Annotated in this window: 63 protein-coding genes and 3 pseudogenes (1 of these 66 only partly in view); 42 read left to right on the forward strand and 24 right to left on the reverse strand. The window is 40.9% G+C overall.

The window, feature by feature from the left end:
- From A374_RS20360 to A374_RS18990, 4 genes are all read left to right on the forward strand, one after another.
- Positions 1-154: zinc ribbon domain-containing protein (locus tag A374_RS20360; RefSeq protein ID WP_156793283.1), on the forward strand; the 154-nt coding region annotated here is incomplete at its 5' end.
- Positions 155-250: 96 nt separating this feature from the next.
- Positions 251-1,423, forward strand: coding sequence for a glutathionylspermidine synthase family protein (locus A374_RS18980; RefSeq protein WP_156793284.1), 1,173 nt, complete (start codon positions 251-253; stop codon positions 1,421-1,423).
- Between the two features lie 78 nt (positions 1,424-1,501).
- On the forward strand, positions 1,502-2,533 hold the full coding sequence (locus A374_RS18985) for a suppressor of fused domain protein (RefSeq protein WP_007203873.1): 1,032 nt from the start codon (positions 1,502-1,504) through the stop codon (positions 2,531-2,533).
- A 310-nt stretch (positions 2,534-2,843) separates the two neighbouring features.
- Positions 2,844-3,203 carry a hypothetical protein gene (locus A374_RS18990; protein ID WP_007203874.1) on the forward strand — a complete coding sequence of 120 codons (360 nt, stop codon included), beginning with the start codon at positions 2,844-2,846 and terminating at the stop codon, positions 3,201-3,203.
- 113 nt (positions 3,204-3,316) lie between these two features.
- Here the strand turns inward: A374_RS18990 and A374_RS18995 are convergent, their stop codons facing one another.
- From A374_RS18995 to A374_RS19010, 4 genes are all read right to left on the reverse strand, one after another.
- On the reverse strand, positions 3,317-5,095 hold the full coding sequence (locus A374_RS18995) for a DHA2 family efflux MFS transporter permease subunit (RefSeq protein WP_007203875.1): 1,779 nt from the start codon (positions 5,093-5,095) through the stop codon (positions 3,317-3,319).
- A gap of 8 nt (positions 5,096-5,103) precedes the next feature.
- Positions 5,104-5,766 carry an HlyD family secretion protein gene (locus A374_RS19000; protein ID WP_007203876.1) on the reverse strand — a complete coding sequence of 221 codons (663 nt, stop codon included), beginning with the start codon at positions 5,764-5,766 and terminating at the stop codon, positions 5,104-5,106.
- Positions 5,763-6,212 carry a MarR family winged helix-turn-helix transcriptional regulator gene (locus tag A374_RS19005; RefSeq protein ID WP_007203877.1) on the reverse strand — a complete coding sequence of 150 codons (450 nt, stop codon included), beginning with the start codon at positions 6,210-6,212 and terminating at the stop codon, positions 5,763-5,765. The genes A374_RS19000 and A374_RS19005 overlap by 4 nt, the downstream gene beginning before the upstream one ends.
- 194 nt (positions 6,213-6,406) lie before the next feature.
- Complete coding sequence (locus tag A374_RS19010; RefSeq protein ID WP_007203878.1) at positions 6,407-6,676, reverse strand: alpha/beta-type small acid-soluble spore protein; 270 nt, start codon at positions 6,674-6,676, stop codon at positions 6,407-6,409.
- 174 nt (positions 6,677-6,850) lie between these two features.
- Here A374_RS19010 and msrA point away from each other — a divergent pair, with 174 nt between their 5' ends.
- Positions 6,851-7,819: a peptide-methionine (S)-S-oxide reductase MsrA gene (gene msrA, locus A374_RS19015; protein WP_007203879.1), complete on the forward strand. Its 969-nt coding sequence runs from the start codon at positions 6,851-6,853 to the stop codon at positions 7,817-7,819.
- A gap of 109 nt (positions 7,820-7,928) precedes the next feature.
- On the opposite strand, the gene A374_RS19020 is transcribed toward msrA, so the two are convergent.
- From A374_RS19020 to A374_RS19030, 3 genes are all read right to left on the reverse strand, one after another.
- Positions 7,929-8,318 (reverse strand): hypothetical protein, encoded by a 390-nt coding sequence (locus A374_RS19020; protein WP_156793285.1) that lies wholly within the window; start codon positions 8,316-8,318, stop codon positions 7,929-7,931.
- 124 nt (positions 8,319-8,442) lie between these two features.
- On the reverse strand, positions 8,443-8,886 hold the full coding sequence (locus A374_RS19025; RefSeq protein WP_007203881.1) for a staygreen family protein: 444 nt from the start codon (positions 8,884-8,886) through the stop codon (positions 8,443-8,445).
- A 98-nt stretch (positions 8,887-8,984) separates the two neighbouring features.
- Positions 8,985-10,004 (reverse strand): NADP-dependent oxidoreductase, encoded by a 1,020-nt coding sequence (locus A374_RS19030; RefSeq protein ID WP_007203882.1) that lies wholly within the window; start codon positions 10,002-10,004, stop codon positions 8,985-8,987.
- Between the two features lie 193 nt (positions 10,005-10,197).
- On the opposite strand from A374_RS19030, the gene A374_RS19035 reads away from it, so the two are divergent.
- The 7 genes from A374_RS19035 to abc-f all read left to right on the forward strand — a co-directional run bounded on the left by A374_RS19035 (position 10,198) and on the right by abc-f (position 16,960).
- A complete protein-coding gene (locus A374_RS19035) occupies positions 10,198-10,971 on the forward strand; it encodes a GNAT family N-acetyltransferase (protein ID WP_007203883.1) in 774 nt (257 codons plus the stop codon).
- Between the two features lie 78 nt (positions 10,972-11,049).
- Positions 11,050-12,018: a YbgA family protein gene (locus tag A374_RS19040; RefSeq protein ID WP_007203884.1), complete on the forward strand. Its 969-nt coding sequence runs from the start codon at positions 11,050-11,052 to the stop codon at positions 12,016-12,018.
- A 65-nt stretch (positions 12,019-12,083) separates the two neighbouring features.
- Positions 12,084-12,461: a MerR family transcriptional regulator gene (locus A374_RS19045; RefSeq protein ID WP_162098314.1), complete on the forward strand. Its 378-nt coding sequence runs from the start codon at positions 12,084-12,086 to the stop codon at positions 12,459-12,461.
- Entirely contained in the window at positions 12,449-13,288 is an 840-nt protein-coding gene (locus A374_RS19050; RefSeq protein WP_007203886.1) for an SDR family oxidoreductase, read from the forward strand. The genes A374_RS19045 and A374_RS19050 overlap by 13 nt, the downstream gene beginning before the upstream one ends.
- A gap of 524 nt (positions 13,289-13,812) precedes the next feature.
- Positions 13,813-14,799 carry an HD domain-containing protein gene (locus tag A374_RS19055; protein ID WP_007203888.1) on the forward strand — a complete coding sequence of 329 codons (987 nt, stop codon included), beginning with the start codon at positions 13,813-13,815 and terminating at the stop codon, positions 14,797-14,799.
- Between the two features lie 65 nt (positions 14,800-14,864).
- Positions 14,865-14,990, forward strand: coding sequence for an RAxF-45 family protein (locus tag A374_RS21340; protein WP_274517070.1), 126 nt, complete (start codon positions 14,865-14,867; stop codon positions 14,988-14,990).
- 131 nt (positions 14,991-15,121) lie between these two features.
- Entirely contained in the window at positions 15,122-16,960 is a 1,839-nt protein-coding gene (gene abc-f, locus A374_RS19060; protein WP_007203889.1) for a ribosomal protection-like ABC-F family protein, read from the forward strand.
- A 44-nt stretch (positions 16,961-17,004) separates the two neighbouring features.
- Here the strand turns inward: abc-f and A374_RS19065 are convergent, their stop codons facing one another.
- From A374_RS19065 to A374_RS19075, 3 genes are all read right to left on the reverse strand, one after another.
- Positions 17,005-17,688, reverse strand: coding sequence for a queuosine precursor transporter (locus A374_RS19065; RefSeq protein WP_007203890.1), 684 nt, complete (start codon positions 17,686-17,688; stop codon positions 17,005-17,007).
- Between the two features lie 161 nt (positions 17,689-17,849).
- Positions 17,850-18,980, reverse strand: a complete 1,131-nt coding sequence (ald, locus tag A374_RS19070) for an alanine dehydrogenase (RefSeq protein ID WP_007203891.1) — start codon at positions 18,978-18,980, stop codon at positions 17,850-17,852.
- Between the two features lie 134 nt (positions 18,981-19,114).
- A complete protein-coding gene (locus A374_RS19075) occupies positions 19,115-20,362 on the reverse strand; it encodes a PucR family transcriptional regulator (protein WP_007203892.1) in 1,248 nt (415 codons plus the stop codon).
- A gap of 90 nt (positions 20,363-20,452) precedes the next feature.
- Between A374_RS19075 and A374_RS19080 the strand changes: the two genes are divergently transcribed.
- The 8 genes and pseudogenes from A374_RS19080 (at position 20,453) to A374_RS19110 (ending at position 26,371) form a co-directional block, all read left to right on the forward strand.
- On the forward strand, positions 20,453-22,159 hold the full coding sequence (locus A374_RS19080) for a M3 family oligoendopeptidase (RefSeq protein WP_007203893.1): 1,707 nt from the start codon (positions 20,453-20,455) through the stop codon (positions 22,157-22,159).
- Positions 22,160-22,345: 186 nt separating this feature from the next.
- Positions 22,346-22,888 (forward strand): DUF420 domain-containing protein, encoded by a 543-nt coding sequence (locus A374_RS19085; RefSeq protein WP_007203894.1) that lies wholly within the window; start codon positions 22,346-22,348, stop codon positions 22,886-22,888.
- A 13-nt stretch (positions 22,889-22,901) separates the two neighbouring features.
- Positions 22,902-23,123 (forward strand): hypothetical protein, encoded by a 222-nt coding sequence (locus A374_RS19090; protein WP_007203895.1) that lies wholly within the window; start codon positions 22,902-22,904, stop codon positions 23,121-23,123.
- A 480-nt stretch (positions 23,124-23,603) separates the two neighbouring features.
- Positions 23,604-23,747 (forward strand): annotated as a pseudogene (locus tag A374_RS21210) (TIGR01741 family protein); the annotation flags it as partial.
- 11 nt (positions 23,748-23,758) lie between these two features.
- Positions 23,759-24,253, forward strand: coding sequence for an immunity protein YezG family protein (locus A374_RS19095; protein ID WP_007203896.1), 495 nt, complete (start codon positions 23,759-23,761; stop codon positions 24,251-24,253).
- 11 nt (positions 24,254-24,264) lie between these two features.
- The gene (locus A374_RS19100; RefSeq protein ID WP_007203897.1) at positions 24,265-24,759 is read left to right on the forward strand and encodes an immunity protein YezG family protein; all 495 of its coding nucleotides are present in this window, start codon (positions 24,265-24,267) and stop codon (positions 24,757-24,759) included.
- A gap of 11 nt (positions 24,760-24,770) precedes the next feature.
- Complete coding sequence (locus A374_RS19105) at positions 24,771-25,265, forward strand: immunity protein YezG family protein (protein ID WP_007203898.1); 495 nt, start codon at positions 24,771-24,773, stop codon at positions 25,263-25,265.
- 125 nt (positions 25,266-25,390) lie between these two features.
- Complete coding sequence (locus tag A374_RS19110) at positions 25,391-26,371, forward strand: aldo/keto reductase (protein ID WP_007203899.1); 981 nt, start codon at positions 25,391-25,393, stop codon at positions 26,369-26,371.
- 49 nt (positions 26,372-26,420) lie between these two features.
- On the opposite strand, the gene A374_RS19115 is transcribed toward A374_RS19110, so the two are convergent.
- The gene (locus A374_RS19115) at positions 26,421-27,035 is read right to left on the reverse strand and encodes an NAD(P)-dependent oxidoreductase (protein ID WP_007203900.1); all 615 of its coding nucleotides are present in this window, start codon (positions 27,033-27,035) and stop codon (positions 26,421-26,423) included.
- 141 nt (positions 27,036-27,176) lie between these two features.
- Here A374_RS19115 and A374_RS19120 point away from each other — a divergent pair.
- Both A374_RS19120 and A374_RS19125 read left to right on the forward strand, forming a co-directional pair.
- Positions 27,177-28,061, forward strand: a pseudogene (locus tag A374_RS19120) (NAD(P)-dependent oxidoreductase); the annotation flags it as partial.
- An 18-nt stretch (positions 28,062-28,079) separates the two neighbouring features.
- Entirely contained in the window at positions 28,080-28,454 is a 375-nt protein-coding gene (locus A374_RS19125) for an SLAP domain-containing protein (RefSeq protein WP_007203902.1), read from the forward strand.
- A gap of 44 nt (positions 28,455-28,498) precedes the next feature.
- Here the strand turns inward: A374_RS19125 and A374_RS19130 are convergent, their stop codons facing one another.
- Positions 28,499-28,996, reverse strand: a complete 498-nt coding sequence (locus tag A374_RS19130; protein WP_007203903.1) for a YajQ family cyclic di-GMP-binding protein — start codon at positions 28,994-28,996, stop codon at positions 28,499-28,501.
- A 153-nt stretch (positions 28,997-29,149) separates the two neighbouring features.
- Here A374_RS19130 and A374_RS19135 point away from each other — a divergent pair, with 153 nt between their 5' ends.
- A complete protein-coding gene (locus A374_RS19135; RefSeq protein WP_007203904.1) occupies positions 29,150-29,941 on the forward strand; it encodes an alpha/beta fold hydrolase in 792 nt (263 codons plus the stop codon).
- 119 nt (positions 29,942-30,060) lie between these two features.
- Here A374_RS19135 and A374_RS19140 read toward each other — a convergent pair whose 3' ends face one another.
- A complete protein-coding gene (locus tag A374_RS19140) occupies positions 30,061-30,417 on the reverse strand; it encodes a YflT domain-containing protein (protein WP_007203905.1) in 357 nt (118 codons plus the stop codon).
- A gap of 247 nt (positions 30,418-30,664) precedes the next feature.
- Between A374_RS19140 and A374_RS20795 the strand changes: the two genes are divergently transcribed.
- The 6 genes from A374_RS20795 to A374_RS19165 all read left to right on the forward strand — a co-directional run bounded on the left by A374_RS20795 (position 30,665) and on the right by A374_RS19165 (position 38,209).
- Positions 30,665-30,808, forward strand: coding sequence for a lmo0937 family membrane protein (locus A374_RS20795; protein WP_007203906.1), 144 nt, complete (start codon positions 30,665-30,667; stop codon positions 30,806-30,808).
- 140 nt (positions 30,809-30,948) lie between these two features.
- Positions 30,949-34,458, forward strand: a complete 3,510-nt coding sequence (locus A374_RS19145) for a bifunctional 2',3'-cyclic-nucleotide 2'-phosphodiesterase/3'-nucleotidase (RefSeq protein WP_007203907.1) — start codon at positions 30,949-30,951, stop codon at positions 34,456-34,458.
- 170 nt (positions 34,459-34,628) lie between these two features.
- Entirely contained in the window at positions 34,629-34,940 is a 312-nt protein-coding gene (locus tag A374_RS19150; protein WP_007203908.1) for a DUF6442 family protein, read from the forward strand.
- Between the two features lie 292 nt (positions 34,941-35,232).
- Positions 35,233-35,994, forward strand: coding sequence for a hypothetical protein (locus A374_RS19155; protein ID WP_007203909.1), 762 nt, complete (start codon positions 35,233-35,235; stop codon positions 35,992-35,994).
- On the forward strand, positions 35,994-37,223 hold the full coding sequence (locus A374_RS19160) for a glycosyltransferase family 2 protein (RefSeq protein ID WP_007203910.1): 1,230 nt from the start codon (positions 35,994-35,996) through the stop codon (positions 37,221-37,223). The genes A374_RS19155 and A374_RS19160 overlap by 1 nt, the downstream gene beginning before the upstream one ends.
- Positions 37,220-38,209: a hypothetical protein gene (locus A374_RS19165; protein WP_007203911.1), complete on the forward strand. Its 990-nt coding sequence runs from the start codon at positions 37,220-37,222 to the stop codon at positions 38,207-38,209. The genes A374_RS19160 and A374_RS19165 overlap by 4 nt, the downstream gene beginning before the upstream one ends.
- Positions 38,210-38,259: 50 nt before the next feature.
- On the opposite strand, the gene A374_RS19170 is transcribed toward A374_RS19165, so the two are convergent.
- A complete protein-coding gene (locus A374_RS19170) occupies positions 38,260-38,820 on the reverse strand; it encodes a beta-class carbonic anhydrase (protein ID WP_007203912.1) in 561 nt (186 codons plus the stop codon).
- Between the two features lie 383 nt (positions 38,821-39,203).
- Here A374_RS19170 and A374_RS19175 point away from each other — a divergent pair, with 383 nt between their 5' ends.
- The 9 genes from A374_RS19175 (at position 39,204) to A374_RS19210 (ending at position 44,306) form a co-directional block, all read left to right on the forward strand.
- Positions 39,204-39,449, forward strand: a complete 246-nt coding sequence (locus tag A374_RS19175; protein ID WP_007203913.1) for a hypothetical protein — start codon at positions 39,204-39,206, stop codon at positions 39,447-39,449.
- Between the two features lie 56 nt (positions 39,450-39,505).
- A complete protein-coding gene (locus A374_RS21345) occupies positions 39,506-39,637 on the forward strand; it encodes a hypothetical protein (RefSeq protein ID WP_274517071.1) in 132 nt (43 codons plus the stop codon).
- Between the two features lie 133 nt (positions 39,638-39,770).
- Positions 39,771-40,061 carry a YwdI family protein gene (locus A374_RS19180; protein ID WP_007203914.1) on the forward strand — a complete coding sequence of 97 codons (291 nt, stop codon included), beginning with the start codon at positions 39,771-39,773 and terminating at the stop codon, positions 40,059-40,061.
- Positions 40,062-40,272: 211 nt separating this feature from the next.
- Entirely contained in the window at positions 40,273-41,052 is a 780-nt protein-coding gene (locus A374_RS19185) for a DM13 domain-containing protein (protein WP_040340770.1), read from the forward strand.
- 81 nt (positions 41,053-41,133) lie between these two features.
- Complete coding sequence (locus A374_RS19190; protein WP_007203916.1) at positions 41,134-41,598, forward strand: DoxX family protein; 465 nt, start codon at positions 41,134-41,136, stop codon at positions 41,596-41,598.
- Between the two features lie 6 nt (positions 41,599-41,604).
- A complete protein-coding gene (locus A374_RS19195; protein WP_007203917.1) occupies positions 41,605-42,303 on the forward strand; it encodes a response regulator transcription factor in 699 nt (232 codons plus the stop codon).
- Positions 42,300-43,334, forward strand: a complete 1,035-nt coding sequence (locus A374_RS19200) for a sensor histidine kinase (protein WP_007203918.1) — start codon at positions 42,300-42,302, stop codon at positions 43,332-43,334. Before A374_RS19195 ends, A374_RS19200 begins: the two co-directional genes overlap by 4 nt.
- A 227-nt stretch (positions 43,335-43,561) precedes the next feature.
- Positions 43,562-43,804 (forward strand): YvrJ family protein, encoded by a 243-nt coding sequence (locus A374_RS19205; RefSeq protein WP_007203919.1) that lies wholly within the window; start codon positions 43,562-43,564, stop codon positions 43,802-43,804.
- Positions 43,805-43,934: 130 nt separating this feature from the next.
- Complete coding sequence (locus A374_RS19210; protein ID WP_007203920.1) at positions 43,935-44,306, forward strand: DUF423 domain-containing protein; 372 nt, start codon at positions 43,935-43,937, stop codon at positions 44,304-44,306.
- 38 nt (positions 44,307-44,344) lie between these two features.
- Here the strand turns inward: A374_RS19210 and gerQ are convergent, their stop codons facing one another.
- The 3 genes from gerQ to A374_RS19225 form a co-directional block, all read right to left on the reverse strand.
- The gene (gene gerQ, locus A374_RS19215; RefSeq protein WP_007203921.1) at positions 44,345-44,890 is read right to left on the reverse strand and encodes a spore coat protein GerQ; all 546 of its coding nucleotides are present in this window, start codon (positions 44,888-44,890) and stop codon (positions 44,345-44,347) included.
- Positions 44,891-45,628: 738 nt separating this feature from the next.
- Positions 45,629-46,375 (reverse strand): hydrogen peroxide-dependent heme synthase, encoded by a 747-nt coding sequence (gene hemQ / locus A374_RS19220; RefSeq protein ID WP_007203922.1) that lies wholly within the window; start codon positions 46,373-46,375, stop codon positions 45,629-45,631.
- 61 nt (positions 46,376-46,436) lie between these two features.
- Entirely contained in the window at positions 46,437-47,213 is a 777-nt protein-coding gene (locus tag A374_RS19225) for a sporulation protein (protein ID WP_007203923.1), read from the reverse strand.
- A gap of 199 nt (positions 47,214-47,412) precedes the next feature.
- On the opposite strand from A374_RS19225, the gene pta reads away from it, so the two are divergent.
- Positions 47,413-48,384: a phosphate acetyltransferase gene (gene pta, locus A374_RS19230; RefSeq protein WP_007203924.1), complete on the forward strand. Its 972-nt coding sequence runs from the start codon at positions 47,413-47,415 to the stop codon at positions 48,382-48,384.
- Positions 48,385-48,413: 29 nt separating this feature from the next.
- Here the strand turns inward: pta and A374_RS19690 are convergent, their stop codons facing one another.
- Complete coding sequence (locus A374_RS19690; protein WP_007203925.1) at positions 48,414-48,890, reverse strand: DUF4937 domain-containing protein; 477 nt, start codon at positions 48,888-48,890, stop codon at positions 48,414-48,416.
- 119 nt (positions 48,891-49,009) lie between these two features.
- Here A374_RS19690 and A374_RS19695 point away from each other — a divergent pair, with 119 nt between their 5' ends.
- Positions 49,010-49,957, forward strand: coding sequence for a DUF1433 domain-containing protein (locus tag A374_RS19695; protein WP_007203926.1), 948 nt, complete (start codon positions 49,010-49,012; stop codon positions 49,955-49,957).
- Positions 49,958-50,240: 283 nt separating this feature from the next.
- Here A374_RS19695 and A374_RS21215 read toward each other — a convergent pair.
- The 4 genes and pseudogenes from A374_RS21215 to A374_RS19260 all read right to left on the reverse strand — a co-directional run.
- Positions 50,241-50,658: pseudogene (locus tag A374_RS21215) on the reverse strand (MgtC/SapB family protein); the annotation flags it as partial.
- Between the two features lie 89 nt (positions 50,659-50,747).
- On the reverse strand, positions 50,748-51,584 hold the full coding sequence (gene lipL / locus A374_RS19250) for an octanoyl-[GcvH]:protein N-octanoyltransferase (RefSeq protein ID WP_007203928.1): 837 nt from the start codon (positions 51,582-51,584) through the stop codon (positions 50,748-50,750).
- A 1-nt stretch (position 51,585) separates the two neighbouring features.
- Complete coding sequence (locus A374_RS19255) at positions 51,586-52,371, reverse strand: class I SAM-dependent methyltransferase (RefSeq protein ID WP_007203929.1); 786 nt, start codon at positions 52,369-52,371, stop codon at positions 51,586-51,588.
- Between the two features lie 26 nt (positions 52,372-52,397).
- Positions 52,398-52,802: a winged helix-turn-helix transcriptional regulator gene (locus tag A374_RS19260; RefSeq protein ID WP_007203930.1), complete on the reverse strand. Its 405-nt coding sequence runs from the start codon at positions 52,800-52,802 to the stop codon at positions 52,398-52,400.
- Between the two features lie 118 nt (positions 52,803-52,920).
- On the opposite strand from A374_RS19260, the gene A374_RS19265 reads away from it, so the two are divergent.
- Positions 52,921-53,598 (forward strand): NAD(P)H-dependent oxidoreductase, encoded by a 678-nt coding sequence (locus tag A374_RS19265; RefSeq protein WP_007203931.1) that lies wholly within the window; start codon positions 52,921-52,923, stop codon positions 53,596-53,598.
- Between the two features lie 48 nt (positions 53,599-53,646).
- Here A374_RS19265 and A374_RS19270 read toward each other — a convergent pair whose 3' ends face one another.
- Positions 53,647-54,111 carry a hypothetical protein gene (locus tag A374_RS19270; protein ID WP_156793287.1) on the reverse strand — a complete coding sequence of 155 codons (465 nt, stop codon included), beginning with the start codon at positions 54,109-54,111 and terminating at the stop codon, positions 53,647-53,649.
- A 5-nt stretch (positions 54,112-54,116) separates the two neighbouring features.
- A complete protein-coding gene (locus A374_RS19275) occupies positions 54,117-54,308 on the reverse strand; it encodes a helix-turn-helix transcriptional regulator (RefSeq protein WP_007203933.1) in 192 nt (63 codons plus the stop codon).
- Between the two features lie 385 nt (positions 54,309-54,693).
- Here A374_RS19275 and A374_RS19280 point away from each other — a divergent pair, with 385 nt between their 5' ends.
- Positions 54,694-56,103, forward strand: the 5' portion of a protein-coding gene (locus A374_RS19280) for an FAD/NAD(P)-binding protein (RefSeq protein ID WP_007203934.1). Its footprint extends 72 nt past the window's final position; only the first 1,410 of its 1,482 coding nucleotides appear in the window; the start codon lies at positions 54,694-54,696; its stop codon lies beyond the right edge, outside the window.

Raw genomic sequence — 56,103 nt, forward strand, 5'->3', positions numbered from 1 at the left:
ATCCAGTAAAATCTGCTCATGTTGCGGAAGCAAGCAGGATATGCCCCTGTCAGATAGAGTCTACTCCTGTTCTTGTGGCTCTGTTATGGATCGAGACTACAATGCCGCTATCAACATCAAAAATGAAGGTATACGTCTATTGGCGTTGGCATAAAAACAAGAACCTCTGGAACAGGGGAGTTAGCTCAATAACATATGAAACGTTTAGGTTTCTGTACTTGAGAAGCCCCCACCTCTAAGCGTAGCGAAGGTGGCGGGTAGTTCACATGGAGAAGTGTATGCGTTATATGACATAGCTATGATGGATGAGGCAGAAGTACAAAGCATTAGATGCATCTCAGAACGTATTGTTTCTCTATATGATAAGACAGCACCCTTACTTCGCTCTCTAGACGATCACCATTTCATGAGCTTAGGAATTCCTGAAGAAGTTCTTCCATACATACGAATGCAACCTTTACCAGTAGAAGGGATTATTCGGCGCTTAGATCTTGTAAAAACAGCAACAAGCTGGAAGCATTACGAATTGAATGCTGATACGCCTACCTTTATAGTAGAAACACATGAGATGAATCACTATATTGCTAGCGAGTTTGGGGCAAGAGATGCTAATGAAGGGTGTAAAGCCTTATTACAGGAAGCGATTGTTAAGGCGATCTATTACTCCCATCTGAGTGAAGCTGTTCCGAAAATCGTATTTACAGCTCATGAATCACATGTGGAGGATTGGAATACGAGTAAGTACTTAGGGGAACTTTCGGGTTTACCACATGAATTACTATCCTTAGATCGTCTGATTGTAGTGAAAGATAAAGGGTTATTTACCCCATCGTACGAGAAAATTGATGTGTTATATCGTCAAACGTATCCCATCGAGCACTTAGTGCATGATGTATCAGTAGCTGGTGATCCAGTTGGATTAGAGCTGTTAGATCTTGTGAAGGCGGGGAAGCTGGCCATTATTAATCCGTTATCCGCTTTTTTATTGCAAAGTAAAGCTGTTCAGGCTGTTATTTGGTCATTGCATATGGAGAATTCACCGTATTTTTCTGCGGAAGAGCACGAATGGATTGAGGCATATTTTATTCCTTCTTTTCTCGATGCATCCTCTTTCATTGAGCAGGGAAAGGCGTATGTGGAGAAACCTTGTTTTGGCCGAGAAGGAGATAGCATTAAGATCTATGATGAGCACAATCAACTTATTAGGAGTAGCTCTGTGCAGCATGTTCAGAAGAGTGTGAACATGTATCAAGAATATGTTGAGCTCCCTCAATGTGAAGTGAAAACCCCGGACGGCATTAGAAGTGGTCACTATTTAGTAGGAAGCTTTGTGATTGGAGACGAGGCAGGAGCGATTGGTATACGGGTGGGAAATGTGATTACGGGCAATGAATCATGTTTTTTAGCGGTTGGTATGCGATAAAGCATATTCCTACTGTTTTTTTCTAGATGCTTTCTGCGTGGATAGTGTTAAAATGTAGGAAAAGGAGGTTGTTTTGTTTTGACTAATCAGCAAGAAATGCGCGCTCTTGGATGGATGGCCATCGATGAGCACTTAGAGACGATTTATGGTGATCAAGAACCGAAACGATATGCTCCAGCGAAATCAATGCGCGAAGGCGGCGATGATCCGTTGGAGGGTGTGAGTGTGTACGAATGTGCAGAACCTGTACCACATTGGCATTTCGTCACGCATGGATTTTCAGAACTTTTTGAAAAAGAATCGAATAACCCTGAAATTAGTGGGTATGGCTTTGAATTAACCTTGCGTGTTCGCAAAGAGGAAGATGAAACAGAACCTCCTGGTTGGACGCTGCAATTGATTCAAAATATGGGCAAGTACGTTTTCTCAACAGGAAATGTATTTAATCCTGGCGATTATTTAGATGCGAATGGTCCCATTGCTTACGTAGAAGATGAGGAAACGCTACTATCCGCCTTTGCGTTCTTAGACGATCCTGTGCTTCAGCCACTTACTACACCAAACGGAAAATTACGCTTTGTTCAAGTTATTGGCGTGACCAATGATGAATTAGAAGCGATTATGACGTGGAACACGCAAGGCGTGATGAAAGCTGCGAATGACGTTGGCTTTCTACCATACTATATAACGGATTTATACAGAGTTTCGATCTTAGTGGATGGGAACATCGTGCAAAAAATTGAAGAAGGACGCGAACAAGAAGGATCAGCTACAGGCTTTCTAGTCGTTCATCAATTGCAATGGAACGAAATGGAAGACGGCGGTTACTCTCTCACAATCGGTAAAAATCATGCGGACGTGATTGGTCTCCTCTTAGAAGGGCGTCTCCGTAAAGACATGTTCCTCTCCCTTGCTTCCGAGCAAAAAGTCGTCACGATGAAACGCGGCGAGGTAAACAACGTCGAAGAAACGGACCAAGAAGTTCAGTTTACGTTAACCGATGAAACAGTAGCTGAGCTTCAGGAAAAATTAGCAACGGGAGAAGAGCAATTTAACCTTACTTCCTTTCATTTAAACGTACGATTGTTAGAGAAAAACGTACAAGCTTAATCATTTTAAAGAACCTTGGATGTTGGATCGAGGTTCTTTTTTTATTAGAAAAGCATGTATTTTACATAGTTTAACTTTTGGTAATTATTGATAGGATGATACAGGATAGTACCTAATATAAATGGGAGATGTTCGGATATCGATTAAGAACGGATCTTAGCGGTGAGTATAAATCGCGGATAGAATAGCTATTTATATTTCTCTTTTCACCGTATACATAAAAAGAATATTGCGTTCATTATACATTTGAAGAAATACGCTTCTGATCCTAACGTATACAAAATAACGAGAGAAAGATAGGAAGGTTAAAATGAATAAATCCCTAAAGGTGACGATCGGACTTGTCGTGGGAGCTCTTATCGTTGTCGGAATCTATGTGTATTTTAATTATTACTCTGCTAGCGCCAGAGAGGCGCGTGCTAATTGTAATAAGCTCCCGGATGTTAGTGAAGTGAAGCAAGTAATGAACGAACATTTTTATGTAATCAAGCAAATTAAAAAAGTCGGGAAAAATATAAAGGTCGAAGTGGGAAAACCTTGTTCTAATGATGAAAACCGTGCAGTTGTTCAAATAATGTATCATACAGAAAAAGAATTTGAGGTAATCAATCAATTACTTAATGAAGATGGTAATAGGAGTGTTCCTATTCGTTTTTATAGAAGGAAGTAAATGTAGGAACAAATTATTTGTGATGTTTCACATGTTTGAGAATTTGTTGGTCAGAAGATAATTATAGAATAAACAAACGAGCGCAATTTATCTGCGCTCGTTTTATTCATTTCTTATTTTTTTCCTTGTGGTACGACGCGTTTAATGAAAAAGGCGAGAATGAGGGCAATGGCTGCAATGCCGGTTGCGACCATGAATGAGTCGTTAATGCCGTCGATTGCTGCTTGTTTTGCCACTGTACCATAGATGGTTTGCATTCCTAATGTGTTGCCTGCAGCACCTGGTAAACCTGCCATCGTTGCTAAACCATGGCCGAGGGCATTTAATTTTTCTAATACGAACGGATTATCGCTCGTAATCACGTTGCCGTAATCCGCTAAGTGGTAATCTTGGCGTGTAGAAAAAACGGTTACGAGAAATGCGGTTCCGAGTGAGCCGGCCACTTGGCGCATTGTATTCGACGTTGCTGTTCCATGACTGTTCATGTGACGCGGCAATTGGTTCATTCCTGCCGTCATAACGGTCATCATTAAGAAGGACATTCCAAACATACGTGATACGTATAGGAAAAGAATGTGACCATAGGATGTATCGGCTGAAAGATTACTAAACTGCCATGTCGTAATGACCGTAATAATTAAGCCAAATACAGCGAGCGGTCGCGCCCCGATCCGGTCAAATAAAGCACCGGAAATCGGTGACATAATACCCATGATGATGGCACCTGGTAAGAGCAATAACCCAGACTCTAGCGGTGTAAAGCCACGAATATTTTGCAAGTAAATCGGCAATAAAATCATCGCCGCAAACATCGCCATATTAATAACCATACTAATGATGGTCGTTAGTGTGAAAATATCGTACTTAAACACACGTAAGTCAAGCATCGGTTTATCCGTTGTAAGCTCGCGCCACGTAAAGAGCGCAAGAGAGACAAGACCAATAATAATGGAAGACATAACCGTTACACTCGTCCAGCCATCGTTCCCTGCTTCACTAAAGCCATACAGTAAAAAGCCAAATCCTAGTGTGGAAAAGAGAAAGCCAGGGAAATCGAATTTTGGACTCGATTTTTTAATCACATCTTTCATCCAGAAAAAGGCGAGTGCTAGATCAAGTACACCAAATGGAATAATAATATCAAACAATAGACGCCACGAGTAGTTTTCAACGATATAGCCTGATAAGGTTGGTCCAAGTGCTGGTGCAAAGAGCATAGCAATTCCCATTGTCCCCATCGCTTGCCCGCGTTTTTCGATCGGAAAGACGGTTAAGAAGACAGTCATCATTAATGGCATAATAATTCCTGCGCCAGCTGCTTGCACAACACGACCTACCATTAAAATAGGGAAAGACGTTGCGATTGAACAAATAATTGCTCCGATTGTAAACAAAAACATGGCTGCAATAAATAGGGAGCGTGTGCCAAACTTTTCGATCAAGTAGGCAGTAATCGGAATACAGACACCATTTACAAGCATATAGCCTGTCGAAATCCATTGAACGGTGTTGGCAGACACATTTAAGTCATTCATAATTTTTGGAATGGCTACGTTCAATAAGGTTTGATTCAGTATAGCAATGAAAGCTCCGAGCATTAATACGGTTAAAATTTTCCCAACTGAAAAATGAGGTGCTTTCGTTTCAGTAGAGGGCAGCGTCGCTTGTTCTTCAGCTGCCGATGTTACATATTCAAGAGCGGGCTCTGAGATCCCTGTTTGCTCTAGCGTTTCATCAATTAAATGATCAGACTCCTCAGGATGATGGTGCTCTTTTTGCCCTTCATTTAAGAGAAGCTGCTCGTCTTTTCTCTTACGACGCACCATGATGAGATTGACGGTTGCCAGTAAGAGAACGCAAATGATGGCGTAACCTGTTATATAGATCGTCATCGTGTCACCTACTTATGAATTCGGACGTTAACGTTCATGCCAGGGACGATATCCTGTCCTCGAGAGCTATCGATTGAGATTTTTACTGGAATAACTTGTGTTACTTTCGTGTAGTTTCCAGTGTTGTTCGAGCTAGGTAGTAAAGAGAATGTATTTCCCGTCGCTAAACCAATTTCTTTTACGACACCTTTAAATGTTTGATCTGGGTAGGCATCAATATAAATATCTACCTTTTGATCTACTTTCACATCGTTAATATCTGTTTCTTTCACGTTTGCTGTCACCCAGAGCTTCTTTAAATCATACACACGAGCTAGCGGTGTACCAGCAGCTACGAAAGAATTTTCAACGGCAGATTGTTGTACAATTGTGCCGTCTTTCGGTACGGTAATTTTAATTTTTGATCCACCAGCAGGCCCACCTGGAGCCGGTGCAGCAGCGATCGTTCCAATTTCATCATCTTTATCAAACTTCTTACCAAAGTCACCTTTCCACTTTGTTAACTTTCCGTTTGCGGGAGCCGCAATGGTTACTTGTTCACCTGCTACGATCGCGTTGTCGGTTTTGATGTAATTTACCGATTGGTCGTAGTAATAGTAGCCGGCAATTCCACCACCAATTAAAACGAGAATAATAATGACATTTAATACTGCTAAACGTTTCATATTCATTGTGCATTTTCCTCCTTGTCCGTAAGCACACTTAGTATGTAGCTATGCATGTGTAATAATGCACGCTTTGCTTCCTCTGACATTGTGTCGAGCTCTTTGAATTTCTTTTTGAAAGAAGAGTGGTCACCGCTTGCTTCAGCAAGCTTTGCTGTTCCTTCGTCTGTTAACTTTAACGTAATGGCTCTGCGGTCGGCAGAAGAGGTGTGGCGAAGTAATAATCCACCAGCAACAAGTCGGTCAACAACCCCGCTCATTGTACTGTTTGTTAGCTTCTGGCTCTCAGCTAGCTCGCGTAGGCCAATGGCTGGTACTTGATTGATTTTATACAGTGTTTTTAACTGTACAACCGTCAATCCTGCGCGATCAGCATCTTCTTTTACTAGGGCGTATAGTGCTTTATTGATTTGTAAGAAGGAATTGAGCAGCTCGTTTTGAAGCAAATCCATGCCACGTCGTCCTCACTTTCCTGATAAAGTTAACAGTTAACATACTAATAGTTCGTATACTAACTATTTATGAACAAACATAATCATATATGCATCCTTATTTATTTGTCAATATAAAGAAAAATTATTTTTTTATGGTAATTTAACTATATTAAATAATAAATGGGTAAAAAAGCCGGAGATTTCTCTCAGGCTTAGTGATACTTTTTATTGAGTTGTTCCTTTGCCTGACGAATGAGCTCACTTACCATTCGGCCGCCAATTTGACCACCTACTGTACCTGCTTCTCGTGCGGTTAATGTGCCATTATATCCTTCTTTTAGCGGAACTTTCACTTCTTTGGCGACTTCAAATTTCACTGTATCAGGCATGCCGGTGTAGCCGGCTTCTCTCATCACTTTTGCTTTTAACTGATCTAATGCTTCCCGTGCCTCGGGAACGAGGGGCCCTCGTCTGCGTCCCATTTTCTTTCCTCCCATCTTTTTTATTTTTTAGTGTGTCCACTGTGATGAGTTGGAATCTGGAACTTCCTGTCATGCTATTTAACACATTTCTAAGGTTGTTTTAATTTGAAATGTGCCATACTTGTACTAAGATAAGGGAAAGTGTTTAAATAAATGGTGAATGGAGTGATCGTCATGACAAGTCAACAAGGAACAACACAAAAAGCAACGTTTGCAGGAGGTTGCTTCTGGTGCATGGTGTCACCGTTTGATGAGCAACCCGGTATCGTATCGGTTGTCTCAGGATATACAGGCGGACATACCGAAAATCCTACGTATGAGGAAGTATGTTCAAATCAAACGGGTCATTATGAAGCTGTCCAAATTACGTATGAACCAGACGTTTTTTCTTATGAGAAGTTGCTTCAGCTATTCTGGCAACAAATTGATCCAACCGATGCGGGAGGTCAATTTCATGACCGCGGCGATTCGTATCGCACCGCCATTTTTTATCATACAGAAGAGCAGAAGCAAGTAGCAGAAGCTTCTAAGCAAGCACTTGCGGAAAGCGGCAAGTTTAAAAAACCAATTGTGACGCAAATTTTGCCGGCCGCTACGTTTTATGCGGCAGAGGAGTATCATCAAGAGTACCATAAGAAAAACCCATCACATTATAATCGCTATCGTGTGGGCTCGGGTCGTGCTGACTTTATTGAAACGCATTGGAGCAATAAGGTGAGTAAAGAGGAGCTTAAAACGCGCTTAACGCCAATTCAATATGAAGTGACGCAAAATGATGGAACAGAGCCACCTTTCCAAAATCCATATTGGGATCATAAAGAAGACGGCTTGTATGTGGATATTGTTTCTGGACAACCACTGTTTAGCTCAAAAGATAAATTTGATTCAAGCTGTGGCTGGCCAAGCTTTGCAAAACCACTTGCTGATAAAGGTGTGAAAGAAAAACGTGACTTTAGCCACTTTATGATTCGTACCGAAGTGCGCTCTAGCGATGCTAATTCCCATTTAGGGCATGTATTTAATGATGGTCCACAAGAATTAGGTGGATTACGTTATTGTATTAATTCTGCAGCGTTGCGCTTTATTCCGGTAGAAGATTTGGAAAAAGAAGGCTATGGCGAGTATCGTTCACTATTTAAATAAAATAAAAATAGGTAGCACCCCGTTTCTAGTTGAAGCGGGGTGCTTTGTTTGAGGTTGTGAGCAATGAAAGAAGCGAATGGAGAGGCTCTCCATTCACTTCTATACGATCTTAGGTTGTTTGTTTTTTATCACGGCGAAGAAGGCGAAGAGATACGAGAAAAATGGGAACTGGGATGATGAGCCACGCGCATGATTTGAGGAGACTATTTTTAGCATCATCTACGGCGCGCTTTTCATTATCTTCTATAAAAGCATTGTATTTTGCTTTAATGGCTTCTTCTGAAGGTGGATTTTTCTTATTTTTACCGTCTAACTGATCGGAACGGTATTCGTCATAGTTCATATGATACGGCGTTGGCGCAATCATATCAGCAGCATTCATAAAAAGAGAAACAGCGCCTCCGATACTCATCATTAAGGTGACAAATAAAACGAGATACAAGTAGACTTGCCGCACGATGCGTTCACTCACTTTCTCTTTGGTGTAGTAAAATAACATGCCAATACCTAAAATGAATAAAGCGATGGGTATAAAGAACATTTGCGGTTGGCTGTCCCTCCTCAAGGAAACTGTAGTAATACTTCATTGTATGAAGCACAATCTTCATTTAGACGAGCATTTTTTAGTGTGGTGAAGTGTACTGAGAAATAGGGCCATAATTTTTCGTCATTTCATAACGAGGAAGGTTACTTTGAAAGTGAATGTAAACCGTGGTGTTTTTTAAAGAAGGATGGGCGTTAAAGAAAAAGCGGTCGCCTTCATAGATGGCGGATAGGGCAAGAGGAAGTTCTTTCAGAAAAACTTGATAGCGAATGGCGGCTGTCTCTGGAGAGAAAGATTCATTTGATACGAGTACGGTCCCATATAGGATCGGGCCATTAGCTGTATTACGCCATTCCATCTTTACTTCATCGCGCATGGATGTAATCGTATCTTCTGCATACGTTGGACCGATGACGAGAAATAATTGCGCGGTTTCATCAGAATGAGTAAGCGTATAGCGGCGTGGAAGTAGAGGGGTTGTTGGGGTAACAGGTGAACGATATTGTACGAAGAGCTTGTTCATAGAAATCTCCTTTTTGTACACTATACTCACGATCTTACATATGCGTTCAAAGAAAAAAGCCAGACGAGTTAACGAGCCCGTCTGGCTTTGTGTGGTCCTTATTTACTTGGATCCGCTACTTTTACAAGCTGTTTACCAAGATTTGCTCCTGTAAAGAGGCCAAGGAATGCATCAATTGTGTGATCAAAGCCTTCTACAATGTTTTCTTCGTATTTTAATTTGCCTTCTTGTACCCATTTACCAAGTTCTTGAGCACCTTCAGCAAAGTGTTCAGCATAGTTACTAACGATGAACCCTTGAAGAATCGCACTGCTTTTTAGAATGTAACCTTGAATGCGTGGTCCTTTGTCTGGGTTCTCTTCATTGTAAAGAGAAATTTGTCCGCAAAGAGGAATTCGCGCATATTTGTTTAACATTGTAAAGACAGCGTCAGAGATTTCGCCACCAACATTTTCAAAGTAAACATCAATGCCGTCTGGACAAGCTTTTTCTAACGCTTCTTTAATGTTTCCACATGTTTTATAGTTAATAACTTCATCAAAGCCAAGTTCATTTTTTAAATAATTTACTTTTTCATCAGTACCTGCGATACCAACAACGCGTGTACCTTTAATTTTTGCAATTTGACCAACGGCACTACCTACAGCACCAGCTGCTCCGGATACGACAACAGTTTCTCCTGGTTGTGGTTTACCGATATCAAGTAGTCCGAAGTATGCGGTAAGACCTGGCATGCCAAGAATTCCTAGGTTCGTTGAAATTGGCGCTACGGATGGATCGATTTTACGTAATGCTGCATCATCAGCAACTTGATAACGTGCCCAATCTAAATTTCCAATGACGATGTCGCCTTCTTCTAATTCACTTGAACGAGATTCAACCACTTCAGCTACGATTCCGCCATTTAGAGGTTTATGAAGCTCAAACGGTGCTACATATGATTTTGCATCGCTCATGCGTCCGCGCATATAAGGATCGACGGAAAGATATAGCGTTTTTAGCAAGACTTGACCATTTTTTGGTTCAGGCATGCTAATATTTTCAAAAGAAAAGTCCTCCATTTTCGGTGTCCCTTTTGGACGACTAACGAGTAAAATTTGTTGGTTTTGTTCTGCCATTTCTTCTCACCAAACCTTTCTAAATTTTGATCTGTTCGTAGACATCATAAACAGAATTGATACGAGATGCCAAAGAATATGCTTTGTAAAATGCTCCTTTTTCATTCTTCCCTCATTGTGCAGACAAGTAACGCTTTTTTTATAGAAATTTTTTCTATCCATTGAATGAGAACACATGAAAGGGTGAGGCGAAATGGCAATAACATCGATTGGAAACAGTGATGCTTTTTTTAGTGAAGCTGCACGTTTATTTATAAAAGACACTATTGGAGCAGATCCTTTATTAAGTAATAATCGCCATGATCAGGCGTTAAAATGGCTCGTTCTAGAAGGTGACCAACTTATAGGAGCGGTCTACTGGGCCCCTCCTAACCCTCTCTATATGACGGGTCCTAAAGGCATGATTCCAAAAGTATTCGATAGATTAAAGCTTGAGAATTGGCATTTACATCGCGTGCGAGTCAACGATGAATTGGCTGTAGCCGTAAGAAGACATGTACAACAATCGATACGTGTTGCGCGTACAGCTACGCTTTTAACACATGACTGTGCAACGTCTTACCCGCTTCATGCACCGTTGCGTTGTGCATTGCCTGAGGATCGTGCTTTTCTCAGTGAGTGGATGTATGGCTTATGTACAGAAATGCGTGCCCTCGTGTCACCTCATGAGGCGAAGGAGATGGTTGCGCAGTATGTAGTAGATCAACGCCTGTTTATTTATGGAGATGATGCGCCTGTTAGTATGGCAATGATTTCTCCTACGAATGCTTTATTACGAACGATTCATCACGTGTACACACCACCTCTCCTACGAAAAAAAGGCTATGGTAAGCAATGTGTGGCAGCGCTCGCCGCCTTTTTAGAGACACCTTGTTCCATTTATGCAGAGGGCGATGGCCCGCGATCCGTTTATAAGCAAGCGGGTTTCGTTGAGCGTGGTGAGATGGTGGAGCTAGTTTTTACGTAGCACAAAAATGGGTATGTTTCTAACATAAGATACTGAGATCAGGAAACAATGTAAGAAACGAAACGAGGGAGACTGACAATGGGAGAGTTTATTAAACCAAAGCTTGTCGTTAGTAAATGTCTAGAATTTGATCATTGTCGATACAATGGCGATGTCATACATCATCCAATCATACGGAAATTAATGAGATACGTAGACTTTATTCCTGTTTGTCCAGAAGTGGAAATCGGGCTTGGTACGCCGCGAGAAACGATTCGAATCGTAAGCAATAAAGGAGATCAGCGCTTGTTGCAACCGAAAACTGGTCAGGATGTTACTGAAGCAATGAGCCAATTTTCCACCGCCTATTTAGAATCATTAACGAACATTGATGGCTTTATTCTTAAGAGCCGTTCGCCTTCGTGTGGAATTAAAGATGTAAAACTGTATGCATCTACAGAAAAAGGACCAGCGCTAGGGTCAACAAGTGGCTTATTTGGCGGAATGGTTCTTCAGAAATTCCCGCATTTAGCGATTGAAGAAGAAGGGCGTCTGAATAATTTCCTCATTCGCCAACGTTTTTTAACAAAAATTTTCTTGCTTGCTTCTTTCCGAGAGTTGAAAAAATCCGGTTCACTTTCCTCTCTTAAAGAATTCCATGATCGCAATCATTATCTATATTTAGCTTATAGCCGACCAACGAAAAAAGTGTTAGATCGTATTTTAATGAAAGAGCCTAAAAAGCAAGAAGATGATCACTTTTCTCTTTACTACAAAGGCTTAAGTCGCTTATTATCGCGAGGCGCACGCTATGACTCCAGCATTAATGCAGCATTTGAAATGGTAAAAACATTTGAACAGCATCTAAATGGGAAGGAAAAATCGTTCTTTCAACAGCTAGCTCACCAAGTCATTCAAAAGAAAGAACCTTTTTCTACACTTATGGCGCTTTTAAAATCATGGGCCTATCGTTTTGAAAATGAAACGATCCTGCGCCAAAGCTGGTTTGAACCGTATCCAACAGAGCTTGTGGAAATTTCTGATTCGGGTAAAGGTAGAGATTATTAAATGTTGATCGTAACTATTGCATTAGAGTGCACTTCATCGTTTACACTAGCGATATGAAAGCATATATGAGTATTCAACAAGTGACCGAAGCGATGGGTGTTACCGCTCATACGCTTCGTTATTATGAAAAGATTGGTCTGTTGCCAAGTATTGAGCGCGATGCATCAGGCTATCGCCGCTATACAGAAGAAGATTTAAATTGGTTAAAATTTATTACAAAACTTCGCGAATCAAATATGCCGATCCGCGACATTTTACAGTACGGAGCACTCATTAAGGAAGGAAATCATACCCGCGCTGCGCGAAAAGAATTGCTGCAGCAACATAAAGAATATATTGAGCAGCAAATGGCACTGTTACAAGTGGGTCTTGAAATCGTTAATGAGAAGATTATGTACTACCAAGAAAAGGAAAAAGGAGATCAAGGATTATGTCAAACGTAATGTGTATTACCGGCGCTTCATCAGGCATTGGTTTAGAAACAGCAAAGCGCTTCGCTCAAAAAGGGTGGGCCGTTTACGCAGGCACGCGTAACGTAGAACGCGACGCGAAAGAACATGCTATGCCTAACTTAACGTTTATGCATATGGAAGTAACAGATCCAGCTTCTCTTGAGAGGGTATATACGCATATTGAAAAAGAACATGGTCGCATCGATGTATTGTTTGCGAATGCGGGTTACGGCTTATTTAAGCCTTTAGAAAATACAACGCAAGAAGAAATAGAAAACATGTTCCAAACAAATGTGTTTGGTGTTATTCACACGATTAATGGGGCGCTACCATTGCTTAAAAAAGCAGAACAACCGTATGTACTAGCAACAAGTAGTGTAGGTGGACTCGTTGGACAACCTTTTAATGAAGTGTATTGTGCAAGTAAATTTGCCTTGGAAGGTTTAATTGAAAGCTTGGCTACTTACTACAAGCCACTCTTTAATATTGATATGACTTTATTGGAGCCAGCTGGCGTCGCAACACAATTTGCGCCAACTGTGTTGAAAAATATTGAGCAAGCAGGACTGGGAAATCCAGAGTATATGGAGTTAATCTCTACCGTTCAAAAGAACTTTTCCGCTCGCAATACTGCGCCACAAACGCCAGCGCAAGTGGCTGAAGTAGTAGAAGAGCTTGTAACCATGAAAGAAAAACCGCTACGCCACCGTACGTCCGAAGCCGCTGAAGCCTTTACCCAATACAAAACAGCCGGTGATGCTGACGGATTGAAGGGTATGAAATTTATACAAAAGATGCAATTAAGCATTGAAAATTAAGGATGAGTCCACGCTCCTATTGTGCGCAATAGGGGCGTGCTTTTTTTAGTGCAAGAAAGGTGTCGTTCGCGCGTAGCGGGGTGAGTTCGCGCGCAGGAGAGTGTCGTTCGCGCGCAAGAGAGATGTTGTTCGCGCGTAAGAGGGCTGTCGTTCGCGCGCAGCGGGGTGTGATTCGCGCACAGGAGAGTGTCGTTCGCGCGCAGGAGAGTGTCGTTCGCGCGCAGCGGGGTGTGATTCGCGCGCAGGAGAGTGTCGTTCGCGCGCAGCGAGGTGTGATTCGCGCGTAGCGAGGCATCATTCGCGCGCAAGAGAATCAAAAGCGTGATAAAAAGCTATAAAATTGAATGACAGTGTACATAAAATGCAAAAAGAGAATCAAACACGAGGCAAAAGCACTTCAAATGAATAGAAAAGTAGAATAAATGACTCAATTTAAGCTCAAAAGGTAATGCGCGCAGCGGGGTACAATTCACGCGCAGTGGTGCCAACATGATATACTATTTGGTAGAAAAAGGAGGGGTATGATGATAATACATAGTGCGTTGTATGGATCGTTTGAGGTAGAACCTGTGCTGCGGGATTTAATAAACTGTGAGGCAGTGCAACGCTTAAAAAAAGTGCATCAAGGTGGAGCTTGTTATTTAGTGAACGATGCGTGGAATGTAACACGCTATGAGCACTCGCTTGGGGTCATGTTATTGTTGCGGCGCGCAGGCGCGTGTTTGGAAGAGCAAATGGCAGGCTTATTGCATGATATTTCGCATACCGCTTTTTCGCATGTAATTGATGATGTAATGGCGCGACCTCAGGAAGATTATCATGAAGAACAGATGATGGCTACGTTGCTTCGTTCAGACATTCCTGAAATTCTCGCACGACATGGCTATGACCTGAATGTGCTAGAAACAGAGCAGTGGTCATTATTAGAGCGTCCACTTCCAGATCTCTGCGCAGATCGCATCGATTATACGCTGCGCGATTTACAGCGTAGCGGTGTTATTACACTATCAGAAGTGCACGCATTTTTAGAAGCATTGAAGGTGCATGAGGGCATTTTTTATATCGATTGCATTGAGCAGGCAATGTGGTTTGTTGATGCCTATTATAAAGAAGTGATCGATTATTTTTTGCATCCGTTAAATGTGTATAGCAATGCGGCGTTAGCTGCCATATTAAAGCGGGCTTTGCGTGAAGGAAGTTTGCAAGAGCAAGATTTTATGACGCATGATGCGCACGTCATTAATACTTTACTGCAGGAGGCGAGTCCAGGTGTGAAAGAAGCCATGAAGATGCTGATGAAGCAGCGGCCGCATATTTCAGTCGTTAGTGAACAAGCGCAGTATGATTATTTTCGGCGCAGCAAGCTGCGGTTAATGGATCCGTACATACTAGTTAATCAAGAACTTCAGCGGGCTTCATCACAGTCAACTGAAATCGCCAATATGTATGAAAAGGCTAAAAAGAAATCATTAGCGGGCGTTTATGTGAAACTTTTAGAAAATTTAAAATAAGCTTGCATCCAAACTTTTACTTTTGCTATACTAAACTTACTATGATCATAAAGGAGGTGGATAAGATGAATTACGTTGCCAATCGTGTGTCATTTATAGAATATATTTATATTTGCCGTGCGATTTTTCATGCTACAGCTAAAGACGGGAGAAGTCTGCCCATTTTTAACTGTATAGCGGCACAAGCGTAATGAATCTTACCCATCACTACGGAAGAAAAAGGTATCGTTAGTATATACTTTTTTCAAAAGAAAGGCGGAGCCGCGCGCGTTTTAGTGCAGCTCCGTCTTTTTCTTTTTCCAATTAAAAGGAGACGTATCATATGATCATCTGTCAATGTCATGAAGTAGCGAAATTATTTGGGGGCAACCTCATTTTTGAACATATATCATTAGAAATTCACGAGGGCGACCGTATTGGAATTGTGGGGCGCAACGGCAGCGGGAAAACGACGTTGTTTCAACTGTTAGCAGGTGTCGAACAGCCCGACCAAGGCGCAGTTCACTTGAAAAAAGGAGCATCTGTTGGCTATTTAGCGCAAATTCCTCACTACCCATCTGGAACGACCGTACGAACGGTACTTGAAACGGCCTTTTCAGCAACGAAGGCGCTAGAACAGCGCATGAAAGAGATTGAGAAACAAATGGCTGCACAAGACGGCAAGCTAGCGCTATTGCTTGAAGAATACGGGCAGTTGCAAGATCGCTTTTCCTTTCTTGGCGGCTATGAAATGGAATCGAAGCTTGCTAGTATTAGCAACGGCATAGGCATCACCACGCTATTAGATCAAAACTTTACTTCTTTAAGTGGCGGTGAGCAAACGAAGGTGTGTTTAGCGCATATGCTTTTGCTGAATCCAGCGCTATTATTGCTAGATGAACCTACCAATCATTTAGATATTGAAGCTGTTGAATGGTTGGAAGCTTTTCTAAAGGAATATAAAGGAACCGTTGTTATCATTTCGCATGATCGCTTTTTTCTCGATGCGATTGTTACAAAAATTGTTGATTTAGAAGATGGCGAGCTTCATGTGTATCATGGCAATTATTCTGTTTTTGTGAAAGAAAAGCAGGAGCGACTGTTAAGGGAATTTCAAGAGTATGAAGAGCAACAGAAGAAAATAAAAAAGATGAAAGAACGAATTAAACAGCTGCGAGAGTGGGCGAACCAAGGGGATAACCCGAAGCTGCATCGTAAGGCACAAAATATGGAACGGGCGCTTGAACGAATGGTAAAGCTGAAACGTCCTATTCTTGAACGCAAAGCGATGAATTTACACTTTCAAGAAGGTGAGCGAAGCGGAAAAGATGTTGTGCTCATGGAAAACGTTTCGAAAGCGTTTGATGAACAGCTGTTATTTCAAGAGCTAACGATGCATGTACAGTATCAAGAGCGCGTTGCCATCGTTGGTCGGAATGGATCAGGAAAATCGACGTTGCTGCAATTGCTGTTAGGAAATGAACAGCCTGATACAGGAAGTGTGAGGTTAGGTGCGGGCGTAAAGCTTGGCTATTTATCGCAGCATTTGCCAGGAAATGCAAAGGCAAGTGTGATTGATACGTTTCGCGATCACGTTTCGGTTACAGAAGGAGAAGCACGTCATATCTTGGCTCGCTTTTTATTTTATGGCTATGATGTTTTTAAGCGAAGCGATCAGTTGAGTGGGGGCGAGCGGATGCGCCTGCGGTTAGCGCAACTCATGTATCAAGATGTGAATGTATTGCTATTAGATGAGCCGACGAATCACCTTGATATTGAGTCGCGTGAGGTGTTGGAGGAGGCGCTTGAGGATTTTACAGGTACGATCATCGCTGTTTCGCACGATCGTTATTTTTTAAATAAACTTTTTCCGATTACGTATTGGATTGAACGACAACAGCTCTATTCTTTCGTGGGCGCGTACGATTGGGCGCGTCAAAAATTAAGAGAGATGCCCCCGCCTATTGAGGAAAAAGTAGCAAAGCGCCAACCACAGCGCCCCGCTGCACCGAAATCTTCTACGACCGACGCCATTGAAGCGGAGTTAGTAGCCATTGAGGAAGCCTTGCTTGCATTGCATGAAAAAATGGCGACCCAAGAAGAGTGGCCTGAACTGATGAAGCTGCAGGCAGAAGTCGATCGCTATGAACAACGACAAGCACAGCTGTATGAGCAATTATAAAGAAAGAAGCCTCCTTTTACGAAAGGGGGCTTCTCTGTCTTACATTACGCTTCCTCTTTAACCTTCATCGCACGTGCAATATAGATAAATGGTGTGGAAGCAGCTGATATGATGAATTTTAAAATATACGTTGTAAGGAAAATTTCCATCCACACGCTCCAGGAATAGACACCAGCAAACGCAATCGTACAAAATACAAGTGAATCAATAAGCTGACTGAATAACGTACTGCCATTATTGCGGATCCAGAGCTGATTGTAGCCAGAAAACGCTTTTTTTAAGAACGAGTATAAGCGGACATCAATAAATTGACTAATTAAATATGCCGCTAAGCTTCCCGCTGCTAGTCGTGGTAAAAAGCCGAATAAAAGTTCGAGTGGCTTTTGCGCAATGTCACTACCGGCTGGTTCAAAGGCTAGTACCATTTGCATGATGATCGTCATCATAGCGAGCGTGAAAAAGCCAAACCAGACTGCTTTTTTTGCGTCTTTTTGACCGTACTTTTCATTTAATAAATCGGTGGCAAGATAAATGGTGGAATACATCGTATTACCAAGTGTCATCACGAGTCCAAACATTTCAATCGTTTTAACGACTTGAAGGTTAGCAAGAACAGTTGCTGCGCCAACCCATACGAATAAGCCCATTTTACCGAATAAGCGATAACACAATAAAAATAATAAAAAGTTTACAAGCACAAAAAGGATGCCAAAGTAAACATTGAACATAGTTAGTCCTCCTAGTTTTGGTAGTGCGGGAGTTTGCGAACCGCATGTGACCTTTTTTTCACAAAGCTTTATTATAGGAGAAGCTGACGGTAAAAGCAACTGATTGTAAAAAATATGAAAAAAGGGAAAGAAGCCGGTAGGGCTCCTTTCCCTTTCTCTATTTAGATGGACTGTAATGTTCCGAGCGCATTTTCTGGTGTTACGTAGTCATAGCCAAGATCTTTGGCAACTGCTTCATAGGTTACGTGACCACCTGCTACATTTAGGCCGAGTCGTAATGCTGGGTTACCAAGAACCGCTTCTTTTACGCCTTTTCCAGCGATTTGAAGCGCGTATGGAACAGTTACGTTTGTAAGTGCAATCGTAGATGTACGTGGCACTGCTCCAGGCATATTCGCTACAGCGTAGTGAACAACACCGTGCTTTTCATACGTTGGGTTATCATGTGTTGTAATGTGATCGACTGTTTCAAAAATACCACCTTGGTCGATGGCTACGTCAACAATGACAGAGCCTTTAGACATCGTTTTAATCATGTCTTCAGATACAAGCTTAGGTGCTTTTGCTCCTGGAATCAGTACAGCACCGATCACAAGATCAGATTCTGCTACTGCTTCTGCAATATTCATTGGACTCGACATTAGCGTTTGGATGCTTGTTCCGAAAATGTCTTCTAATTGACGAAGGCGATCTGGATTAAGGTCAATGATCGTAACGTCTGCGCCTAGACCCGCTGCCACTTTCGCTGCATTTGTTCCAACAACACCGCCACCGATGACAGTCACTTTCCCACGTTTCACTCCTGGTACGCCGCCAAGCAGAATACCTTTACCGCCTTTTGGTTTTTCAAGGAATTGTGCGCCGATTTGTGCAGACATGCGACCTGCTACTTCACTCATTGGTGTTAGCAATGGAAGCGTGCGGTTATGTTCTACTGTTTCGTATGCAATGGCGGTTACACCGTTTTCTGTAAGTGCTTTTGCCAATTCTGGCTCAGCCGCTAGGTGAAGGTATGTGAATAAAATTAAGTTTGGACGGAAGAAGCCATATTCAGAAGCAAGTGGCTCTTTCACTTTCATGATCATGTCGGACTTTGCCCATACATCCGCTGCTTGCTCGATGAGTTCAGCACCTGCTGCTTGGTAATCTGCATTGGGAAAGCCACTGCCTTCTCCAGCATTTGTTTCTACAAGCACTTTATGTCCTGCTTTTATGAAAGCAACAACACCAGCTGGCGTTAATGCTACGCGATTTTCATTGTTTTTAATTTCTTTTGGTACACCAATAATCATAAGAAGAACCTCCTGATCGCCTTGTATGTGATAAAAATGAAGGCGTTTTCATTTCTGTCTTTTCAGTATAAGCGTTTTGTACAAAGAATGCTTTGTGAGAATCATAAAAAAAGAGAACGACCATTTGTGAAATTTCACAAATGGTCGTCAAAAAAAAGTTGTTCAATCGTTAAATCTAAATACAGCATCATTTTTTGATTCGTGTTCGTAAAGTCAATACTTGCAATTTCACTCATACGCTTTAACCGATACGTAAGCGTATTGAGATGAATGTGAAGCTGTTCGGCCGCTTTATTGCTATTGCCGCTTACGCCTAAGTACACACGCAGCGTTTCCATTAGATTCGTGTGATGTTCACGGTCATACTGCCGCAGCTTTTCGAGCGATCGATTGCGATAGGAACTTTTGCGCTGTTGTTCATAAATGCCGTCCAAAAATTGATAAATCCCAAGTTGCTCATAGCCATTTAGATCGTCCGTTAGTGTTCCACCAAAGCGTTGTTTGATGTGCAGGACACGCTGCGCTTCTAAATAGCTTTGGTTTGTTTGGGAATAGTGTTCATAAATACCGCCGTAGCCTGCGACAATTTGCTCGACGCCAAACCGCTCCTGCATTTGCTGTAAGAACGATGTTATGAAGTCTTGTAATAAATCACGAAGCACTTCTTTTTTAGCAGGTGCAGCAAGAAGAATCATGTCTTGCTCGTCAATAGCCATGAGTTGAAAGCGAATGCTTTGGCTGACAGATAATATATAGCTTACATTTTTTTCAATGGCAGGTGTAATGTCTTCTGGGAAGCGTAAAAGTAGAACAGCGATTGGTACGGTTGGTAACAAGCCGAGCTCACGAAGCTCATTGGTGATCACTAGATCGGACGAGGAATCGTTCGTTAAGAGCTTCCAAAAAAACTCTTGGCGACTTTCTTGCTTGCGTTTGGAACCTGTTTGCAGCTGTAACAGTTGATTTTTAGCAGCTGCAGCCCCTTTTTTTAATAGCTCTAAATCATGCTCAGAAAGGTGACGATCGACTTCAAGTACCCAAATGTAGCCAAGAATTTCTGTTTTCTTTCGAATGGAGACGGCGACGCGGTTGCCAAGCCCTACTTTTGAAATAGATGACACGCGCACGGGTTCATCACTTTTTTGGAGAGCTGGAATCGCACCGTCTTTCCAGAGACTATTGATGACTTTTTCGGGAACGCGGCGACCGATAATCGTCGCAATGCGAGCAGGGTCGGTACTGTCTTCGTGTGTACTATAGGCGAGCAGCCGGTGATTGGCGTCTTCGATCGTTACCGGACAATGCAGCACTTCAGAAATCGCATCGGCTAAATTTTCTAAGCTGCCAAATGTGCCTTTAAACGGATCTTCAATAGATTTCATGTTCATACTCCTCGAAATGGTTTCGTTATGTCTATAATAGAACAGAACGGTCTGTTGTTCATAGTGTTTTAATCGAAAGGGGAGAGCAGTATGAAATTTTCACAGTATACATACGAGCGTCCACAAATGGAGGAGCTTACAAAAAATTTTCATCAAGAGCTACAGCTCTTTACAGAAGCTGCAACGTTTCAAGCGCAAGATGAGGCGATGTCGCGCTTAATGACGCTGCGTAATCATTTTGAAACGATGGAATCACTGGCGCACGTTCGTTATACGACGAATACGAATGATGTCTTTTATCGCGAGGAAAAAGCTTTTTTTGATGACGTAACGCCCTCGTATCAAGGATTAATTAGTGAGTTCTTTCAAGCGCTCACGAGTTCTACGTTTAGAAATGAGCTTGAGAACAAGTGGAATCCGCATTTATTTGCATTAGCGCAAGCTGAGCTACAAACGTATTCTCCTGCGGTTGAAGAAAAGTTAAAAGAAGAAAATAAGCGAGTAAGTGCTTATGTGAAGCTTCTTGCTTCAGCGCAAATTGACTTTCAGGGTGAAAAGCGGACGTTATCTCAACTGATTCCCTTTACGCAATCGCCTGATCGCGAAGTTCGACGCGCTGCGGTGGTTGCACGCTTTCAATTTTTTGAAGAAAACAAAGATACGTTTGATGAAATGTACGATGCGCTTGTTACATTACGAACAGCAATCGCAAAAGAGCTTGGCTTTAACAGCTATACAGAGCTTGCCTATCAACGGCTGCATCGTACCGATTATACGAAAGAAGATGTGAAAGCATTCCGCCAACAAGTGAAGGAGCATCTTGTTCCTTTTTGTAATGAAATGCGTGAAAAGCAGCGGCAACGCATTGGCGTCGAATCATTGCGTTTTCACGATGATACGTTTTCGTTTCCAGATGGCAATCCGAAGCCACAAGGTGATGCAGATTGGATCGTAAAACAAGCGGGTGAGATTTTTAAAGAGATGTCACCGGAAACGGATACGTTCTATCAGTTTATGGAACAAAGTGAACTGCTTGATTTAGTGTCTAAAGAAGGAAAAGCACCAGGCGGCTATTGTACGTATATGACGGATTTCGGAGCGCCTTTTATTTTCGCTAATTTCAACGGATCACAAGGTGATGTAAAAGTATTACTTCATGAGGCCGGGCATGCCTTTCAAGCGTATAGCTCGCGCCACTTCCAAGTGCCTGAGTATTTAAGTCCTACGCTTGAAGCGTGTGAAATTCATTCCATGAGCATGGAGTTTTTAGCGTATCCTTGGCTTGAACAATTGTTCGGTGAAGAAACAGCGCGTTATAAGTATGACCACTTAATGAATGCTGTGAAGTTTATTCCCTACGGTGTAGCAGTTGATGAGTTTCAGCATTGGGTGTATGAGTATCCAGAAGCGACACCAGCAGAACGAAAAGAGGCATGGCGTAACATTGAGCGTGAGTACTTACCGCATCGCAATTATGATGGCATTTCGTTTTTAGAAGAAGGAGGCTTTTGGCAAAATCAGCCGCACATTTATAAGCGTCCTTTCTATTATATTGATTACACGTTGGCACAAATTTGTGCGCTACAATTTTGGCAACGTTCGCGTCACTCTTTTGACGAAGCGTGGCAAGCCTACTATCAATTATGCTGTGAAGGCGGCTCAAAGCCTTTTACGGAGTTGTTAAAGGTGGCAGGCTTACAATCGCCATTTAAGCCAGGCTGTGTGGAAACCGTGCTAGATGAAGTACGTAAATGGGAAGCAGCATTTGATGAGTCGTCTTTACAAATGAAGTCGTAATACAGAAAGGTTCAAAGCGGTGTATGCTGCTTTGGGCTTTTTTGTTTGTGAGGTGTGCGCTCCAAAAGTTTGTAGTTTTTTTGACAGATGAGCTGATTTACGGAAATGACAAGTGAGTAAGCTTTTTGTTTATGGTCTACAATGGTAAAATAAGAATCGAAAAGAAGGGATAAAGGAGACCAAAAAATGAGTGAACCTGTAAAACAGCGCAACTATACCCCGCTCGTTATCATTCTATCCATTGCTATTAATGTGATTGTTGCCGTGTTGTTTTTTATGCCGAAGTACAATGGCGATGTGTCGTTTAATATTTATATTCTGCCACGATTTAATGCCATCTTTAACAGCTTTACGTTTGTATTTTTGCTAGCTGCACTATTCTTTATTTTACGAAAAAACATAAAAATGCACCGTCGCTTTATTTTTGCCGCATTTACTACGACGTTTTTATTTTTACTGTTTTACGTAACGTATCATTTCTTAGCGCCAACTACGCACTATGGCGGAGGCTCACCGTGGCGAGGCATTTACTTCTTCATTCTCGTGACGCACGTATTCTTAGCGGCTTTAATCGTACCGCTTGCGCTTATTACTGTCACACGCGGCTTAAATATGAAAGTTGAAAAGCATAAGAAAATTGCACGATGGACTATGCCACTATGGCTATACGTTAGCTTAACAGGTGTGATCGTTTACTTAATGATCTCCCCTTACTATCCAGGGCAATAAAGGAGAGAGACCATTGAAAGAACAGAAAGTGATTCAATTTATTAAAGGCAAAACAGACTATAACGAAGCAACCATTGAACGCGTGTTAAAGGAAGAAGCGCGTTACTTACAAAACGCCAAAGCCGATGTGGATATGGATGATCTCATCGATTACATCGTCAAACAAACCAAAATGACAGAACTCGAAGTAGATCAAATTCTCGAAAAAGAATTATTATACTACGAAACACGCTAAACAAACCTGAGTGAATTCCCGAGAGTAGTGGGGAAGTTCACTCGGGTTTTTATTTTGGGGAAATTCCTTATTTTAGTAAAAACGTCTCGTATCCATAGTCCTGAAAGCAACGTGCGAGAGAGGCATAGTGAGATTAATATGGTACTTGGATTTCTTAGTATAAAGGTGTTTTTAGGTCTGTAAGAAGAATAAAGTGGGTTTCCATCATGCTCTCTATGTAGAGGAAGAAAGAGGACTTTTCGCTCGTTGACGGGCTATTAGTTTGATTGGATAATATAACCATAAAAAAGCTTAATAACAAAAAATAGATGGTTGTTTTAGGTAATTATGTATAGGTTGTTTTCCATAAAACTAGGTGTACTAGGATCTACACGAAGTTTTGATAGACTCGTTAACAAGAAAGAGTTGCTGATGTCTTTCTCTGAAGAGCGAACAATGAGGGAAGATAGAAGCGGAACGTTCTAATTATACTATGATTATACAAATTGGGATTCAACTGACTATGGTCCATTGACAAGGTTAATGCTTTGGGAGTATAGATACCTACGAGCTGTTCCCAAGGATGAGCGTAATCACAGAGTAATAGAACGCTATATACAAGAATATCCTCACAACCCGATATAACGGAGGTCCTTATGAGCTTTGAACAAGAAATGAATGCGATGTATCAAGTGATAGCAGAAAAGGTCCATGAAATAATACCAGTAGAATGGGAACGGTTTTATTTTTATGGCAATATTACAGATGATGGTGGAGCCAATTATTTTTTCTTCAATACAGTAGAAAATCCCAATAATTATATTTATAGTGTGGATCTACTTACAAAAAATATGGTTCCCTTAAATGAGTATAATGATAATGACATGCAGCTATACTTCCTATCTAAAAAGTTAAAAGATGTATTTAAGAAACATAAACAAGAATTATGGTACTCCTTCACAATGAGTGTAGAAAGAAGCGGGAAGTTCAAATTGCACTATGATTATACAAATTGGGACGTAACAGAATATGATCCCTCAGCAAGGTTAATGCTTTGGGAGTATAAATACTTAGAAGTTGTCCCCACGGATGAGGATGACAAAGAAGTATTGGATCAGTATATACAAGAATATCCTCACAATCCGATATAACGGAGGTTCTTATGAGCTTTGAACAAGAAATGAATGCGATGTATCAAGTGATAGCAGAAAAGGTCCATGAAATAATACCAGTAGAATGGGGACGTTTTTATTTTTATGGCAATATTACAGATGATGGTGGAGCTAATTATTTTTATTTCAACAGAGTAGAAAACCCCAATACTTTTATTTATAGTGTGGATCTCCGTACGAAAAATCTGATTCCTTTAAAAAAGTATAATGATAATTACATGGAGCTATACTTCCTATCTAAAAAGTTAAAAGATGTATTTAAGAAACATAAACAAGAATTATGGTACTCCTTCACAATGAGTGTAGAAAGAAGCGGAACGTTCAAATTGCACTATGATTATACAAATTGGAACGCAACTGACTATGGTCCCTCGGCAAGGTTAATGCTTTGGGAGTATAAATACTTAGAAGTTGTCCCCACGGATGAGGATGACAAAGAAGTATTAGATCAGTATTTACAAGAATATCCTCACAATCCGATATAACGGAGGTTCTTATGAGCTTTGAACAAGAAATGAATACGATGTATCAAGAGATTGCTGAAAAGGTCCATGAGATTATACCAGTAGAATGGGAACGTTTTTATTTTTATGACAATATTACAGATGATGGTGCAGATATCTATTTTTTTTTCAACACGATAGAAAATCCCGATATTTACATTTATAGTGTGGATTTACGTACAAAAAAAATGGTTCCCTTAAATAAGTATAAAGTTAATTACATAGAGCTATACTTTCTTTCTGAAAAATTAAGAGACATATTTAAAAAACATAAACAAGAATTATGGTACTCCTTCACAATGATTGTAGAAAGAAGCGGGAAGTTCAAATTGCACTATGATTATACAAACTGGGACGCAACTGACTATGATCCCTCGGCAAGGTTAATGCTTTGGGAGTATAAATACCTAGGAGCTGCCCCAACGGATGAGGATGACAAGGAAATAGTAGAACAGTATTTAAAAGAATATCCTCACAACCCGATTTGAGAGTAACGTTCACTTCAACGTTACTTTTTTTATTTTTTAAGAGCGTGCTGCTTTGGCGGGGAGTCACTCAATAGTATACTTATGGAAAGTAAAGAAGGTTGCTAATGAGAGGGAGGAGAATGTGTATGACGGCTATTCCAAACCGGAAGCTCGGGCAGTCGGAGCTTGAGATTTCGGCGTTAGGGCTTGGTACGTGGCAATTTAGTCAGGGAAGTGGGCTTGTTGGTAAGTGGTGGTCGGTGCTTGATCACGCTGCTATTGAGGAGATTGTAAAAATTAGTTTAGAAGGTGGTATTAATTGGTTTGATACGGCTGAGGCCTATGGCGGTGGAAAATCAGAAGAGGCGCTTGCTGAAGCATTGAATGCGTTAGGAGAGGAAGCAAATGAGGCACTCATTGCGACGAAATGGTGGCCTTTAATGCGAACAGCTGGGTCGCTTACGAAGACGATTGATGAGCGTCTTACGGCATTGCGCGGTCGTGCGATTGACTTGTATCAAGTGCATCAGCCGTACTCTTTATCTAGTGAAACGGCTGAGATGAAGAAGATGGCAACGCTTATTCGTGAGAAGAAAATTCGATATGCTGGCGTGAGTAACTTTTCTGCGAAAAAGATGTGGCGTGCCCATCGTGAGCTAGAAAAGGAAGGATTTCCACTCGTGTCTAATCAGGTGAAATATAGTTTGCTTGATCGCAGAATTGAGCATAACGGCATTTTAAATACAGCGAAAGAGCTTGGTATAACAATCATTGCGTATTCGCCGCTTGAGCAAGGTATTTTAACAGGAAAGTTTCATAAAGATGAGCAGTTAATCAAAAATGTGTCACCGCTTCGAAAAATGACGTCTTCTTTTAAAGCGTCCAGTCTTAAACGAACGTTGCCGCTGATTGATTTACTCGATCGTTTAGCCTTAGAGTATGAGGCATCGCCAAGTCAAATTGCGTTGAACTGGCTTGTGACGTTTCATAATGAGACAGTGGTGGCAATTCCGGGGGCATCGAAACATTCTCATGCGCAAGAGAATATCGGTACGCTGTCGTTTCAATTGAGTCAAAAGCATTTACAAGAAATTGATCAGGTTTCTCGTGAAGTAGCATTGAAATAAAGAGCAAGAAGACCTCAAAGCATTGAGGTCTTCTTGCTCTTTGACAAGCTTAGTAAGCGATGCCAACACGCGTTTTATAATAGTCTTCAGAAAAAAGTTGTCGATACGTAAAGTAGGCCGTATCGCCGGTGGAAATTTCCCGTCCATCTTCGGGTAAGTAGTCTTTTTCTACGCGATAGTGCTTTGTCATTTCACCGTCTGGTAAATACGTGGGGCAGACGATGGTCCAATCGAGGTCAGATGCTGCGAGCAGCTCATAGACACGGCGGTGTTCTTCTGCCGCTCGTGTGAGGCGTCGCCGCGATTCGCTAGATTCATAGCGAAGCTTGCCTTCTTCTAATCGGCTATTTAAGATGCCTGCTGTACCGATCGTTATGAGGCGTGAGATGCCTTGTTTTTTCATGGCTGTAATGATTTTCGGTAGTGCTTCGGTTAGTACGGTACCGCCATCTGTACCGAGGGCGCTAATAACAGCCTGACTTGTTGCGACCGTTTCCATAACAGCGTTGGCATTCGTGGCGTCACCGATGATGACTGTTGCGTCGTTACTGCTGAGTGAGGCACTGTTACGAACGAGTGCGTTTACGAAATGGCCCTCTTGTCGGGCGAGCTTTAAAATAATGCGCCCGGTGCGTCCGGTTGCGCCAAATAATGCGATTTTCATAGAATCGACTCCTTTACTTACTGCGCTTCTAGTACTATTTCAACGTGAAATTCGATTTATTTCAAGTAAAAGCGTGCACTTCCAGTAATATGGATGGATTATCATACTTAGAATCACTATAATGAAAGCAAACAACCAAGGAGGATTTGGCACATGGAAAAGCAAACAATTGGCTTTATCGGCACAGGTGTGATGGGAAAAAGTATGGCAGGTCATCTGTTAAAACAGGGACATGCTGTTCATATTTATACGCGAACGAAAGAAAAAGCAGCAGATCTTCTTCAACAAGGAGCGGTGTGGGAACAAACACCGGGTGATGTAGCGGCAGCAAGTGATGTAGTCATTACAATGGTCGGCTATCCATCGGATGTGAAGGAAGTATACCTCGGAGAAGAGGGTATTCTTGCTCGCGCGAAAGCAGGCGCTTACGTCATTGATATGACAACATCAAGCCCAGCGCTTGCAGAACAAATTTATGCAGCAGCTAAAGAACGCGGTTTGTTTGCACTAGATGCGCCTGTTTCCGGTGGTGATGTTGGTGCGCGTGAAGCACGCTTATCGATTATGGTGGGTGGCGATCAAGCGGCGTTTGATGCGATGATGCCGATTTTTGAAGCAATGGGTCAAAATATCGTTCATCAAGGAAAAGCGGGTGCGGGTCAGCATACGAAAATGTGTAATCAAATTGCGATTGCCTCTGGTATGATTGGCGTTTGCGAAGCGGTACTTTATGCGGAAAAAGCTGGACTTGATCCAACAACCGTACTAAAAAGTATTGAATCAGGAGCAGCGGGAAGTTGGTCGCTTTCAAATCTAGCACCGCGTATTATTGCGGGTAACTTTGAACCTGGATTTTATGTAAAACACTTCATTAAAGATATGACAATAGCGCTTGATTCCGCAAAAGAAATGGGTCTCTTAACGCCAGGCTTAGCGCTCACGAAAAGTTTATACGAAGAATTAGCGCAAATGGGTGAAGAGAATAGTGGCACACATGCGCTTTATAAACGATTGAAGCGTGATTAAAGAAAAGAGGGACGCTAATTGCAACGGTTAATGTTTGAACAAAAATGGGATCAAACGATTAGTGAGCAAGATCGAGCTCTTATAACGAACCTTTTTGAACAAAGTAAGCATGAGGAAGGTGCACCTGTAAAGTTTACGTTTGTGCGCAGTGCGCTGAATCATAAGGGAGACCTGCTCGTTATGTGCCTTCTTCATCATTTTGGTGGAGAAACACTTACGTTTTCTGAACAAGAACTGACTTATTATGAAAAAGGAAGCGCCGTCGCGCAATCTGTCTTTACCATTACGCATACAGCGCTTCCTCCGCATACGAGTATGCCGTGGACGTTTATTTTTCCAAAACAGACAGTCATGAAACAACCAACACTTGCTCACGGCGAGTTACGGCTGTAATGAAAAGAGAGCCCGCAACCAATCGGATGCGGGCTCTCTTTTTTTTAGCGATAGTTAATAAACTGGACATCAACGGAAAGCTTTGCTTCGCGAACCGCGGTAATAATTTGCTGAAGATCATCACGGCTTTTTCCCGTCACGCGTACTTGATCATCTTGTACTTGGCTTTTCACTTTAATGCCAGAGTTCTTAATGAGCGTGTTAATGATTTTCGCGTTGTCTTTATCGATGCCTTGACGCAGCTTAGCGCGTTGACGAACGGTGCCACCAGAAGCATTTTCCACTTTTCCGTAATCAATATTTTTGATCGGTACTTCGCGTTTAATGAGTTTAGAAAGCAGGACGTCTTTCAATTGCTCAAGCTTGTACTCATCATCGGATAAAAGAACGAGCTCCTCGCTCCCTTTATCAAGCGTGATGTCGCTTTTACTTCCTTTAAAGTCGTAGCGGTTTTTCACTTCTTTCATTGCAATTTGAATTGCATTGTCTACTTCGGATAATTCAATTTTTGAAACGATGTCAAATGAGCTTTCTTTTGCCATTCGCTTGTCCTCCTTTAATGTTCAATCACTCTATTATACTACGATTGTATCAATGTTTTCAGTTTTGACAAAATTGTGTAAAATATGATCGTTATCGGTGATAAAAGTCGTGCTACAATACAACTAGTAGATCTTCTAAAAGGAGAGGAAAATGTGCTTCACTATAAAACGTACGTTAAAGGGGAAGGGCATGAATGGGTTGTTTTCGTTCATGGTGCAGGCGGTAGCTCCTCAATTTGGTTTAAACAATTACGCGAATTTAGACAGCACTTTAATATTGTCCTCGTCGATTTACGAGGTCATGGACGTTCGCAAAAGAACATCCCTTTGCTTAAAAATTATTCGTTTCAGGCGTTAAGTCGTGATGTATTGCACGTGTTAGATCATTTAAGCATTGCACGCGCACATTTTATTGGCATTTCGCTCGGTACGATTTTAATTCAAACCATTGCAGAAATGGAACCTGATCGGGTTGCCTCTATGACTCTTGGTGGCGCCGTTATGAAGCTGAATTTTCGCTCGCGATTTCTGATTGCGCTCGGCAATATCGGCAAAGCGCTGCTGCCTTTTATGTGGCTCTATCGCCTGTTTGCTTGGGTAATTATGCCGAAGAAACGACATGAAGAGTCGCGCTCCTTATTTATTAGAGAAGCGAAGAAACTATGTCAAAAAGAATTTATTCGTTGGTTTGGGTTAACGCTTAAAGTGAATCCTTTTTTAAAGCAATTACGGAACAAGGAGTTACCCATTCCAACGCTCTATATTATGGGCGAGGAAGATTATATGTTTTTACCGCCGATTCAAGCATTTATCGGTAAGAAAAAATTTTCGTCACTGCTTGTGTTTGCGGATTGTGGTCACGTATGTAACGTCGATCAGCCAGAGAAATTTAATGTGGCGGCCATTGATTTCATTCAATCAAGGGCGATGACACCTGCCATTTAGAAAAAACAATAAAGAAAGCAAGCGTTTGGACACAGCCTAGTGGTTGTCCATTCGCTTGCTTTCGTTTTTATTCTATCGTCACGTACGTGTGATTTTTCTCCACGGTCTTCTTTTTCTACTTATACCCACGTTCCAAGATTGTGATCGCCTTTAACGAATAGGAGTACTTTACCTTGATCTAGCTTCTGCTCGTATTCATCTGCTTCAAATGCGCTTAGACCAATCTCCTCCATTTTGCTACGAAGCTCATCACCGCGTTTTTGGAAGACGTTCTTAAGCGCTGTTCCGACTCCTTGTTCGGAAACACCGATTGTGTTGGCGTTGCTTGCGTCTGCAATGTCTTTCGTGTCGCTTTTTTCATGAGCAAGTACATAGATGTCATCTTCATGAATACCACGCGTTTCTAACTCTTGAACAGCTACCACCACTTCTTGCTTTGTTGCAAATTCACGAACTAACGGTTTTACAGTTGCCATGTCGAATTCCTCCTTTAAGTATAAGTTACAGTTGTATATGTTCACGTTCTTAGCATAAGTTAAACATCAAAAAAATAAGTTGATAGTAATCACCCGACAGAATGCCGTTATGGCGGTGATTGTCCTACCTATATTTTTTTAGAAGAATGTGCGCTTCAGTAGGATGAGAAAATTTTTGTTTGGAAAAATGATTTTGGGGAAACATAACGATAACAATCAATGGAATGTAAAGAAAGGAAGATGAAAGATGCTATGGACCATCATCGGAATACTTGTTGTACTATGGCTGCTAGGCTTTATTTTTAAAATTGCTGGCGGCGTCATTCATATCTTATTAATTGCAGCAGTTGTTGTTTTTGTCTTCAAACTCATCGCTAATCGATCATCTTGAAAAAAGGGGCTCCTCAACACGAGGTTGCCCCTTTCTTTTGTTATCATAAAAAAAATTTTTATAAAAAAACGCTTTCATTTTCAATTTGAAACTATATAATTAGAATGCAGTACATATTTGGCAGTCATAGGGGGATTCATATGGGGAGAAAGTCCTTAGGTAAAACAAGTCGGATCATGACAGCTTCCGCTTTAACACTTTCATTGTTTGCATCATCACTTGGTAACTCACCTGCAGATGCAGCTGCAAAAAAAGTACATAAGCCAAGCAAAAAAGAAACCGTTCAACTTCGTCTTTTAGGAACAACGGATCTTCATGCGAACATCGCAAACTATGATTATTATAAAGACAGCGAAACAGAAGAGTTTGGTTTGGCAAAAACAGCTACACTCATCAAACAAGCAAGAAAAGAAGCGAAGAATACACTATTGTTTGATAGCGGTGATCTTATTCAAGGAACGCCTCTTGGTGACTATAAAGCCAAGATTGACAAGCTCAAAAAGGGCGAACTTCATCCTGTGTTCAAAGCGATGAAGCTTCTTAATTACGATGCAGCGACGGTTGGTAATCATGAATTTAACTACGGCTTGCCGTTTTTAAAGCAAGTGTTAGATGCTTCTCCGTTTCCTTATGTGAACGCTAACATTTATAAAGACGATCATGATCGCAATCCATACAATGATAAAAATTTACTAAAGCCTTACCAAATTTTAAAGCGTACTTTTGTGGATACAAATGGCAAAAAGCAAACAGTAAAAGTCGGTGTTATTGGCGCTGTTGCTCCGCAAATCACGCTGTGGGATAAAGCGAACCTAGATGGAAAAGTAAAAACGAAGGACATCGTTGCCTCCGTTAAAGATAATATGTATCGTATGAAACGTGACGGTGCAGACGTTGTTGTTGTGCTTGCTCACTCGGGTATGGGTGATGCGAAATATGAAGAGCTTGAAGAAGATACCGCGTACCAGCTTACGAAAATTAAAGGCGTGGACGCAGTATTATCTGGTCACAATCATAAGCTGTTCCCAGGAGACTTCTCCAACCTACCACATGTAGATGAGAAGAACGGAACAGTGAATGGCAAGCCGTTAATCATGGCCGGTAACTGGGGTAATAACCTTGGGGTTATTGACATGAACTTAGTAAAATCAAATGGCAAATGGTCTGTCGAAAAGGCAAAATCTCAACTTCGTGCTGTTTATGACAAAGTTCAAAAGAAAAGCCTTGTGAAAACAGATCAATCCATTGTCAAAGCCATTGAAAAAGAGCATAAAGGCACGATTGAGTATGTTCGCAAGCCGGTTGGAACAACAACAGCGCCTATTAATAGCTATTTCTCCCTTGTACAAGATGATCCATCTGTACAGATTGTAACGAATGCTCAAAAATGGTACGTAGAGAAGAAGCTAAAAGGGACGAAAGACGAAGGTCTTCCAGTTCTATCAGCAGGTGCTCCGTTTAAAGCTGGGGGCCGTAACGGTGCTTCCTACTATACGAACATTGCAAAAGGAACAATAGCTATTAAGAACGTGTCTGATTTGTACTTGTACCCGAATACCGTTGCTACGGTAAAGGTTAAAGGAAAAGACGTGAAAGAATGGCTTGAGATGTCTGCCGGACAATTCCAACAAATTGACGGTGACAAAAAAGAAGAGCAAGCGCTCATTAATAGTAATTATCCGACCTACAATTTCGATGTAATCGATGGTGTGACGTATGATATTGATGTGTCGCAACCAGCGAAGTATGACCGTGATGGGAAAGTAGTCAATGAAAATGCGCACCGCATTCGCAATTTAAAATATGACGGTAAGCCGCTTGATCACAATCAAGAATTTATCGTCGCAACGAATAACTATCGTGCGAGTGGATCATTCCCAGGTGTAAAAAACAACTCAGAAGTAAAGCTTTATCCTGATGAGAATCGTCAAGTGTTGATCGATTATATTACACAACAAAAAACCATCGATCCGACCGCAGATCACAATTGGAAGTTCGCAGAGATTCCTGGAGAACCGAACCTGACATTTGAATCTTCACCTGATGCGCAAGCTGTCGTTGATCCAAATGGGCCAATTAAATATGTAGGTAAAGCAGCAGAAGGCTTTGCGAAATATTCCTACAAAATGAAAGAACTGAAAAGTGTAGACGTTCGTTTCTTAGGCGTTAACGATTTTCATGGTCAACTTGATACGTATAATCAGAAGCTAAATGCAGGTGGAGCAGAATATTTAGCTTCCTACCTAAAAGAACGAAAAGCGGAAAACCCTGATAATACATTAATGGTTCATGCCGGAGATATTGTTGGAGCAAGTTCACCAATGTCTGCTTTACTGCAAGATGAACCAACTATTCGTTTCTTTAACAACCTGGGCTTTGATGCAGGGACGCTTGGTAACCATGAATTTGATGAAGGTGTAACGGAACTTCAACGTCTGTTAAAAGGTGGACCACACCCGAAAACCGTTGAGAAATATGGCCCATTTGAAGGAGCTAATTTCCCATATGTGGCAGCCAACGTTATTAGCAAGAAAACGGGTCAACCATTAGTTGCGCCATACGTTATTAAAGAAGTTCAGGGACAAAAGATTGGGATTATCGGTATTTCCCTTTCTGATACACCAAGCGTCGTTATTCCTAGCGGCGTAGAAGGTGTTGAGTTTACAGACGAAACAGAAGCAATCAATAAGTATACGAAAGAACTACAAGGCAAAGGCATTCATGCCATTGCCGTCATTGCTCACGTGCCAGCAGCCTCAATGGCCGATGGTGCTAATCCAACAGGCGAGATGGTTAACATCGCAAACGACATTGACGATGATGTAGATGTCATTTTTGCCGGACATAACCATGGTTTCATTAATGCAACAGTTGATCATAAATTGATTGTTGAAGCTTATTCTTATGGAACTTCTTTCTCTGATGTGAAGGTGCAAATTGATCCGAAAACACATGATATCGTAAAAAAATCAGCAGAAATCGTTCAAGTGGATCGTACAAAAGTGAAGCCAGACGAAGCAACAAAAGCATTTGTTGATCGCTATACAGCAGATGTTGCACCAAAGCTAAATCAAGTAATTGGTAAGACACCCGCTTACATTAATAAAGAGTCAAATGAAGATGGCGAGTCGCCAATGGGGAACCTCATTGCTGACAGCATGCGTTTTAAAACGAAAACAGACTTCTCCTTTATGAATCCAGGTGGCATCCGAGCAGATATTGATGCGGGAGATATTACGTGGAAAGAAGCCTTTACGGTTCAACCATTCGGTAACGATCTAGTAACGATGGAACTTACAGGTGCACAAGTAAAAAGCTTATTAAATGAGCAATGGAGCGATCCAACACGTGCGAAGATCCTACAAGTATCTGGACTAAAAGTTGCGTATGATGATTCTCGCAAAGCAAATGAGAAAGTAACAAGCGTAACGCTACCAAATGGAACGCCTCTTGATGATAGCAAATCCTACACAGTAACCGTGAATAACTTCATGGCAGGTGGCGGCGATGGCTATACAACATTACGCGGCGGCAAGAACAAGAAAATCGATGTTGTCGATCTAGATGCCCTTATTGATTACATTAAGGACAAAGGAACCATCGATCCGAAAATTGAAGGTCGAATTACGAAACAAAATAAGAAATCCTAATGAAAAGCGTCCGACAATAGCTGTCGGGCGCTTTTTTTAGCAGTAATGAATCGAATTATATAGTAAAAAAGTAACCCGCCTTTACACACTGTCCAAAAGTAGGTGGGTAAGTGAGCGTAAAGGTCAGTATGCTATAATATGTGTCATACATTCCTAAAAAGGGTGATTTTATGAAAAAAGAAGAAATTTTAGAAAAAGGCGACAGTGATAAAAAAGCTGCGGAGACAAAACGGTGGGACGATGAGGCTTTTATATATGGTGCGATAACGATGGTGATCATCGGTGCCTTACTCATTGCTTGGAAAAGCTTTCACGATCAGCCTCATTGGGAATTATCGGGGTTAGTTTGTAGCGGTTTAGCTGCGGGAAGTATTTACAAATATAAAGTAAGTAAGCAAATCAACTATTTAGTGAGCAGTGTACTAACTGTACTTGTGACGTTAGTCTCGTTTTATATTTTTTACAGTACGCAAGGTGTATAACAGCCATTTACCATTACGTAAAGACGCGTATTTCCATCCACAGGCCTTTTGTTGGCGGGCAGTTCACTGAATTTTGTAGTAAAAGTTGGCGATATTGGTGTATTTCCAGTTATATTTAAATATTAAATAACAAAAGTTTAAAAATCCTTTAAATCACGAAATTTCGTTGATTTTAAAGGATTTTTTTACTATGATGAGAAGAAAACATTCCTTAATTTGAAGAAAATGTTATTGTAGAATAATGTATAGTGAAGTAGTATTTATATATAATTCACCTAAAGGGGGCTGTTACATGAAAAAATCACTCACCATTAGCTTGCTATTGTTATTGTTAATGGCAACAACCGCTGCAATTTTTTATACAAAACTGCCTTATTATCAATTCATGTTAGCGATTGCAGGAATCGCAATGTTAGTCATGCCATTGTTTAAAGGAAAGTTTGTATTTTTACTTGCGATGATTGGTATTCTCGGTGTTGGGGCCTTTTTCACCATTGACGCTTTTGTTAATACAGTCAATAATGGCGTCCAAGTATCGTATATGTATTTGCACTTATTAATGACGGCATTTTTCTTGTTATATTGGATGGTTTTAACGTATGTACAAGCTATTAGCTTAGATAATAAAGCACTAAGAGAACGCGTCCAGCGCTTAGAAAAGTATGATCCAGTTGTTAAAGTATTAACGACGCATGAATTTGTTGATCAAGCAAAGATTATCTATAGTGGAACATCGCGTCGTCAGGAAAATTTATGCTTGCTACGACTAAACATTGATTCTAAAAGCGCACGAACGAAGCTAACCATTACTGAAAAGCTTGGCGAAATTGCTTTACAAAGTATTCGTAAAGATTTTGATTTAGTGACGCATACAGATTCTGCGCTCTATCTTTTGTTGCAAAATCCTAAAGAAAACGGTGTTCAAATTGTACAAGAACGCTTTAAGCAAAAAGCGCGCTCCATTTTTAACCATGTTCAGTTTCCATTTTCATTTCAAGAATTACCGATTACGGAAGTAAGTCAAATTGAACAGTCCATTAAGGGGGCACGTTGATGCAAACGTCTTTGCTCGTCATCCTCGTCTTTTTTTGGGTGCTATTGCTCTTTTATTCGCTCGTAACGATTGGTGGCTTATGGCATCGTCTGCGCTTTAAAGGTCATCCACCGCTTAAGCAGTACCCAAGTGTAGCTGTGCTGATTCCAGCGCATAATGAAGGCGTTGTAATGGAAGATACGATGCGAGCAATGGCTCGTCTGCAGTATCCAGGAACGTTAAATATTTATTTGTTAGATGATCAATCATCCGACGATACGGGTGAAATTGTGCAAAGCTTTGCGGAAGTGTTTTCACATATTCACTATATTAAAGTGCCTCCGGGTTCGCCAAAAGGGAAGTCACGCGTTCTAAACTATGGTTTAAGCATTTCAGAATCAGATTATTTTATCGTGTATGATGCCGATAACCAACCAGAAAGTGATGCGTTGTTGCACTTAGTGCATACAGCTGAACAAACACCGAATGCAGCCGGTGCTGTTGGCTATGTAAAAACGCAAAATGTTAGTAAAAACTGGCTAACGCGCATGATTGGCTTAGAATTTCAAGTGTTTCAGCTTTTAATGCAATGTGGACGTTGGGCTATGTTTAAGCTAGGTTCACTAGCAGGAACCAATATGTTATTACGTCGCTCCGTTCTTGAAGAAATGGGTGGCTATGACGTTTATGCACTTGCTGAAGATGCTGAGTTAACCGTTCGTATTACGGCAGCAGGTTATTTATTACCGGTCGTTCCACAAGCAAGAACATGGGAACAAGAGCCAGAAACGTTAAAGATTTTTATTAAGCAACGAACACGTTGGTTAACAGGTAATTTATATTTATTAGAAAAATCACTTCGTGATTTTTCACATTGGAAAGGTAAAACCTTTATATTATCGCTTCAGCATCTCTTAACGTATTTCTTATTTGTTTTTCTTTTGCTGATATCAGATGTGTTTTTTGTAATGGGGATTTTCGGTTATGAATTACCGAGCATTCAAGCACCGCTCTTACTTCTTTGGTTTATGAGCTATGCTGTCTATACGGCACAATTGCTAAGTGCCATCGTCATTGATGGAAATGTAACAGTGAGAAACGTATTCTATGTTTTAATCATGTATTTTACGTATGCACAAATTTTCATTATTCTATTGATTCGCAGCTCTTATTCGTACATTTCCAGTCGCATTCGCAAGAAAACTATTGCTTGGGATAAAACGCAGCGTTTTAAAGGGGAAGCGCAATGAAACGAACCTTCTTCCTGACGATTGGGATTGGTCTGGTTCTTGCCGTCGCCATTTATGGCGTATTTACGCTGTTAAACCAATCTAAGCCTCAACAAGAGGTGCAAGAGCATATTGAGGCAACCTATAGCTCGAAGGATCATTTAATTCATGCTTATCCGAACAAAGCGACTTCTCAATACTTATCTGAAAGTGTTGGGTTGTACATGAACTATTTATTGCAGGTGGATGATCAAGCGCGTTTTGAGGATCAAGTGAAGCTCCTTTCTTCCAAGTTTATCGTTAAGGAAGGAGATCACTTCTACATAAAATGGGCACTTGACCCGAAAACATCAGCCAATGCACTTGTTGATGATACGCGGATTATTGCGGCTTTGAAAAAAGGGGCACAGCAATTTAAGCGTGAGAACTATGAGCAATTGGCCACAAAGCTACAAACTAGTATTGTGGATACACAGAGAAAAGGCGGGTACTATACCGACTATGTGAATTGGTCACAACATGCGGCTGCTTCTCGGATTACGTTAAGCTACTTAACGGATGACTTTTTTCGAATGTTTGCGCATACAACAAACATGGTATCACTTTTGAAAAATGCAGATGGCGAGCCCCCATTTTTCCCTGAGTATTATGATGTAGCGCAGCACCGCTATTATAGAAGCTCAGAAGTTCATATGGTGGATCAGCTTCTCATTGCCATCAATCGTCAACAGCGTGATGTGGCATCACCGGCATTTCAGAAGTGGATTAGTCAGGAGTGGCAAACGAAAAAAAGAATTACCGGGCGCTATACGCGGGCTACAGCGCAACCGGCTGTTTCCTATGAATCGCTTTCTGTGTATGCCTTCTTAAAGGAGTACTTTGAACTCATAGATCAGCCGTCATTAGCGAAAGAAGTAGCACAACATGCGAAAAAATTAGCAAAAGGCTCCTTTCTGAAAGAAGCCCATTTCTTTGATTATATGCTTTTTGAAGAAAAACTAAATTAATATGTAAAACGCGATGTGAAGAAGTTGCCTTCACATCGCGTTTTTTCATATTAATAGCCATTTACTATGCAATCGAGTTTTCCAGTTGCCGGGTCAATCGCAAGACCATGAACAGGCACATGCTTTGGTAAAAGCGGGTGTTGCTTGACCATGTTTACACTATCAACGACCGCATCTTCTACACGATTAAAGCCTTTTAACCAGTTGTTTAAGTCCATTCCAGAATACTTTAATGTATTGAGCGTATCATCAGAAATGTCACCAGTTTCTTTCATCGTTTGGATAAAGGCTTCGGAATCGAGACCAGCCATTCCACAGTCATAGTGACCAATTACACAAACTTCTGTTGCTTTTAAAGCATAAATAGCTACGAGAATGCTACGCATAACACTGCCAAATGGGTGAGAAATAATAGCACCTGCGGTTTTAATAATTTTAACATCACCATTTTTCACGTTCATTGCTTGTGGCAATAGCTCTGTTAACCGTGTATCCATACATGAAATAATAACAAGCTTCTTTTCAGGAAACTTGGTAGTTGTATATTTCTCATATTCTTTGTTTGCAACGAATTGTTCGTTGAATGCGAGAATCTCATCTAATACAGCCATTCGTTTTCATTCCTTTCCTATTTACTTCTTTTATTTTATCGAATTTTTCGCGAGATGCAAAATCATTCTAGAAAAGATTAGACGAAAGGGGCGTTATCTCGCTAAAAAAAGAGAACAGAAAAGAGGTGTATTCCTTAGGATGAGATAAATGGTCACGTATTTTGTAGGATGAGGCAAAGAAATGTAGGAAAAAACATAGAAAGAAAAGCGTATTGTGACAAACATCTCTCTTTGCAGCTCGTATAATCAACGTATGAAAAGCATACAATGATGAGTTGGTAACTAACGATTACGTCAGGAAGGAAGGGGGAAAGTTCGGACAAGCTCATTTTTTGTTTATATAAATGGTCACTAAATCCTATTTTTTAAGGGGGAAGATTTCGATGGCAACAGATCAGTGGGTGCAATTAACGGCAATTGTTATGTTTGTATTACATGCTATGTACCACCGAATGGCGGGACTTTTTATGAGCAAGAAAGAACCGATTGAAGTTGTTCAGAAGAAAGAACGCAATGTGGTAACGTCACTGGTAGAGTATCGGGAGAGAAAGAAGAAGCGTTTTTTTCGGCCGTTCATTACAGGAGGATTCGTTAGAAAGCGTCGATTGAAGTGGCTAGATACGTCTTAACGTCTGTTCTATTCGGAAGGATGACCAACATCATTTTAGGTGAGGGGAGAGGGTGAATGATACTTCTTAGAATGGCTAAGTATTACTTAGTCGTGTTGAAAGAAATGAATGAACCGAAGTCTACCGGTAGATCGAAAAGAGTGATTAAATGGCTTATTCATACTGTATCACGGCCTGGATCACCATGATACGGTGTGTAATAAGAAGAAGTATGTTCGGAAACCGTTGTAGCTTGTGGACGTGTCGACCGTCTATGGGCTTCTTTTTGTGCGTTTTTTTATGATATGATACATAGAAGAACATTTAAAGGAGACTTCAATCATGAGTATTTCTGTTCGTCATATTCTTCAATTAATGGAGAAGCATGTGACTGAGTTAAAGCAGCTTCCTGAAGGGTCGCCGAAAATAAAAGAGCATGCAGCGTCGATTAAAGCACTAACGGATGTTTTGCTGCTGTCAGACAGCGGCAGTGCAGGAGAGATGCAGTTACCGCAAGCTTCTATTTCCGCTCCACCATCCTTTACACAGGCTCCAAAATCGTCCCCTGTTCAAAAACCAGCGGTCCCATATGCAGAGGAAGACGGTAATGGTGATTCTATATTTGATTTTTAACGAAGCAATTATTAAAAGGCTTTCATTCCTGGTACAACAGGGGTGGGAGCCTTTTTTTATGGAGTATGAAGGTTGCTTTTAATATTTCCAGCTTTTTGGTTAAGAGTTATTTAAGAAAAGGTTAAGCCGAGGTTAATGTTAATTTCCCGGGTGATTAGATAAGATAAAGTCACAAGCAAGACAACTTACTTTTAAAAAAACTCATTAGGAGATGATTAGATTGAAAAAAACGATTTTAACATTCACAGGTGCATTAGCACTATCCGCTTTTCTTGCAGGTTGTAGCACAGGTAACAACGATATGAAGAAAGAGTCTTCTGCAGAGAAAACAATGCAAGAAGCAAAAAGTAACGACATGAAAGACATGAAAGACATGAAAGATATGAAAGCAAGTACAGCACTTGTGACAGGCGTTCTTAAAGGTGAAGGCAAAGATAAGTCTGAAGGCGATGTAACGATTAAAGACGGTAAGCTTATGCTAACAAACTTCAAAACAGCAAAAGGTCCAGATCTTCACATCTACCTTACAAAAGGAAATGACGTGAAAAAAGGAAAGCGTCTTGGCGCTATTGACCTTGAAAAGTCTGAACAAACATTTGATCTTCAAGGAGCAGACGTTAGCGAATATGATTCTGTCGTTGTTTACTGTGACAAAGCACACGTTCAATTTGGTGCAGCTGACTTAAAAGCAGACCCTGAAGTAAAAATGGGCAAATTAACAGGTGAAGGCAAAGCGAAATCTGAAGGTGACGTAACGATTAAAGACGGTAAAGTGATGCTTACAAACTTCAAAACAGCAAAAGGCCCAGATCTTCACATTTACCTTACAAAAGGGAAAGATGTGAAAACTGGAAAGCGTCTTGGTGCAATCGATTTGAAAAAATCTGAGCAAACATTTGATTTGAAAGATGCAAACTTAAGTGAATATGACTCTGTGATCGTTTACTGTGACAAAGCACACGTTACATTTGGAGCAGCAGATTTAAAATAGTCGGTACAAAAACCGATAACAATGGAAGGTACCATGCAACCCGAGCTTGTATGGTACCTTTTTAAAAGGAGAGACTAAATCATGAAATGGGTTCATATGGTTTTGGGGTTTGTTTTTAGTATTGCTCGTATCGTATTTGGCTTTATGTGGATTCAATCTGGTTATGAGAAGCTTACAGGTGGTTTTGGCGTAGAATCGTTAATTCCGGTTATTGCACAAAATACCGACTCACCAGAATGGTTTAAAGAATTTTTTGCTAATGTAGTATCCCCTTATTCATCGCTATTTGATATCATAATACCTTGGGGAGAGCTGCTGATTGGTGTAGGCTTACTCATTGGTTTATTCATTACACCAGCACTCGTCATGTCGATTTTTGTGAACGTAAACTACATTTTAGGCGATATGATTTTCACGTATCCTACTCAAATTTTGTTTGCGACCATTCTTTTAGTTGCTTTACCATACACGGCATTGATCAGCACAGGGCGCTTCATATGTAAAAAACGAAAATCAAGCAAGGACATGATGGATGTAAGGACGTGATGAGGAATGTTTTCTGTACTAATTGCAGATGATGAACAACCAATTGTTGATGTGTGTAAGCTTTATTTAGAGCGGGAAGGATGCAAAGTATTTGTTGCTAACAACGGGGCAGATGCGGAGCAAATTGTTCTAACTGAAGCAATTGACTTTATGGTATTAGATATTATGATGCCACAAAAGGATGGCTATCAGCTTGTTGAGTCACTAAATCAACAAGGCTATGATATTCCTTTTCTTTATTTAACAGCATTAAATCAAGAAAAAGATACGTTATACGGGTTAACACTCGGGGCCGATGATTATATGACAAAGCCATTTAGTCCTCGAGAGCTCGTTCTGCGTATTAAAAATATTTTAAAGCGATCGAATACACAAAGCGCTTCTCCGCAAGCGGTTTTGGAAGAAGGTTCTCTGTACTTAAATAATGAGGATCGCATGGCAAAAGTGAACGGTAAATCGCTTGATCTTCGCAATAAAGAATTTGATTTGCTATGGTTTTTAGTGAAAGAGAAGCATCGCGTCATTTCTAAATCGGAGCTGTTAGAAAAAGTATGGGGCTACGATTATTATGAAGATGCAAATACTGTTAATGTTCATATCCATCATTTGCGTGAAAAATTAATGGCTGCTGCGGATGATGAACAAATCGTCATTAAGACCATCTGGGGCTTAGGCTATCAGTTTAAAGGAGATGGGGAAGCATGAAATTAAAACCAGCGATTCTGTTATCATATTTGATTAGTCTCGCTATCGTTTTGCTTACCCTCTTTTTGGCGTATAAGCAAATGTTTCTAAACGAATCTAAATTCTACACCGCGATGGTGATTACGTTGACTTCTAGTGTACTAACACTAGCAATCAACGCCTTTTTTGTATTTCCGCTATCCAATGCCATCTTAAATTTAACCATTCAAAGCCGAGAAATTGCTAGAGGTAACTATCAACAGCCGTTAACGAAAGGTCATACGCGTGAAGTGCAAGAGTTAGCGCAGTCCTTGCAAGATATGGGCCGAGAAATCAAAGGGAAAATTGAAGATTTAAAAGAAGAAGAGCGTCGTCGTGCGGAACTGATTGCTAATTTATCGCATGACATTAAAACACCAATCGCATCCATTCGTTCGTATTCTGAGGCGTTAATAGATGGTGTGGTCACAAAGCCCGAAGACGTGTTGCATTACCTACAAACGATTAATAAACAGTCAGATCGGATTGCCTCTTTTGCAAATGAACTATTAGAGGCTGCTTCCATTGATCAAAACAACATACCGTTTTCTCCAGAAACGATCATGGTCGATCAATTAGTCGTTGATACGTTACAATGTTTTGAAGCACAAATTTCACGAGAAAATCGCTCCGTTTCCGTTCATGTAGATCCTAGTGTTACATCTATTTATACGGACAAAACCTGTATACAGCGCATTCTTTATAATTTAGTCGGCAATGCGCTTAAATTCTCTGAATCGGGAACGTCCCTTTCACTATCAGTAACAAGTGATAAAATGAATACGGTCTTTTCTGTCAAAGATGAAGGGATTGGCATTCCCGAAAATCAACAACCGTTTATTTTCGAACGATTTTATCGTGTGGAAAAATCTCGAAATCAACAATTCGGTGGCTCAGGTTTAGGGTTAGCCATCTCAAAAGAGTTAGCTGAACTTATTTCTGGAACGCTTGAAGTACAATCGAGAGAAGGCGTAGGCAGTACATTTACGTTAAAAATTCCGAACATGTCATAATATGAAGTAGCCGATTAACTCATAAAGTGAGTTGATTGGCTATTTTTTTCGCCTGTTGGGAAATAAGCCTATAGTCATTACTGGTAAATAAGCGAAAGAGCACTAGTTCATTTGTCATATTTTTCAAGAAAGAACAAACGAAAGATAGTAAAAAAGGGAAGGACAGGGTATACTGTTATTACGAACATTTGTTCGTAAATTTTAACAAAAAGTGAGGGAGATGTGTAGTGAACGGTGCTAATGAATGGTTAGGGCTTGTCAATCTCCTTGGAAATGTTGGGTTTCCGGTCATTTTGGCTGGCTATTTAATGCTTCAATTTGAAAAAAGAATTCAAAGCTTAGAAGCCATCATCCGCTCCATGCGCAAGGAGTGGCGAAACACAGAGGCTCTAGAGAAAAAAGTAGCAGAATACAAAGCACGAATCGATGCCTATGAACAAGAAAAGTTAAAAGCATCTGATGTATCATAAGTGGAGCCTAGTCACCTTTCCCTTTTTTAGGAGAGGTGTTTTTTTGATTGTCGTAGACATTTCATAACAGCTCGTTAAACGAACCTTCACTTTCTGTTATGATAAAAGAAAAGAGAAGGAGTGAAGTGACGTGAAGATTTTTTTCATATTAGGCGCATTATTTTGTGCTCTTGCCGTTGCCCTCGGAGCTTTTGGATCACATGGGCTAGAAGGTAAATTATCAGCAAAAATGATTGAAGTTTACAAAACAGGTGTACAGTATCATATGTATCATGCGCTCGGTATTTTAGCCGTTGGATTTCTAGCAATGAAAATAGGAACACCAAGTTCCCTCGTATGGTCAGGCTGGTTAATGGTCATCGGTATTATTTTATTTTCCGGAAGCTTATACATTTTAAGCACAACAGGCATTACAAAGCTCGGCATGATTACCCCACTTGGAGGCGTCGCCTTTATTGTTGGTTGGGTGTTGTTTATTGTGGCGGCTGTAAAGCATATGTAAAGAACAGGGCTCCTTTTTTGTAAAAGGAGCCCTTGCATTTATCTTGGACTATACGTAGTCATTGGTGGACCTTGATAATCAGGAGAGTAGTTAATTTTTTCATCAAACGAAATATAATTCACAAAAACCATGAGCAGAACGTAACGTTTTCCGGTTTGAGGATCGCTTAAAATAATATGATCGCGTCCTGCGGCTTCAATGACACCGCGAAACACTTTTGAATTCCACTTATCACTACCTTCAAATGTTTGATAAATGGTTGCTACTTTTCCTTTGTTCATTCGTAAAATATTTTCAATGTACGATTGCTCAATCGGGAGCTGTCCAGGAACAGCAAGGTCTTGTTGTTGTTGCTGTCCCCCCATCGGCATCATCATTGGTGACATTTGTGGCATTTGCGGCATTTGGCTTGTTTGCCCCATCTGCCCCATTTGAGAAGAAGGCTGCATGCCCATTGATGGCATCATCATTTGACCACCAGATGATGGCATCATAGATTGCTGCCCAGAATTCGCTCGGCTACCGTAATAAGGAGGTCCTCCTCCGGAAGCTTGGCTTGGTGGTGTTGATTGATTTTCTGACATGATTTTAAATCCCCCTTAGCGCCTATAATTAGGTGTTTACTTCGCATTGTGGCCGCCGGCTGCATTCCGAACAGCCCTCCAAATTCTTAAGGCTTACCATCCTGTCTGTAAATGAATGGGTTAGTAGCCCAAAAATCTACAATGCTATCATATGAGCAATGGTGAGGGCTTAGACCAAAAAAGATTGAGTTTTGGAAGGAGCCTAGATGCACCTAGTAGTAAGAAGGGTTATATGGGAGGATTAATCATATAAAAAGGAATGTGGACACAATGCTGCCTCTGTTTTGTGACGCATTCAAGGTCTCTTGCGCGCTTCACTCTTTTCGAGATCTTTGAAGAGTTTTAACGCTATTTTTTCTCATTTTTGAGGACATTTACGAGATTATCTCTTAATTTGCTCTATTTTTCATCCCGTACATACATTGTTGGAGGCGATTTGTCTGGTCTGCGCGCGAATCGAAGACCCCTGCGCGCGAACAGACATGGTCTGCGCGCGAATCGAAAGCTCTTGCGCGCGAACGGACATGGTCTGCGCGCGAACCAAGGTCTCTTGCGCGTGAACGGACATGGTCTGCGCGCGAATCGAAGGCCCCTGCGCGCGAACCGCCGCGCTCTGCACGCCGGCGTGTACTTACTCGAATTTTCGCTTCATTCCAGGGCTACATACATACGCTACACATTAAAAATGACTTTATCACCAAAATTGATGATAAAGTCATTTTTAAAGAGATTGAATCTTTATACGTGAAGGAAGTTTGCTACGTTTTCTTTTGGCAGGAAGTTTCCTACATAGAAAGAACCGAACTCTCCGTAACGTGCACTTACTTCGTCAAAGCGCATTTCATACACGAGTTTCTTAAATTGAACAGCATCGTTTGCGAACAGCGTTACGCCCCATTCCCAATCATCAAAACCAACGGAGCCTGTAATGATTTGTTTGACTTTGCCCGCATAGCTACGGCCAATCATGCCATGGCTGTACATCATTTTCTTGCGCTCTTCCATCGGAAGCATATACCAGTTATCGTTGCCTTCGCGACGCTTGTCCATTGGATAGAAGCAAACATGCTTCCATTGTGGAAGTTCTGGCTTCAAGCGCCCTTGAATCATTGGATCTGTTTCTGGATCCACGTCATTCGATGGATTATAATTGCTTAACTCTACGATGGAAACGTAAGAATAAGCTGGAATTGTAAATTGTGCAAAGGATGTTTTGTTAAAAGCATTTTCAAGTTCATTTACTTCTTCTAACGTAGGACGTAGAAGCATAAGCATGAAGTCGGCTTTTTGCCCGACGATTGAATAGAGGGCATGGCTACCTTCTTTGCGCGCTTGCACACCTTCCGATTTTTCCAAAAATCCTAAAAATTCGTGAATGGCATGTTCGCGTTCTTCACTCGACACAGCCTTCCAAGCTGCCCAGTCCATTTTGCGGAAATCGTGTAGACAATACCATCCTTCAAGCGTTACTGCTGCTTCACTCATGAATCGTCACTCCTTCTAAAATCAATACTATAAATCCTTCTTTACTATATCACATTCCTTGTTAGACGTGCTGCTGAAGGACGTTCGCAATTTTAGTCGCTACTAGGGAAGAATTGTGAAGTTCTTCAGCCGTAAAATGAATAGAAACATAGGTTTCATCAAGGTCAAGTGAATCGGCAATCATTCCGCTGAATCCAAATCCTTTGCGATCAATTTGCAGCATAAGATCAAGTGATTGCCCGTTGTATTGGAAAATGACTTCTAATTCATCAAGACGGTTGAGGTACATTCCGCCCGTTGGAATGTATTCAAATTCTTGTTGAAACGGCAGCGGGTAGCGGCGCGGATGTTTACGTTCCTGACATGTCGCTTTTCGCAAGCTAAATTGAAGCCCTTCAATCGCTTCCATTACATTCTGGATGGGACGGTCGGGATGGATAGCGAGGTAATCTTTATCCTGTGGATCTAGTGCGTTTTTAATAGTTGCGCCCGTTTGTAGCCAAATTTGTGTTTGGCCAATGCTGTAAGGAAGGTTGTAAGGTAAACGAAAGGAAAAGGCAATCTCTTTCGTTTCCTCACTAGCAATCGTATGGCTACCGGCAACTTCGAATTCTGCAAGTACAGCTTTTACATGATGCTTGTGATCATCTACTTCCCGTATGTAGTTACACATGAGAAAAAGCGAGATGCCTTCAATTGGCTGCGCCACTTTTCCTCCATAAATCATCACTTTCCCAGCAATCATTTCTCCTGGCATGTATTGCTCTTTTTCGAGTAAAGTATCCACTTTTGCTGCGCCGATTCCAACACTAGCTAGCATTTTATTTAAAATAGACATAAGAAAGCCTCCTTTTTGTACTACGAGTATGTACGGAAGGGATGTATAAAAAGTTTCATAAAAAGGATAAAATAACCTAATCTATTTTCGGAAAATAACAACTTTTCATCTCAAGCGCTTTCAAAACAGACTATAGGTTTAAAAGGGGGACGAAAAGGAGTACCCTAGTAGGGAATGAGTGTATGAGGAGGATTTTCGCATGAGCGATTTATTTACAGCATTAAAAGACAAGGTTCAAAAAGAACAACCGACGATCGTTTTTCCTGAAGGAACAGACGAGCGCATCTTAGCGGCAGCAGCACGTTTAGCAGCTGAGAAAATTTTAAAGCCAATTCTCATTGGTAATGAAGCAGACGTACAAGCAAAAGCTACCGATGCAGGTGTTACTCTTGGTGAGGTTGAGATTATTGATCCAGCAACGTACAGTGAGTTTGATCAATTGGTTGCTGCATTCGTCGAACGTCGTAAAGGAAAAGCGACAGAAGAGCAAGCAAGAAAAATTCTTCTAGATGGCAACTATTTCGGTACGATGCTTGTGTATACAAACAAAGCACATGGTCTTGTAAGCGGAGCGGCACATTCAACAGCAGATACAGTTCGACCAGCGCTACAAATCATTAAAACGAAACCAGGAATCAAAAAGACGTCAGGTGCGTTTATTATGGTGAAGAACGATGAAAAATACGTATTTGCCGATTGTGCAATTAACATTGCGCCAACGAGCGAAGATTTGGCTGAATCCGCTTTAGTGAGTGCAGAAACAGCGCGCGTTTTTGATATTGATCCGAAAGTGGCGCTATTAAGTTTCTCTACAAAAGGTTCTGCTTCCTCAGAGGAAACAGAAAAAGTTGTCAAAGCAACAGAGCTGTTAGCAGATATGAATCCTGACTTCCCATTTGATGGTGAATTGCAATTCGATGCTGCTTTCGTTTCGTCTGTAGCTCAAAAGAAAGCGCCAGAATCACCGTTAAAAGGTGAAGCCAACGTATTTATCTTCCCTGGTCTTGAAACAGGTAACATTGGCTACAAAATGGTTCAACGTCTTGGTGGCTATGAAGCAATCGGACCGATTCTTCAAGGATTGAACATGCCAGTGAATGACCTATCTCGCGGCTGTAATGAAGAAGATGTGTACAAGCTTGCGCTAATCACAGCGATGCAAGCTCTATAATAGAAAAGAAAAAGCACAGCGTGAGCATTTCACACTGTGCTTTCTTTTTTGTAAACTTGCCAGGCTTCTTCAAGCGTAATGGTGCCGTGGGCGTGTTGATCAAATGATAGCGTAAGCGCGCGGTCTGTTTCTTTAAGCGGCTGTAATCGGATGTTGTCTGCTGTTGCAGCAATTCCTTCCTGTTCATGCAAAAAAGTCGCACGTAATATGTGATGAAGGTTCAAGGAGCTACACTCATATAAAGTAACGTTGATCTTAGTAAACGTTTGTACTTGCTTAGCATTTGCAAAAATCTCATCATGAACGTGCTTCATAAAATCGTTATAATAATCAGCACTTTCCCAGAACGCATAAATAACAGCGCTTAAGGGATCTTCTTCATACCAACCCCCTGTTTGCCCGCAAAACCCATCCACCTTACTTAAAATGTGCCATTGTTTTTGTGCTTCGAAAAAAACGTGTTTTTGAGCATGCGTAACCGTGCATTGTATCCGTTTTATGAGCATGATAAAAGCATCCTCCTGTCCTATAATAAGGTAGTATTTAACTATTTATAATTTTACCATTTTTATGATATATTTCGTTTAAATGTAAAGTGAAGGATAATATTTAAAGGGAGTATGAAATGAAAAAAAGGTTAATTTTATCAGCATTCGCTTTTTTTCTTGTTATTGGTGTCATCGCTTACGTTGCTCATTATTATGAAGAGAAAACTTTTTTTGAAAAACAGGAACAACGTGTTGCAAAATATATTCATCATAATTTGAAAAATGTTAAATCCATTACATTTACGGATCGAAGCAACAATCCATTCGTTGGTCCTCGGATTAGTGGCTACATTAATAATAATAAAACCCTTACCTTTGATGTGTCTGTTTTTGGAGAAGACTTTGGGGACCATTTGTTTTATGGGGGAGAATTAGAGACGTATATCAAGCTTCGTTCTAAATCTATAACCGAAATTGAAAAAGAAGAAATGCAAAAGGGCTATAAAGAAAAACAAGAGCACTATTTTACGGAGCAAAAAAAACGCATACGAAAGTATATTGAAGGCAATTTTAAAGGTATTACTGCTGTTACTTTTAGAGAATATGGTACGACTGACCATCATACTGCTTATGTGAATGGTTATTTTAATCATAAAAAAGAAAATGTTTTTAGAGTCCTTTTAAATGACGATGAAATGTTTGAATCACAATTGGAAACGGATCATCCAAAGATTGAGGAAATGCGAAATAAACACGATAAAACTATTTCAGAAATCGAAAAAGAACAAAGACAAAAAGGTCATAAAGAAGAGGAAGAACGTTATTTTGCCCAACAAATGAAGCGCGTTCAGAAGTATGTACGTTACAATACGAAAGGCTTTCAATCGGTCACATATACACGCTACGGTAGAGATGCTAAAGGCCATCCTTACATAAATGGCTATTTGAACTACGATGATGGTTTAGGGTTTAAAGTCCGTTTCAGCAAAGGCAATTTTGAAAATCAATTAAAGACGGATACACTAGCTGCAGAAGAGCTTTTTAAGCTTGATTTGAAAAGTGTCTCTGACATTGAAAAACATTAATCATAAAAAACGCGGACCAACCATCGTCCGCGTTTTTTCTATAGGATGCGAAGAGATACCGTTTCTTCGAGCTCGTTAAGTGCTGTGAGTAAGGTTAGTTCATCGCGTCGTTTTTTTAGGCGTCCTGTAATCACATAGGAATAGAGTATACTGTCTTGTTCTTCATGTTTGGAGTAGGAATAGCCTACAATGTCTACATCAAAATCTTTGAGAAGAGACATAACGTTGTTTAAGGTCGCTTTTGAGAGTGTTTCAATTTCTAGTGTGATCACTTTAGAAAAGTCGTTTTTAAAGATACGGCTTAGTATTTCTAAGCCAATTAACACAAGAATTGCAGCGCAAATACCAACCCAATATAAACCGGCACCAATGGTAAGTCCAATGCCGGAAGTGGCCCACATGCCAGCAGCGGTCGTTAAGCCTCGAACAGATTGACGCTGAATAATAATCATTCCTGCCCCTAAAAAACCAATACCGCTCACCACTTGAGCAGCGATTCGGCTAGGATCGAGTGCAACATCCTGATCGCCAAGCATATCGCTAAAGCCATATTTAGATACAATCATCATAAGTGCACTGCCAGCTGCTACTAAAAAGTGTGTGCGCAAGCCTGCTTCTTTTGAGCGAAATTCACGTTCAAAACCAATAATTGCGCCTAAAAGACCCGCTAGCGCCAGGCGTATAATATAATCTGTTAGCACCGTTCATCCCTCATTTCTCTCTATTCAATACCCCGCTCTCTTTGAATATATGTAAAAAATAGGGATGAATATACGAACGATCATATAGATTACACGCGCTCCAACGCTTTCTCGTTACGTTCCCACACGCGTTGATAATTGTAATCGAACAGTTGAATTTCTTGAACAGACAGTGGCGCTGAGATGAGCTGTTCGCTGTGCGCTTTAGCGGTTAGTAAAAGGCGATTCATTAAATCTTGAACGGTAATAGGTTGCTGCGCTAATTCGCTTAGCGAGGCCATGACGTGTGGCTGGATGTCAGGATAGTGAAATTTCGTTTGTTCACCTTGCAACCCTTCACGGTAAAATTCTTGAATGGCTGTTGCGCGTTGCGAGCCGCTACCACTTACGCATAAATAAATTTGCACAGCGGCGCCATTTCGGATGCGACGCTGTGAAATGCCAGCAAATTTCTGATCATTAACGCTTAAATCATAGCTACCTGGACAGTAGGAATGGGTAATTTCCTTTGCTTCAAACGATAAATTGTACGGCGCAAGCATATGGGAAATAAGCTCAACCATCGTATCATAGCCTTTATCAATTTGGATGGAGAAGTCTTTTTCCGGCAAAATAATGGAAAGGTTTAAGACGTGTTCATCAAGAACGACCGCTAAGCCTCCCGAATTTCGTACGATGACGCGATAGCCTTTTTCTTGTAAGGAACGAACCCCTCGGTCCAGGTGAGGCAGCCGCGTATCTTGAATGCCAAGAACGACCGTATTATGATGCACCCACGAGCGCATCGTAGGTGGTGAGTCGCCACTGCCGATGGTCGTGCACAGAGCATCGTCCATGCCGAATGATTGCAGCGCATCAAAATTTGGTCCTAAGCTCGATTGATCAATAATTCGCCATTTTGGTTGATACAAAAGCGAAGTAGTCATGTTACAAACACTCCGCTTCAATAATAAATGTTTTTGGAATGCCATGGTCGAAGTCACCGGCATGTCCTTCTTCTTGTAAGTTTGTAATGAGAAGACGTGCTTGTCCGATCGCAGTTACAATTTCTCCGAGCGTCCATTTGCGGATTTGTACTTCATACGGTTTGCGTTCTTGTGCGGTTGCGTATTGAAGTTCTGGCAAAAATTTCGCATAGGAAATGTCTGTCGTTTCTAATGCTTCACTAAAATAGTTACCTGCCACTTTATGCTTACGAGATGCTTGGTTTTTTCCTTGTGAGGAAATAAGCTTTGTTGAAATCGGGTGAAAGTCTTGTAAAATTAAGCGTCCGCCGGGCTTTAAGAGCTGGCGAATCGTTGCGAAAAACGGTGCTAAATCGGTAAAGTAATGAAGAATACCGTTTTCGGTAAGGACGAGATCGTAATCTCCAGTTAGCTCTTCTGTTGGTAGGTGTAGTACGTCACTACAAACGTAACGAATGGAAGTACCAGCCGCTTGCGCTAGCTCTTCGGCATAGCGTTTATTCGGTTCTGATAAATCTATAACCGTCACATCCGCACCGAGCAGCGATAGCGCGACAGCTTTACTGCCATGTGAACCTAATACATTCACAATTTTTTTTCCTGACACGTCTCCCATATACTCATACAGAGGAGAGAGACGTTTTGTAGGATCTTTTTTTATTTTTTCGGCTGCCTGTTGGGGCGTTCCGAATCGATATGTCCATGCTTCATATGATTTTTCATTCCAGGCTTGTTTGTTTTGCTCCACAAAAATGTCCTCCTGCATACGTTCATTCATTTAGTAGTATACCGCAATTGTGGTGTTTCGGTTGCTTCTGTTTCGGCTTTTTCACGTGCGGATAGAATATCGTCTAAGTGTTCATTTCCCCACTTCATCATTAGTTCAATTACGGGTACGATACTCTCGCCAAAGTCTGATAAAGAATATTCTACTTTCGGTGGTACTTGTTTATAAATTTCCCGGTGAATAATGCCATCGCGTTCGAGTTCCCGCAGCTGTAACGTAAGCATCCGTTGCGTTACTCCAGGAATGAGTTTTCGTAACTCATTAAAGCGTTTTTTGCCGCTCATCAAATGATACAAAATAACACTTTTCCATTTGCCTCCGATGATATCAATCGTTGCTTCTACGGCACAATGATAACCGTTATGCAGTAGTTGATCACGAGATACTTCCATGAGCTCTCCCTCCCATAGTATAAAAATTGATACTATCATACAAAAATGTGCGTACTTTTATTTAGTAAGTATAGTGGGTATTATACTATATGTGAATCATTTTTGAGGAGGAAATAACATGCAATCAAAAGAACAAACAAAACAAGCAGTATTAGATGCTTTTCAAAATAGACATGCGACAAAAGCATTCGACCCAACGAAAAAGATTTCAGCAGAGGATTTTGATTTTATCCTAGAAACAGCGCGCCTATCACCAAGTTCATTCGGCTTTGAGCCATGGCGTTTCGTAGTTATTCAAAACGAAGAGCTTCGTGAAAAAATGAAAGCTTCTTCATGGGGAGCAACAGGACAACTCCCAACAGCAAGCCATTTTGTTGTTATTCTTGCCCGTAAGGCAGAAGATATGGTGTATTCTTCTCCTTACATTAAGCACATGATGGAAGATGTAAAGCATATGCCGCCAGAAGCAATCGAGCGTCTAAGTTCGTTTTATGAAACGTTCCAAAAATCAGACTTTAACTTATTAGGCAACGATCGTGCCATGTTTGATTGGGCTACGAAACAAACGTACATTGCGCTAGGAAACATGATGACATCTGCTGCGATGATTGGTATTGATTCTTGCCCGATTGAAGGCTTTGATCAAGAAAAAATTCATGACATTTTAGAAGAGGCGGGCGCGCTAGAAGGTGGACACTTCGGTGTTGCCGTCATGGCCGCATTCGGTTACCGTGCTGAAGAGCCACATCGCGGAAAAGTTCGCCAAGCAAAAGAAGACATTGTGAAGTGGATGTAATGAGAAAAAACCTAAGTGACCCTTGTGGTCGTTTAGGTTTTTTGCTTTTTATAGCGATTTGTTCTTTCGATAGGATATAACTAACGAAACATAATTCATGGCATATAAGAGAAAACCAGCTAGTAGCGGTACGCTGCACAGCTGAATAACATCAAAAGCAACTTTTGGCACCCCTGTAACTATCACCATTAGTATTCCGAAAATAATGGAAAACGTAATGGCTTTGAACAAAAGGTGCTTGCGCTCATTCTTGAATTCGGTCCTCGTAAAAACATTTGCAAATTCAATGCCTGAAAGGATGTACCGCACGATGACATAAAGTATAGAAATGGCGAGTAGCGTGATCATTAAAGCGATTGTTGGTACGAATTCACCTATAGAATACAGACGATCCAACAGTAAAAAAAGGAAACACAAAATCCCGTTTAAAAGTGCGGATTCAGCTAAAAACTCTGTTATTTTTTTTGCTTTATATTCATCATCGGATAATAAAAAATAAAGTATTGCTTTCAAGGCCATCATTCCTCCCAAAAAAGTTCATCTAGTGTTTTACCTAACGCTTTTGCAATTGCTATACAGATTTTCAAACTCGGATTAAACTCCCCTTTTTCGATTAACCCAACTGTTTGCCTCGTCACGTTGATTTTCCTTGCTAATTCTTCTTGTGTCATCATGTTCGATTGTCGTGCTAGTTTAATTTTATTGTTCATGAGCGATTCTCCATTGTCTGTTCCTATTACATTAATTGTAATCTATTAGAGTTGATATGTACATTATATATTGCAAATTGCAACTTTACATAAAAAACATAATCATTCTTTAGACTCAATTTATTTCCTTGAGGAAACATTTTTATAATAGGGAAATAACGAGGAAATGATGGACAGGGACAAAGCACTTATGTAAGGAGCACAAGGCATTTCTCTCGGAAATACAAAAGATCTGGAACTGAACATAGGTCTCAAGACGTTTGTAAAGTTGTCTTTATAAAAGCATACGGTCGCTCTACTCTGTGCCGAAAGACTCTATGGTAGAAGGCAAAAACCTCGTATAGTAAATTTTGGTTGAAACTAGGAGGTTTAAGGAGGAAGTTGGATGAAGAAAATTGCCATCATTGGTGCAGGTGTATCTGGTCTTTGTTCCTTTTATAATCTTGTTACGAAATGGCCTTCTCTTGAAGAGGGATTGAGTATTACGCTTTATGATCAACGACCGTTAATTGGTCCGGGAATTCCCTATCAACATGATAGTGATGTTCTATTGTTAAATCGTGCCTCGAAGCAAATGTCGATTGTGCATGATCATCCGCGTCATTTCTTAGATTGGTATGAATCAAAAAGCGAGTATAAGGTGGCAGATTCAGAGTTTTTACCACGTAAGATTTTTGGTCACTATTTGAAAGCATGTTTTGAGCAGACGGTCGAAGCGGCGAAGGAAAAGCAGATGCTCGTAGAAGTGAAATTTGAAGAAGTGACCAACATGGTTGTAATGGAAAACAAACGAGTAACGCTTGAGAGTGCTTCTGGTCTCTATGAATATGATTATATTCTTCTGTGCATCGGTCATACGGAGCTTGGGGACCCTTACCAGCTGCAAGGTGAAGCCCACTATATTCATAACCCATATCCGCTTGCAAAGCATGTACAGGACGTACAAAAGGATGCAGCGGTTGCTATAATCGGCACAAGCTTAACGGCAGTAGATGCTGCGCTCGTACTGAAGCAACACGGCCATCGTGGCACCATTTATATGCTTTCGCGCTCCGGTATGCTTCCAGACGTTCGTGGTGAAATTGTACCGTATCAACTAAAATACGTAACGGAAGACTATCTAGCTGCTGTAATAAAAAAGAACGGTGGTTGGATTACCTTCCATGAAATCATCGAGGCCCTGCATAATGAATGCTTAAGTGAGGGACTTCATTTAAAAGAAATCGTAAAAAAACGTGAACAACTCTCCAACATGGAACGATTGCAACGAGAAATGAATCATTTGGAAAAGGTGGGAATATGGCAATCCATTTTATTAGCAACCAATGAAGTGATTGAAAGCTACTGGCGTTATTTGAAGCCAGCAGACAAGACATTGTATTTAAAAAAATATGAGCGTTTCTTTATGAGTAAACGAAATCCGATGCCTGTTCAAAATGCGCAAAAAATTGTTGCGATGCTGCAGGAAGATACTCTTAGAATCTTAAAACATATTGAGAAGTTGGTGAGTGTCAATGAAAAGTTTGTTGCCACTTTTCGCTCAGGGGAACAGGTTGCGTTTGATTGGGTGATTAACGCTACAGGTTTTGCAAAAGATGTAGCTCGTGCATCGAAAGGAACCTTGCTACAACAGTTACTTGCTTCTGGCATTGTTGAAAGAAATCAATATGGCGGCATTAACATTGATTTTGCAAATGGCAGTGTTGTGTCCAAAGCGGGGTCTGTTCTTCATAATGTGAAAGCGCTCGGTCAAATTACATGTGGTACGTATTATTTTACAAGTTCGGTTGAAATG

The organism is Fictibacillus macauensis ZFHKF-1 (assembly GCF_000269865.1).
GTDB lineage: Bacteria > Bacillota > Bacilli > Bacillales > Fictibacillaceae > Fictibacillus_C > Fictibacillus_C macauensis.

Excerpts from the sequence above, each read along its gene's own strand:
- A374_RS19010 (WP_007203878.1), bottom strand. The coding sequence starts at position 6,676 with ATGGGACGCAGACGAGGGCCCCTCGTTCCCGAGGCACGGGAAGCATTA.
- A374_RS19275 (WP_007203933.1), bottom strand. The coding sequence starts at position 54,308 with ATGAACAATAAAATTAAACTAGCACGACAATCGAACATGATGACACAA.
- A374_RS19030 (WP_007203882.1), bottom strand. The coding sequence starts at position 10,004 with ATGGCAGAACAAAACCAACAAATTTTACTCGTTAGTCGTCCAAAAGGG.
- A374_RS19195 (WP_007203917.1), top strand. The coding sequence starts at position 41,605 with ATGTTTTCTGTACTAATTGCAGATGATGAACAACCAATTGTTGATGTG.
- A374_RS19265 (WP_007203931.1), top strand. The coding sequence starts at position 52,921 with ATGCAATCAAAAGAACAAACAAAACAAGCAGTATTAGATGCTTTTCAA.
- A374_RS19050 (WP_007203886.1), top strand. The coding sequence starts at position 12,449 with ATGTCAAACGTAATGTGTATTACCGGCGCTTCATCAGGCATTGGTTTA.
- A374_RS20795 (WP_007203906.1), top strand. The coding sequence starts at position 30,665 with ATGCTATGGACCATCATCGGAATACTTGTTGTACTATGGCTGCTAGGC.
- gerQ (WP_007203921.1), bottom strand. The coding sequence starts at position 44,890 with ATGTCAGAAAATCAATCAACACCACCAAGCCAAGCTTCCGGAGGAGGA.
- A374_RS19105 (WP_007203898.1), top strand. The coding sequence starts at position 24,771 with ATGAGCTTTGAACAAGAAATGAATACGATGTATCAAGAGATTGCTGAA.
- A374_RS19100 (WP_007203897.1), top strand. The coding sequence starts at position 24,265 with ATGAGCTTTGAACAAGAAATGAATGCGATGTATCAAGTGATAGCAGAA.
- A374_RS19065 (WP_007203890.1), bottom strand. The coding sequence starts at position 17,688 with ATGTTCAATGTTTACTTTGGCATCCTTTTTGTGCTTGTAAACTTTTTA.
- A374_RS19175 (WP_007203913.1), top strand. The coding sequence starts at position 39,204 with ATGGCAACAGATCAGTGGGTGCAATTAACGGCAATTGTTATGTTTGTA.
- ald (WP_007203891.1), bottom strand. The coding sequence starts at position 18,980 with ATGATTATTGGTGTACCAAAAGAAATTAAAAACAATGAAAATCGCGTA.
- A374_RS19110 (WP_007203899.1), top strand. The coding sequence starts at position 25,391 with ATGACGGCTATTCCAAACCGGAAGCTCGGGCAGTCGGAGCTTGAGATT.
- A374_RS21340 (WP_274517070.1), top strand. The coding sequence starts at position 14,865 with ATGAATTACGTTGCCAATCGTGTGTCATTTATAGAATATATTTATATT.
- A374_RS19260 (WP_007203930.1), bottom strand. The coding sequence starts at position 52,802 with ATGGAAGTATCTCGTGATCAACTACTGCATAACGGTTATCATTGTGCC.
- A374_RS19185 (WP_040340770.1), top strand. The coding sequence starts at position 40,273 with ATGATTAGATTGAAAAAAACGATTTTAACATTCACAGGTGCATTAGCA.
- A374_RS19085 (WP_007203894.1), top strand. The coding sequence starts at position 22,346 with ATGAGTGAACCTGTAAAACAGCGCAACTATACCCCGCTCGTTATCATT.
- A374_RS19080 (WP_007203893.1), top strand. The coding sequence starts at position 20,453 with ATGAAATTTTCACAGTATACATACGAGCGTCCACAAATGGAGGAGCTT.
- A374_RS19045 (WP_162098314.1), top strand. The coding sequence starts at position 12,084 with ATGAGTATTCAACAAGTGACCGAAGCGATGGGTGTTACCGCTCATACG.
- A374_RS19140 (WP_007203905.1), bottom strand. The coding sequence starts at position 30,417 with ATGGCAACTGTAAAACCGTTAGTTCGTGAATTTGCAACAAAGCAAGAA.
- A374_RS19695 (WP_007203926.1), top strand. The coding sequence starts at position 49,010 with ATGAAAAAAAGGTTAATTTTATCAGCATTCGCTTTTTTTCTTGTTATT.
- A374_RS19160 (WP_007203910.1), top strand. The coding sequence starts at position 35,994 with ATGCAAACGTCTTTGCTCGTCATCCTCGTCTTTTTTTGGGTGCTATTG.
- A374_RS19115 (WP_007203900.1), bottom strand. The coding sequence starts at position 27,035 with ATGAAAATCGCATTATTTGGCGCAACCGGACGCACCGGGCGCATTATT.
- A374_RS19180 (WP_007203914.1), top strand. The coding sequence starts at position 39,771 with ATGAGTATTTCTGTTCGTCATATTCTTCAATTAATGGAGAAGCATGTG.
- A374_RS19130 (WP_007203903.1), bottom strand. The coding sequence starts at position 28,996 with ATGGCAAAAGAAAGCTCATTTGACATCGTTTCAAAAATTGAATTATCC.
- hemQ (WP_007203922.1), bottom strand. The coding sequence starts at position 46,375 with ATGAGTGAAGCAGCAGTAACGCTTGAAGGATGGTATTGTCTACACGAT.
- A374_RS19190 (WP_007203916.1), top strand. The coding sequence starts at position 41,134 with ATGAAATGGGTTCATATGGTTTTGGGGTTTGTTTTTAGTATTGCTCGT.
- A374_RS19040 (WP_007203884.1), top strand. The coding sequence starts at position 11,050 with ATGGGAGAGTTTATTAAACCAAAGCTTGTCGTTAGTAAATGTCTAGAA.
- A374_RS19035 (WP_007203883.1), top strand. The coding sequence starts at position 10,198 with ATGGCAATAACATCGATTGGAAACAGTGATGCTTTTTTTAGTGAAGCT.
- A374_RS19155 (WP_007203909.1), top strand. The coding sequence starts at position 35,233 with ATGAAAAAATCACTCACCATTAGCTTGCTATTGTTATTGTTAATGGCA.
- A374_RS19095 (WP_007203896.1), top strand. The coding sequence starts at position 23,759 with ATGAGCTTTGAACAAGAAATGAATGCGATGTATCAAGTGATAGCAGAA.
- lipL (WP_007203928.1), bottom strand. The coding sequence starts at position 51,584 with ATGACTACTTCGCTTTTGTATCAACCAAAATGGCGAATTATTGATCAA.
- A374_RS19165 (WP_007203911.1), top strand. The coding sequence starts at position 37,220 with ATGAAACGAACCTTCTTCCTGACGATTGGGATTGGTCTGGTTCTTGCC.
- A374_RS19055 (WP_007203888.1), top strand. The coding sequence starts at position 13,813 with ATGATAATACATAGTGCGTTGTATGGATCGTTTGAGGTAGAACCTGTG.
- A374_RS21345 (WP_274517071.1), top strand. The coding sequence starts at position 39,506 with ATGATACTTCTTAGAATGGCTAAGTATTACTTAGTCGTGTTGAAAGAA.
- A374_RS19145 (WP_007203907.1), top strand. The coding sequence starts at position 30,949 with ATGGGGAGAAAGTCCTTAGGTAAAACAAGTCGGATCATGACAGCTTCC.
- A374_RS19000 (WP_007203876.1), bottom strand. The coding sequence starts at position 5,766 with ATGAATATGAAACGTTTAGCAGTATTAAATGTCATTATTATTCTCGTT.
- A374_RS19225 (WP_007203923.1), bottom strand. The coding sequence starts at position 47,213 with ATGTCTATTTTAAATAAAATGCTAGCTAGTGTTGGAATCGGCGCAGCA.
- A374_RS18995 (WP_007203875.1), bottom strand. The coding sequence starts at position 5,095 with ATGACGATCTATATAACAGGTTACGCCATCATTTGCGTTCTCTTACTG.
- A374_RS19170 (WP_007203912.1), bottom strand. The coding sequence starts at position 38,820 with ATGGCTGTATTAGATGAGATTCTCGCATTCAACGAACAATTCGTTGCA.
- pta (WP_007203924.1), top strand. The coding sequence starts at position 47,413 with ATGAGCGATTTATTTACAGCATTAAAAGACAAGGTTCAAAAAGAACAA.
- abc-f (WP_007203889.1), top strand. The coding sequence starts at position 15,122 with ATGATCATCTGTCAATGTCATGAAGTAGCGAAATTATTTGGGGGCAAC.
- A374_RS19005 (WP_007203877.1), bottom strand. The coding sequence starts at position 6,212 with ATGGATTTGCTTCAAAACGAGCTGCTCAATTCCTTCTTACAAATCAAT.
- A374_RS19690 (WP_007203925.1), bottom strand. The coding sequence starts at position 48,890 with ATGCTCATAAAACGGATACAATGCACGGTTACGCATGCTCAAAAACAC.
- A374_RS19150 (WP_007203908.1), top strand. The coding sequence starts at position 34,629 with ATGAAAAAAGAAGAAATTTTAGAAAAAGGCGACAGTGATAAAAAAGCT.
- A374_RS19025 (WP_007203881.1), bottom strand. The coding sequence starts at position 8,886 with ATGAACAAGCTCTTCGTACAATATCGTTCACCTGTTACCCCAACAACC.
- A374_RS19075 (WP_007203892.1), bottom strand. The coding sequence starts at position 20,362 with ATGAAATCTATTGAAGATCCGTTTAAAGGCACATTTGGCAGCTTAGAA.
- A374_RS19020 (WP_156793285.1), bottom strand. The coding sequence starts at position 8,318 with ATGTTATTTTACTACACCAAAGAGAAAGTGAGTGAACGCATCGTGCGG.
- A374_RS18990 (WP_007203874.1), top strand. The coding sequence starts at position 2,844 with ATGAATAAATCCCTAAAGGTGACGATCGGACTTGTCGTGGGAGCTCTT.
- msrA (WP_007203879.1), top strand. The coding sequence starts at position 6,851 with ATGACAAGTCAACAAGGAACAACACAAAAAGCAACGTTTGCAGGAGGT.
- A374_RS19200 (WP_007203918.1), top strand. The coding sequence starts at position 42,300 with ATGAAATTAAAACCAGCGATTCTGTTATCATATTTGATTAGTCTCGCT.